Source organism: Escherichia sp. 94.0001 (assembly GCF_013369155.2).
In the GTDB taxonomy this organism is placed as follows: domain Bacteria; phylum Pseudomonadota; class Gammaproteobacteria; order Enterobacterales; family Enterobacteriaceae; genus Escherichia; species Escherichia coli_F.
Genome location: NZ_JABWMS020000017.1, coordinates 1 through 57,671, shown reverse-complemented (window position 1 = coordinate 57,671; position 57,671 = coordinate 1). Strand labels below are relative to the sequence as shown.

Below are 57,671 nucleotides of genomic sequence, written 5' to 3'. Positions count from 1 at the left end.
CACTCTCGATATTCCAGGCAAGCCCTGGGATACGCCGCAGTTAGCCGCTGAACTGGAACGCTGGAAGCTGGATGGTCGCGACGTCAGTCTGCTGATTGGCGGGCCTGAAGGGTTGTCGCCTGCCTGCAAAGCGGCGGCGGAACAAAGCTGGTCGCTGTCGGCGCTTACCCTTCCCCATCCGCTGGTTCGCGTGCTGGTCGCAGAGAGTCTGTACCGGGCGTGGAGCATCACCACCAACCATCCTTATCACCGTGAGTGATAAGGGAGCTTTGAGTAGAAAACGCAGCGGATGAAACTACAGAACTCTTTTCGCGACTATACGGCAGAGTCCGCGCTGTTTGTGCGCCGGGCGCTGGTCGCCTTTTTGGGGATTTTGCTGCTGACCGGCGTGCTTATCGCCAACCTGTATAATCTGCAAATTGTTCGCTTTACCGATTACCAGACCCGATCTAATGAAAACCGCATTAAGCTGGTGCCTATCGCGCCCAGCCGCGGCATTATCTACGACCGCAACGGTATTCCTCTGGCACTCAACCGCACTATCTACCAGATAGAAATGATGCCGGAGAAAGTCGATAATGTGCAGCAAACGCTGGATGCTTTGCGCAGCGTGGTTGATCTGACCGATGACGATATTGCCGCATTCCGAAAAGAGCGCGCACGTTCACACCGTTTCACCTCCATTCCGGTGAAAACTAACCTGACTGAAGTACAAGTGGCACGCTTTGCCGTCAATCAGTACCGTTTTCCGGGTGTCGAAGTTAAAGGCTATAAGCGTCGTTACTATCCTTACGGTTCGGCGTTGACCCACGTCATCGGCTATGTGTCGAAAATCAACGATAAAGACGTCGAACGCCTGAATAATGACGGCAAACTGGCCAACTATGCGGCAACGCATGATATCGGTAAGCTGGGCATTGAGCGTTACTATGAAGACGTGCTGCACGGTCAGACAGGTTATGAAGAGGTTGAAGTTAACAACCGTGGGCGTGTTATCCGCCAGTTAAAAGAAGTGCCACCGCAAGCCGGACACGATATTTACCTGACGCTGGATCTCAAACTCCAGCAATATATTGAAACGCTGCTGGCGGGTAGCCGCGCAGCGGTGGTAGTCACCGATCCGCGTACAGGTGGGGTGCTGGCGCTGGTTTCCACGCCTAGTTATGACCCAAACCTGTTTGTTGACGGTATCTCCAGCAAAGATTATTCCGCCTTGCTGAACGACCCAAATACACCGCTGGTGAACCGCGCCACACAGGGGGTTTATCCTCCCGCGTCTACAGTTAAACCCTATGTAGCGGTTTCGGCATTGAGCGCAGGAGTGATCACGCGTAATACGACGCTGTTTGACCCAGGCTGGTGGCAACTGCCAGGTTCGGAAAAACGTTATCGTGACTGGAAAAAATGGGGCCACGGGCGTCTGAATGTCACAAGATCGCTGGAAGAATCTGCGGATACCTTCTTCTATCAGGTGGCCTACGATATGGGAATCGATCGCCTCTCCGAATGGATGGGTAAATTCGGTTATGGTCATTACACCGGTATCGACCTGGCGGAAGAACGTTCCGGCAACATGCCTACCCGCGAATGGAAACAGAAACGCTTTAAAAAACCGTGGTATCAGGGTGACACCATTCCGGTTGGTATCGGTCAGGGTTACTGGACAGCGACCCCAATCCAGATGAGTAAGGCACTGATGATCCTGATTAATGACGGTATCGTGAAAGTTCCACATTTGCTGATGAGCACCGCTGAAGACGGCAAACAGGTGCCATGGGTACAACCGCATGAACCGCCCGTCGGCGATATTCATTCCGGTTACTGGGAGCTGGCAAAAGACGGTATGTACGGTGTTGCTAACCGCCCTAATGGTACGGCGCATAAATACTTTGCCAGCGCACCGTACAAAATTGCAGCAAAATCCGGTACGGCTCAGGTCTTCGGCCTGAAAGCGAACGAAACCTATAATGCGCACAAAATTGCCGAGCGTTTACGTGACCACAAACTGATGACCGCCTTTGCGCCATACAACAATCCGCAAGTCGCTGTCGCCATGATTCTGGAGAACGGCGGTGCGGGTCCGGCGGTTGGTACGCTGATGCGCCAGATCCTCGACCACATTATGTTGGGTGATAACAACACCGATCTGCCTGCGGAAAATCCAGCGGTTGCCGCAGCGGAGGACCATTAATCATGACGGATAATCCGAATAAAAAAACATTCTGGGATAAAGTCCATCTCGATCCCACAATGCTGCTGATCTTACTGGCATTGCTGGTTTACAGCGCCCTGGTTATCTGGAGCGCCAGCGGTCAGGATATTGGCATGATGGAGCGTAAAATAGGCCAAATCGCGATGGGCCTGGTCATCATGGTGGTGATGGCGCAAATTCCTCCACGCGTTTATGAAGGCTGGGCCCCCTATCTCTATATCATCTGTATTATTTTGCTGGTGGCAGTAGATGCTTTTGGTGCCATCTCTAAAGGCGCTCAACGCTGGCTGGACCTCGGTATCGTTCGTTTTCAGCCGTCGGAAATTGCCAAAATAGCCGTACCACTGATGGTAGCGCGCTTTATCAACCGCGACGTTTGCCCGCCGTCGTTGAAGAACACCGGCATCGCGCTGGTGCTGATATTTATGCCCACGCTGCTGGTGGCTGCGCAGCCTGACCTGGGGACATCAATCCTCGTTGCGCTTTCCGGTCTGTTTGTACTGTTCCTCTCTGGCCTTAGCTGGCGTCTGATTGGCGTCGCAGTAGTGCTGGTGGCGGCGTTCATTCCTATTCTGTGGTTCTTCCTGATGCATGATTACCAGCGCCAGCGCGTAATGATGCTCCTGGACCCGGAATCAGACCCACTCGGTGCGGGCTATCACATTATTCAGTCTAAAATTGCTATTGGCTCCGGCGGATTACGCGGCAAAGGCTGGCTGCACGGTACTCAGTCACAGCTTGAATTTCTCCCCGAACGCCATACTGACTTTATTTTCGCGGTACTGGCGGAAGAGCTGGGATTAGTGGGCATTTTGATTCTGCTCGCTCTCTACATTCTGCTGATCATGCGCGGGCTGTGGATAGCCGCCAGAGCGCAAACCACCTTTGGTCGCGTCATGGCTGGCGGCTTAATGCTGATATTATTCGTTTATGTCTTCGTAAATATTGGTATGGTAAGCGGTATTCTGCCGGTTGTAGGGGTTCCGCTCCCACTGGTCAGTTATGGAGGATCAGCGCTAATTGTGCTGATGGCTGGGTTTGGGATTGTTATGTCAATCCACACCCACAGGAAAATGTTGTCGAAAAGCGTGTAAGAGGTGCGCAATGCGTAAGCAGTGGCTCGGGATCTGCATCGCGGCAGGAATGCTCGCGGCATGTACAAGCGATGATGGTCAGCAACAGACGGTAAGTGTACCGCAGCCTGCGGTATGTAACGGCCCCATAGTTGAAATTAGCGGGGCGGACCCGCGTTTCGAACCACTGAACGCGACGGCAAATCAGGATTACCAGCGCGACGGTAAAAGCTACAAAATCGTGCAGGATCCGTCTCGATTTAGCCAGGCGGGACTGGCGGCAATCTATGATGCCGAACCCGGCAGTAACCTGACGGCCTCTGGCGAAGCATTCGATCCGACACAGCTGACAGCGGCCCATCCAACGCTTCCGATCCCCAGCTACGCCAGAATCACTAACCTGGCTAACGGGCGAATGATCGTGGTGCGCATTAATGATCGCGGTCCTTACGGCAACGACCGCGTTATTTCGCTTTCTCGCGCGGCAGCTGACCGTCTTAACACGTCAAACAACACCAAAGTTCGTATCGATCCGATTATTGTCGCCCAGGATGGTTCGCTTTCTGGTCCTGGTATGGCTTGTACCACAGTCGCCAAACAGACTTACGCCCTGCCTGCACCTCCCGATTTAAGCGGCGGCGCAGGAACAAGTTCAGTGTCTGGCCCGCAGGGTGACATTCTTCCGGTCAGTAATTCGACGCTAAAAAGCGAAGATCCGACTGGCGCGCCGGTAACCAGCAGCGGTTTCCTCGGCGCACCAACGACCTTAGCGCCTGGTGTTCTGGAAGGCAGCGAACCAACGCCTGCACCACAGCCCGTTGTTACAGCTCCGTCGACAACGCCTGCAACCTCGCCTGCAATGGTGACACCGCAAGCCGCCTCACAAAGCGCCAGCGGCAACTTTATGGTGCAAGTCGGGGCCGTTAGCGATCAGGCTCGTGCGCAACAGTACCAACAGCAACTGGGACAGAAGTTCGGCGTCCCCGGTCGCGTAACTCAAAATGGCGCGGTGTGGCGGATCCAGCTTGGCCCATTCGCCAGCAAAGCCGAAGCCAGTACCTTGCAGCAACGTTTGCAAACCGAAGCCCAATTACAGTCATTTATTACCACCGCGCAGTAGCGTAAAGCAGGCATCTGATGTGTCAATTTCTGTAAATGACGTTAACAAAGTCACGCGGAAAGTCAGATGCCTGCCGGTAGTGCATTTGCTATAGTAGGGCACTTTTTTTAATTCCATCACGGATGTCGTAGTTCAGACCATGAATACCATTTTTTCCGCTCGTATCATGAAGCGCCTGGCGCTCACCACGGCTCTTTGCACAGCCTTTATCTCTGCTGCACATGCCGATGACCTGAATATCAAAACTATGATCCCGGGTGTACCGCAGATCGATGCGGAGTCCTACATCCTGATTGACTATAACTCGGGCAAAGTGCTCGCCGAACAGAACGCAGATGTCCGCCGCGATCCTGCCAGCCTGACCAAAATGATGACCAGTTACGTTATCGGCCAGGCAATGAAAGCCGGTAAATTTAAAGAAACTGATTTAGTCACCATCGGCAACGACGCATGGGCCACCGGTAACCCGGTATTTAAAGGTTCTTCGCTGATGTTCCTCAAACCGGGCATGCAGGTTCCGGTTTCTCAGCTGATCCGCGGTATTAACCTGCAATCGGGTAACGATGCTTGCGTCGCCATGGCCGATTTTGCCGCTGGTAGCCAGGACGCTTTTGTTGGCTTGATGAACAGCTACGTTAACGCACTGGGCCTGAAAAACACTCACTTCCAGACCGTGCACGGTCTCGACGCTGACGGTCAGTACAGCTCCGCGCGAGATATGGCGCTGATCGGCCAGGCGTTGATCCGTGACGTACCGAATGAATACTCGATCTATAAAGAAAAAGAATTTACGTTTAACGGTATTCGCCAGCTGAACCGTAACGGCCTGTTATGGGATAACAGCCTGAATGTCGACGGCATCAAAACAGGACACACTGACAAAGCAGGTTACAACCTTGTTGCTTCTGCGACTGAAGGCCAGATGCGCTTGATCTCTGCGGTGATGGGCGGACGTACTTTTAAAGGCCGTGAAGCCGAAAGTAAAAAACTGCTTACCTGGGGCTTCCGTTTCTTCGAAACCGTTAACCCACTGAAAGTAGGTAAAGAGTTCGCCTCTGAACCGGTTTGGTTTGGTGATTCTGATCGCGCTTCGTTAGGTGTTGATAAAGACGTGTACCTGACCATTCCGCGTGGCCGCATGAAAGATCTGAAAGCCAGCTATGTGCTGAACAGCAGTGAATTGCATGCGCCGCTGCAAAAGAATCAGGTCGTCGGTACTATCAACTTCCAGCTTGATGGCAAAACGATCGAACAACGCCCGCTGGTTGTACTGCAAGAAATCCCGGAAGGTAACTTCTTCGGCAAAATCATTGATTACATTAAATTAATGTTCCATCACTGGTTTGGTTAAAAATTGAACACTTGAAAGTGTAATTTCCGTCCCCATATACTAAGCATCAGTAAAAAACTCCCGCCTTCTGGCGGGAGTTGCTATTTAATTACGTTACGCCGGAGCTGACATGAAAACCAAACTTAACGAACTGCTTGAATTCCCTACTCCTTTTACTTACAAAGTTATGGGGCAGGCGTTACCTGAGCTGGTTGATCAGGTGGTTGAAGTGGTACAGCGCCATGCGCCAGGTGACTACACTCCAACGGTAAAACCAAGCAGCAAAGGCAACTACCACTCGGTATCTATCACTATCAACGCGACTCATATCGAACAGGTTGAAACACTGTATGAAGAACTGGGCAAAATCGATATTGTCCGCATGGTTCTGTAACTCGCTTCTCCGTTACCCGGCTCCTGGTCGGGTAACTCCCCTCTCCTCGCTGTGATATACTTTTCCCCCACTTTTACTCATTCTCCACGGAGATGCCGTTTTGTATCAGGATAAAATTCTTGTCCGCCAGCTCGGTCTTCAGCCTTACGAGCCAATTTCCCAGGCTATGCATGAATTCACCGATACCCGCGATGATAGTACCCTTGATGAAATCTGGCTGGTCGAGCACTATCCGGTATTCACCCAAGGGCAGGCAGGAAAGGCGGAGCACATTTTAATGCCGGGTGATATTCCGGTGATTCAGAGCGATCGCGGTGGGCAGGTGACTTATCACGGGCCGGGGCAACAGGTGATGTATGTGTTGCTTAACCTGAAACGCCGTAAACTCGGTGTGCGTGAACTGGTGACCTTGCTTGAGCAAACAGTGGTGAATACCCTGGCTGAACTGGGTATAGAAGCGCATCCTCGGGCTGACGCGCCTGGTGTCTATGTCGGGGAAAAGAAAATTTGCTCACTGGGTTTACGTATTCGACGCGGTTGTTCATTCCACGGTCTGGCATTAAACGTCAATATGGATCTTTCACCATTTTTACGTATTAATCCTTGTGGGTATGCCGGAATGGAAATGGCTAAAATATCACAATGGAGACCCGAAGCGACGACTAATAATATTGCACCACGTTTACTGGAAAATATTTTAGCGCTACTAAACAATCCTGACTTCGAATATATTACCGCTTAATTGCATACATCAATGGCCCAATTTACACTGGGTCATTACTCATAATACCTGCTAATGCTTTACATCTCCTTCGCGTTTGTATATTTTCTTTATCACTTGCAGAAATGCGATGCTACGCCTTGCTCCGTAACTCACCCCATTGATTAACTTATTGAAATAGTTGATTATGGTGAGCAAAAGCGTTCCGTTCCAATTAGACATAAGATTATTGTAATTTTTTTAAATATTATTTTTCCATGAATAAAATTGGAGTAAGTGCGTGGATAGTAATAATCAAATTGAAACCTGTTTAAGCAGAAAGTCGTCAGAAGGTAAACCACAAATATTTACAACCTTACGAAATATTGATCTTAACCTTCTGACTATTTTTGAAGCTGTATATGTACATAAAGGGATCGTTAATGCAGCGAAAGTGCTTAATCTGACCCCCTCGGCAATCAGTCAGTCTATTCAGAAACTGCGCGTTATATTCCCTGACCCATTGTTTATTCGCAAAGGCCAAGGTGTCACTCCTACCGCATTTGCGATGCATCTACATGAGTATATCAGTCAGGGCCTTGAGTCCATTCTTGGCGCGCTGGATATCGAAGGAAGCTATGATAAGCAACGAACGATAACTATTGCGACCACCCCCTCGGTCGGAGCCCTGGTCCTTCCTGTCATCTATCGGGCGATTAAATCTCACTATCCGCAGCTTTTACTGCGCAACCCCCCCATCAGCGACGCGGAAAACCAACTCAGTCAGTTTCAAACCGATCTCATCATCGATAACATGTTTTGCACCAATCGTACGGTGCAACATCATGTTCTGTTCACCGACAATATGGTGTTAATTTGCCGCGAGGGAAATCCGCTACTCTCTTTAGAAGATGACAGAGAGACTATTGGCAACGCTGCGCATATACTCCTGTTACCGGAAGGGCAAAATTTCAGCGGTCTGCGGCAGAGAGTTCAAGAGATGTTTCCGGACCGGCAAATCAGTTTCACCAGCTACAACATTTTGACAATCGCTGCACTGGTTGCCAACAGTGACATGTTAGCGATTATTCCCAGCCGTTTTTATAACCTGTTTAGCCGTTGCTGGCCGCTGGAAAAACTGCCTTTTCCGTCCTTAAATGAGGAGCAAATAGATTTCTCTATCCACTACAACAAATTCAGCCTGCGTGATCCCATCCTGCACGGGGTAATAGATGTTATCCGTAATGCATTTTGAAAAAGTATTGTTACAGCCAGATCACAGCGAAGAACGAAAAAATGGCACAATCCAACAACAATTTTACATTTTCGCGACCGCTTTGGCTGCTTTCAGGTCCGTTTCAATGATATACTGCCAGTCGTTAATTCAAAAATAGTTGATAATTACAACAATCTATTGAATTGAAACGCTTTCCTTCGTAATTCGCAACTGGAACACGCACGCTATGAGTAAACCCATTGTGATGGAACGCGGTGTTAAATACCGCGATGCCGATAAGATGGCCCTTATCCCGGTTAAAAACGTGGCAACAGAGCGCGAAGCCCTGCTGCGCAAGCCGGAATGGATGAAAATCAAGCTTCCAGCGGACTCTACACGTATCCAGGGCATCAAAGCCGCAATGCGCAAAAATGGCCTGCATTCTGTCTGCGAGGAAGCCTCCTGCCCTAACCTGGCGGAATGCTTCAACCACGGCACAGCAACGTTTATGATCCTCGGCGCTATTTGTACCCGCCGTTGTCCGTTCTGTGACGTTGCCCACGGTCGCCCGGTAGCTCCGGATACCAATGAACCAGTGAAACTGGCGCAGACCATTGCCGATATGGCGCTGCGTTATGTGGTTATCACCTCCGTTGACCGTGATGACCTGCGCGATGGCGGTGCCCAGCACTTTGCGGATTGCATTACTGCTATTCGGGAAAAAAGCCCGCAAATCAAAATTGAAACTCTGGTGCCGGATTTCCGCGGTCGTATGGATCGTGCTCTGGATATTCTGACCGCCACACCACCAGATGTGTTCAACCATAACCTGGAAAACGTACCGCGTATTTACCGTCAGGTACGGCCTGGTGCAGATTACAACTGGTCGCTGAAGCTGCTGGAACGCTTTAAAGAAGCGCATCCGGAAATCCCGACCAAGTCTGGTCTGATGGTGGGTCTGGGTGAAACCAATGAAGAAATTATTGAGGTAATGCGCGACCTGCGCCGTCATGGTGTGACGATGCTAACGCTGGGGCAATATTTGCAGCCAAGCCGCCATCACCTGCCGGTTCAACGTTACGTTAGCCCGGATGAGTTCGACGAAATGAAAGCCGAAGCGCTGGCGATGGGCTTTACCCATGCTGCATGCGGTCCGTTTGTCCGCTCGTCTTACCACGCCGATTTGCAGGCGAAAGGGATGGAAGTTAAGTAATCCTGTAATAATTACTTACATCTGTCTGATAAAAAACCCGCTTTTTGAAGCGGGTTTTTTGTATCGAACAAGATATTGAGGGAGCGTCCTGCTCGCCACGTCACTCTTTATGAGAGAGCTTTTCAGCCTGAAGATCAACGTCTGCGCCTTTTTTCGCCGCAGCATCGTCATCATTCATCGCCTTCTTGAACCCTTTAATGGCCGCTCCAAGGTCTCCGCCCAGCGTACGTAACTTCTTAGTCCCAAACAGCAGAACGACCAGCGCCGCAACTACCAGCAGTTTGGTAATACTAATCTCACCCATAGATACCTTCTTGACATATAACCGGCAACAGAACGCGCCTTAAAAACCAGAGAATATTAACGGTCATTCGACGCGCGCACACAATAGCAATCTGTAACAAGGTGAATCAAGCGCCGAGTAAAAAAACATCATAATAATTGCGGCGGCGCAAAGCGACGGTTGTTTAAGACGGGCAGTTGCGCGCGCACCTGACGCACACGTTCGGGCGTCACTTCCGCCATAATGAGTGCAGGCATTTCTGACGCTGCCGCAATGGTGACGCCAAAGGGATCTATAATCCGGCTTTGCCCGATATTTTTGTTCCCGCACTCCCCCGCCGCCACCATATAACAGGTGGTATCCAGCGCACGAGCGGCAAGCAACGTTGACCAGTGATGCTCTTTGAGCGGCCCGCGAACCCAGGCGGCAGGAAGTACCAGGATTTCAGCTCCCTGTAATGCCTGTGCCAGCGCCAGCTCTGGAAAGCGTAAGTCATAACAGGTCATCAGACCGACCTTCATCCCTTCCACCTCCAGTAACGGAGCTATTTCATTACCAGCATCAACATGGCGTGATTCCTGAATGGCAAATGCATCATAGAGATGCAGTTTGGCGTAACGGGCGACGATGTTTCCTGCCTGTAGCGCCACCAGCATATTCCATGCGCGCCCCGGCGTTGAAGGAACATGAATCGTCAGAGTTGTCGTCATCATGTTACGTTTACTTTCTCGCCGTAAACGTCCGAGAAATTCGCCTTCCAGCAGCTGTGCTGATTTAACCGATAGATCTGCATCATGATCATCACGCGCCAACAATGCTTCCGGCAGGACAAACAGCGAAACGTCGTTTTCCGCCGCCTGCGCCATCAACGAGGCACAAATCTCAGCGTTCTTTTCCCACACAGATGTAACAGCAAACTGTCCTGCGGCAACCAGCATTGCCACCTCCTCCTGTCAGAGTCGTAAAATTCGCCAACGGCGATTATTCGGCGTTACACTTATCACTCATACAAATCAAATAGCAGGATTTTGCAGTGTTACAACTTCTTTTAGCAGTTTTTATTGGCGGTGGTACGGGAAGCGTGGCGAGATGGCTGTTAAGTATGCGATTTAACCCGCTGCATCAGGCGATTCCGTTGGGGACGCTTGCTGCAAACCTGATTGGGGCATTCATCATAGGAATGGGATTCGCCTGGTTTAGCAGGATGACGAACATTGATCCAGTGTGGAAAGTATTAATCACCACCGGATTTTGTGGCGGTCTAACAACCTTCTCAACATTTTCGGCAGAAGTGGTGTTTTTGTTACAAGAGGGCCGCTTTGGCTGGGCATTACTGAACGTTTTCGTCAACCTTCTGGGGTCTTTTGCCATGACCGCACTGGCTTTCTGGCTGTTTTCGGCCTCAACCGCACACTAAAGACCAAAAAAAACCCGCTGATTAAGCGGGTTTTGAATTCTTGCTGACGTATCTTACAGAGCGATTACGTTTGCAGCAGAAGGGCCTTTGGCACCGTTAGTGATTTCGAACTCTACGCGCTGACCTTCAGCAAGAGTTTTAAAACCATTAGTCTGGATTGCAGAGAAGTGTACGAACACGTCTTTGCTGCCGTCTTCCGGAGTAATGAAACCGAATCCTTTGGACTCATTAAACCACTTAACGTTACCTTTAATCTTAGACATCAAAATTACCTTTACATGAAAAATAGACACAAATGCTGTGTCGGTTACCAGTACACCAATTGTGGTACGCTTTGTCCAGTGCAACTTTACTAAAAAGTGATAAAAGTCGCGTTATTTTTGATGTTAATTATTTTACTCATTGATTTTAAAGAAGTTACTAAAATTTCATTTGTCTCAAAACTGAAAGCGCATCCAGGCAAAGTACACATTGCCATTGTTATAGGTACCCGGAATGTAGGTCATCTGAAAAGTCACTGGACCATAACCCACAGAGGCCAATGGCAGTAGAACCGGGAGAGGGATGTAATTCCAGTTATCGCGTGCCGTTACGCCAGCGGTGAATCCCATTCCTAAATGAAAATTTTCATCCGCCAGCGGTCGCCAGGTACTTTCCCATCCGTATCCGGCAATCGGTTCCCATTTGTTCCACGAGTCCTTAAATGCCATGGCATACAGGCCATGCCAGTTTCCTTTTTCATCCCAACGCGACTGACCAAAACCGCCCCCCCACGGTCGCTCGTTATAGCGATCGGTTTTTTCTTTGTCGTAAGCGAAACGAGCATGCCAGGTGATGGCAGGAATATATAAATCATAATGTTCAGGCTGTTGCCAGGTTTGTGTAATATTTTCTCCAAACGTTGTCATCCACTCATCTGCGTTAGCTAAAACTTTACCAACGCTGATTAACTGAATAAAAACAAAGGAAAATATAGAGACATATTTACTCACGTTCATTTGTGACCATAAAACATTTATCAAAAATCTACTATTAGCATAGCAAAGCTACAATTAACATAACCTTAATAGCCCCAACATGAAGAATAATCTGAATAGCTGTTCTATTTATTTCCGCTTGTTCAAGATAAATATTTCCGCGCATCTATTAAAGATGATGCGTCGTTTTCTGCGATGGGAATAGTCATAAAAGAAAAAGCAAGTTGTTTCTGATAACAAAATGCAACCAAGAAAAAATTAACTTATTTTTTAATAAGATACAAAAAAAATATCTTAATGAAGAATATATTATATATTGTCAACCCACGCCCATTGCAGATTGTTTTTTGAGCACACAACCGCAGCTAACACCATTGCAATTAACAAATTTGCATCAATCCACCATCAATTTACACACATTATTATGTGATAATTGCCAAACGCTAAATATGCGTTTTGTTATCTATGTATAAAAACAGCAACTTCAATGTCTTAATGGCAGTTTTTCTTGATTTTAATCAGCATTCACCGCCAATTTATTGGGCATATTTTTTCCTTAAGCTTTAGGAATTTTTTATTATTTACTTTGGGGCCTGGAGACAGGAAAAATTATGCTGACATTCATTGAACTCCTTATTGGGGTTGTGGTTATTGTGGGTGTAGCTCGCTACATCATTAAAGGGTATTCCGCCACTGGCGTGTTATTTGTCGGTGGCCTGTTATTGCTGATTATCAGTGCCATTATGGGGCACAAAGTGTTACCGTCCAGCCAGGCTTCAACAGGCTACAGCGCCACGGATATCGTTGAATACGTTAAAATATTGCTAATGAGCCGCGGCGGCGACCTCGGCATGATGATTATGATGCTGTGTGGCTTTGCCGCTTACATGACCCATATCGGCGCGAATGATATGGTGGTCAAGCTGGCGTCAAAACCATTGCAGTATATTAACTCCCCTTACCTGCTGATGATTGCCGCCTATTTTGTCGCCTGTCTGATGTCTCTGGCCGTCTCTTCCGCAACCGGTCTGGGTGTTTTGCTGATGGCAACCCTGTTTCCGGTGATGGTAAACGTTGGTATCAGCCGTGGTGCAGCTGCTGCTATTTGTGCCTCCCCGGCGGCGATTATTCTCGCACCGACTTCAGGGGATGTGGTGCTGGCGGCGCAGGCTTCCGAAATGTCGCTGATTGACTTCGCCTTCAAAACGACGCTGCCTATCTCAATTGCTGCAATTATCGGCATGGCGATCGCCCACTTCTTCTGGCAACGTTATCTGGATAAAAAAGAGCACATCTCTCATGAAATGTTAGATGTCAGTGAAATCACCACCACTGCCCCTGCGTTTTATGCCATTTTGCCGTTCACGCCGATCATCGGAGTACTGATTTTTGACGGCAAATGGGGTCCGCAATTACACATCATCACTATTCTGGTGATTTGTATGCTGATTGCCTCCATTCTGGAGTTCATTCGCAGCTTTAATACTCAGAAAGTGTTCTCGGGCCTGGAAGTGGCTTATCGCGGGATGGCAGATGCGTTTGCTAACGTGGTGATGCTGCTGGTTGCCGCTGGGGTATTCGCTCAGGGGCTTAGCACCATCGGCTTTATTCAAAGTCTGATTTCTATCGCCACTTCGTTTGGTTCGGCGAGTATCATCCTGATGCTGGTATTGGTGATCCTGACAATGCTGGCGGCAGTCACGACCGGTTCAGGCAATGCGCCGTTTTATGCGTTTGTTGAGATGATCCCGAAACTGGCGCACTCTTCCGGCATTAACCCGGCGTATTTGACTATCCCAATGCTGCAGGCGTCAAACCTCGGTCGTACCCTGTCACCCGTTTCTGGCGTAGTCGTTGCGGTTGCCGGGATGGCGAAAATCTCACCATTTGAAGTCGTAAAACGCACCTCGGTGCCGGTGCTTGTTGGTTTGGTGATTGTTATCGTTGCTACAGAGCTGATGGTGCCCGGAACGGCAGCCGCGGTCACAGGCAAGTAAATAGTCATGCCGGAGGCAAGCTTCCTCCGGCTTTATCATGTCACCCACTGTGGTATATGCGTTGCGGTCTGCCAACTTTGCCGTGAACAATTTCAGCAATAATCAGATGGCGGCTGGCGCAATATTCAAGATAACGTCTGGCAGTGGTGCGGCTGATAGTCAGTGCCTGCGCCACCGTTTCTGCCGTATGTTGCACACCAGGCTCTTTAAACAGTTTTCGCACCGCGTTTAGCGTCAAGGGGTCAATGCCGGTCGGCAGTTCGTCTTTGGGTTCACCGCGAGCATAGGCATTAAACATCTCATCGATTTGCTTCTGGCTGGCGCTATCAATACTTTCCAGCATATGTTTACGCTGGCGGAAACGGGTTAGCGTTTGCCCCAGCCGTTCATAGGCAATTGGCTTAATGAGATAATCAAATACACCACAACGTACGGCTTCAGACACCGTTTCCATATCACTGGCTGCAGTGGTAAACACCACGTCGCCGGGATAATGCGCCTGCACCAGTTCATGCAGTAAATTAATCCCTCTACCGTCAGGAAGATAGTTATCGAGCAAGATTAGCCCCGGCTTAAAACGCTCGATCATCATTCGGGCCTGCGCCAGGTTTCCCGCCAGTAATATCTGACTGAATCCGGGAATGTGACGAATATATTCCGCATGCATCTCTGCCAGCGGCGTTTCGTCCTCAACGATCAATAGGGTTAATGGAGCTGTCATTAGGTTTCACTTTCGGAATATAGATTGAAAATAAGGTACCGCAGGGATCATTATCTTCGAGAGTGATAACACCACCGCAGCGCGTTACGTAGCTGGCAATCAAGTACAACCCAATGCCATGTTCGCCGGGCTCGTCAGCACGCGTACTGACACCCTGCTCAAATATTTTGTCTCGTAGAGACTCTGGAACGCCGCAGCCCTGATCGGCGACTTCAATCACCACATCATCGCCTTCATCGCTGAGGAATAATTCAACGATCTTGTTTCCTTCATCGCTACGCAGGCTGGCTTCGAAGGCGTTATCAAGTAAATTGCCAACAATGGCTGCAAACTCGGTGCTGTCCAGTCCTGGCGGCAGTTGCGAAAGCTGACTTCCGGGGACGATGACCATTTTTAGCCCCAGTTCGCGGGCGCGCTGCACTTTACCAAAAAGCAGCCCCGCCACCTGGCGATCGGCAAACGCCTCGCGCAGGCTATCAATAAGCTGTTGCTGGGCCTGAGACTCCCCCTGCACCATCGCCAACACGCGATCATACTCTTTCATCTGCAACAGACCATTGAGCGTCGACATCCAATTGAGATGCTCGTGTCGCAATGTGCGCAGGCTCTCGACGTATTGTTTAATTTGCGTCAGTTGTGCATTGAGGGTGGATATTTCGTCTTTACTACGAAAGCTGATAATGGCCCCCAGCAAATCATCACCAGAACGAATAGCTTCCCGGTTGGCAATAACGCTCAGACCGTTAAAGTTCGCCACCACATCCTGACGTTTTTCATCAATCTGTTCGGTAAAGAAATCGGCGGGCCTGACCACTTCAGCAATGGGTTTACCCAACCATTGCCGTCCGGGGGAACTCAGCCCCAGCATCTTTCTTGCGTTACGATTGATGGCGGTAATGTAACCGTGCGGATCCACCGCAATCAGCCCTTCATAAACCGAACTAAACAGCGCCTCTTGCTGACGGACCACGCGTGCGATTTGCTTTGGCTCCATGCCCATCATTTGCCGACGGATATGCGCGGCCAGGAACCACGACAGCAACATCAGAATCCCTAACAGCACGACAAACACGCCAGCCATCGGTAATAAAAACTCAGCCCGCCAGCTATCGATTTTACTCACCAGGTAGCCAATCGACACCACGCCGATGACTTTTCCATCGTCATCAAAGATTGGCGTTTTGGCACGCATCGCCATGCCAATTGACCCTTTCCCGGTGATAAAGTAGCTCTCCCCTTTCTCCAGCGCGCCCGGTTTGGTGAATTGCATAGGATAACCAATTTTCTCCGGATTAGGATGGTAAAGGCGGATCGAGTGCCGGTCACCAATCACGACATAATCGAAATCAGTATCTCTTTGTAATTTGTTAGCGATGGTCGCCAGTCGCTTGTAGTCACGCGTTTTCACTGCGCTGATGATACTGTCATTAGAAGCAATAATTTTTGCCTGATTCATTGCCATGTCGCGCACATGAAGCGTTAAATAGTCCTCAAAACTGGCCGTAAAATATTGCGCCAGGGCTGCAATGACAAATATTGAGAACACCAGAATCAGCAAAAAGATACGCAGCGGAAATGCCAGTCTTTGGAAAAATGCAAACTGTTTATTCTCGTTAAGCTGCAACATTGTTTTCCTTGCGGGTTGTCCCGAGCCTCTTTGACGGATGTAATTAAAATGTTGAATCAAAATACATAGATATTAAATATAATCGTGGCAAATTTTATTCATTAAATCAATTAAATCACTTAAACCTGCGGGTCATTTCGTAATTACATTAATTAAAAAACTTAAAACCATTAAATAAATAAAAAACCACTAACTCTATGTGAAATAAATCAAAATTTCACGCTGCAATACTCCTTAGGATGTATAGCGAAAGGAGAAAAAGATATACCTCGATCGCCCCCCTTTCTCCCAAGTGAAAATAAAAGGTTATCAGTTTGCAACATCGAACAACATTCGTTGCAAATCGATAACAACATGCACCTTCAGGATACTATTTATTATGTTCGGCAATGATATTTTCACCCGTGTAAAACGTTCAGAAAATAAAAAAATGGCGGAAATCGCCCAATTCCTGCATGAAAATGATTTGAGCGTTGACACCACAGTCGAAGTATTTATTACCGTAACCCGCGATGAAAAGCTTATCGCGTGCGGTGGAATTGCCGGAAATATTATTAAATGCGTTGCTATCAGTGAATCCGTTCGCGGTGAAGGACTGGCGCTGACATTAGCCACTGAATTGATAAACCTCGCCTATGAGCGGCACAGCACGCATCTGTTTATTTATACCAAAACCGAATACGAGGCGCTGTTCCGCCAGTGCGGTTTTTCCACGCTGACCAGTGTACCCGGCGTGATGGTGCTGATGGAAAACAGCGCCACGCGACTGAAACGCTATGCCGAATCGCTGAAAAAATTTCGTCATCCAGGGAACAAGATTGGCTGCATTGTGATGAACGCCAATCCCTTTACGAATGGTCACCGTTATCTGATTCAACAGGCTGCAGCACAGTGCGACTGGTTGCATCTGTTTTTAGTTAAAGAAGATTCTTCACGCTTTCCCTATGAAGACCGGCTGGATCTGGTGTTAAAAGGCACCGCCGATATTCCACGCCTGACTGTGCATCGCGGCTCCGAATACATCATCTCCCGCGCTACGTTCCCTTGCTACTTCATTAAAGAACAGAGCGTCATTAACCATTGTTACACCGAAATTGATCTGAAGATTTTCCGTCAGTACCTCGCTCCCGCGCTGGGTGTAACTCACCGCTTTGTCGGTACTGAACCCTTTTGTCGCGTTACCGCCCAGTACAACCAGGATATGCGCTACTGGCTGGAAACGCCGACTATCTCCGCACCGCCCATCGAACTGGTTGAAATTGAGCGGCTGCGTTACCAGGAGATGCCGATATCCGCTTCCCGGGTACGTCAACTGCTGGCGAAAAACGATCTCACGGCTATCGCGCCGCTGGTCCCTGCAGTCACGCTGCATTATTTGCAGAACCTGCTTGAGCACTCCCGCCAGGACGCGGCAGCTCGTCAAAAGACCCCCGCATGAGAAACAGGTGAAAAATGAAAATAAACCAGCCCGCCGTTGCAGGCACCCTTGAGTCTGGGGATGTGATGATACGCATCGCCCCACTCGATACGCAGGATATCGACCTGCAAATCAACAGCAGCGTTGAAAAACAGTTTGGTGATGCCATTCGCACCACCATTCTGGACGTTCTCGCCCGCTACAACGTGCGCGGCGTACAGCTGAATGTCGATGACAAAGGCGCACTGGACTGCATTTTACGTGCACGACTGGAAGCCCTGCTGGCACGCGCCAGCGGTATCCCGGCTCTGCCATGGGAGGATTGCCAATGATTTCCGCTTCGCTGCAACAACGTAAAACTCGCACCCGCCGCAGCATGTTGTTTGTGCCTGGTGCCAATGCCGCGATGGTCAGCAACTCATTCATCTACCCGGCTGATGCCCTGATGTTTGACCTCGAAGACTCCGTAGCATTACGTGAAAAAGACACCGCCCGCCGCATGGTTTACCACGCGCTGCAACATCCGCTGTATCGCGATATTGAAACCATTGTGCGTGTAAACGCGCTGGATTCCGAATGGGGTGTCAACGACCTGGAAGCCGTCGTTCGCGGTGGTGCGGACGTTGTGCGTCTGCCGAAAACCGATACCGCTCAGGATGTTCTGGATATCGAAAAAGAGATCCTGCGTATCGAAAAAGCCTGTGGTCGTGAACCCGGCAGTACCGGCTTGCTGGCGGCGATTGAATCTCCGCTGGGCATTACCCGCGCAGTGGAAATTGCTCACGCTTCCGAGCGTTTGATCGGTATCGCCCTCGGTGCAGAAGACTATGTGCGCAACCTGCGTACAGAACGCTCCCCGGAAGGAACTGAACTGCTGTTCGCTCGCTGCTCCATTTTGCAGGCCGCGCGATCTGCGGGTATTCAGGCGTTCGATACCGTCTATTCTGACGCAAACAACGAAGCCGGATTCCTGCAAGAAGCCGCCCACATCAAACAGCTGGGCTTTGACGGCAAATCGCTGATCAACCCGCGTCAGATTGATCTGCTGCACAACCTCTACGCACCGACCCAGAAAGAAGTGGATCACGCCCGCCGCGTCGTAGAAGCCGCTGAAGCCGCCGCTCGCGAAGGCCTCGGCGTGGTTTCCCTGAACGGCAAGATGGTGGACGGTCCGGTTATCGATCGCGCCCGTCTGGTGCTCTCCCGTGCAGAACTTTCCGGCATCCGCGAAGAATAAGGCAATCAAAATGACGCAGAAAATTGAACAATCTCAACGACAAGAACGGGTAGCGGCCTGGAATCGTCGCGCTGAATGCGATCTTGCCGCTTTCCAGAACTCGCCAAAGCAAACCTACCAGGCTGAAAAAGCGCGCGATCGCAAACTGTGCGCCAACCTGGAAGAAGCGATTCGTCGCTCTGGTTTACAGGACGGCATGACGGTTTCCTTCCATCACGCTTTCCGTGGCGGTGACCTGACCGTCAATATGGTGATGGACGTCATCGCGAAGATGGGCTTTAAAAACCTGACTCTGGCCTCCAGCTCCCTGAGTGATTGCCATGCGCCGCTGGTAGAACACATTCGCCAGGGCGTGGTTACCCGCATTTATACCTCTGGCCTGCGCGGTCCACTGGCGGAAGAAATCTCCCGTGGTCTGCTGGTGGAACCGGTGCAAATCCACTCTCACGGCGGACGTGTGCATCTGGTACAGAGCGGCGAACTGAATATCGATGTGGCTTTCCTCGGCGTCCCGTCCTGTGATGAATTCGGTAATGCCAACGGCTACACCGGTAAAGCCTGCTGCGGCTCCCTCGGCTATGCAATGGTTGATGCCGACAACGCAAAACAGGTCGTGATGCTTACCGAAGAACTGCTGCCTTATCCGCATAATCCGGCAAGCATTGAGCAAGATCGGGTTGATCTGATCGTCAAAGTTGATCGCGTTGGCGATGCTGCAAAAATCGGCGCTGGTGCTACCCGTATGACCACTAACCCGCGCGAACTGCTTATTGCCCGTAGCGCTGCGGATGTGATTGTTAACTCTGGCTACTTCAAAGAAGGTTTCTCCATGCAGACCGGCACCGGCGGCGCATCGCTGGCGGTAACCCGTTTCCTGGAAGACAAAATGCGTAGCCGCGATATTCGCGCTGACTTCGCCCTCGGTGGTATTACCGCAACGATGGTTGATCTGCACGAAAAAGGTCTGATCCGCAAACTGCTGGATGTGCAGAGCTTTGACAGCCACGCTGCACAATCGCTGGCCCGTAACCCCAATCACATCGAAATCAGCGCCAACCAGTACGCTAACTGGGGTTCAAAAGGTGCATCGGTTGATCGTCTCGACGTGGTGGTACTGAGCGCGCTGGAAATTGACACCCAGTTCAACGTTAACGTGCTGACCGGCTCTGACGGCGTACTGCGTGGCGCTTCCGGTGGTCACTGCGATACCGCGATTGCCTCTGCACTTTCCATCATCGTCGCACCGCTGGTACGCGGTCGTATTCCGACGCTGGTGGATAACGTGCTGACCTGCATCACCCCGGGCTCCAGTGTCGATATTCTGGTCACAGACCACGGTATCGCAGTTAACCCGGCACGTCCGGAACTGGCAGAACGTCTGCAGGAAGCGGGGATCAAAGTGGTTTCTATTGAGTGGCTGCGTGAACGTGCGCGTCTGCTGACCGGTGAACCACAGCCGATTGAATTCACCGACCGCGTCGTTGCCGTTGTGCGTTACCGCGATGGCTCGGTGATCGATGTTGTGCATCAGGTGAAGGAATAAGCCATGCACCTGCTTCCTGAACTCGCCAGCCACCATGCGGTGTCAATTCCCGAGCTGCTCGTCAGCCGGGATGAAAGGCAAGCACGGCAACACGTCTGGCTCAAGCGCCATCCTGTTCCACTGGTCTCCTTTACCGTGGTTGCGCCTGGGCCGATTAAAGACAGCGAGGTCACACGCCGAATTTTTAATCATGGCGTGACAGCCTTGCGTGCCTTAGCCGCAAAACAGGGCTGGCAAATTCAGGAGCAGGCTGCACTGGTTTCCGCCAGCGGGCCGGAGGGCATGTTGAGCATTGCCGCCCCGGCTCGCGACCTCAAGCTCGCCACCATTGAGCTTGAACATAGTCATCCTCTCGGGCGGTTATGGGATATCGATGTCCTGACACCCGAAGGCGAAATTCTCTCCCGCCGCGACTATTCACTGCCGCCTCGCCGCTGCCTGTTGTGCGAGCAAAGCGCAGCTATTTGCGCGCGTGGAAAAACCCATCAACTGACCGATTTACTCAACCGCATGGAGGCGCTGCTGAACGATGTCGATGCCTGCAACGTCAACTAAAACCACAAAGCTTGCGACGTCATTAATCGATGAGTACGCCCTGCTGGGCTGGCGCGCCATGCTGACTGAAGTCAATCTGTCACCGAAACCAGGCCTCGTGGATCGGATTAACTGCGGTGCGCACAAAGATATGGCGCTGGAAGATTTTCACCGCAGCGCGCTGGCGATTCAGGGCTGGTTACCCCGTTTCATTGAATTTGGTGCCTGTAGTGCTGAAATGGCACCAGAAGCGGTACTCCACGGATTACGCCCAATTGGTATGGCTTGCGAAGGTGATATGTTCCGCGCCACTGCGGGCGTAAACACGCATAAAGGCAGCATTTTTTCTTTAGGGCTACTGTGTGCGGCAATTGGCCGTTTGCTTCAACTCAACCAGTCGGTAACGCCAATAACCATTTGTGCGACGGCGGCAAGTTTCTGCCGTGGCCTGACCGATCGCGAACTGCGTACCAATAATTCACAACTGACGGCAGGTCAACGGTTGTACCAGCAGCTAGGCCTTACCGGCGCACGCGGTGAAGCCGAAGCGGGTTATCCACTGGTGATCAACCACGCCCTGCCGCATTACCTCACTCTGCTGGATCAGGGGTTAGATCCTGAACTGGCATTGCTCGATACCTTACTCCTACTGATGGCGATCAACGGCGATACCAACGTTGCATCGCGCGGTGGCGAGGGGGGCCTGCGCTGGCTACAGCGCAAGGCGCAAACATTATTGCAAAAAGGGGGCATCCGAACCCCCGCCGATCTCGATTATCTCCGGCAGTTCGACAGGGAGTGTATCGAACGAAATCTCAGTCCAGGCGGCAGTGCCGACCTGCTGATCCTTACCTGGTTTTTAGCACAGATTTAATTATTTAAGCACTTGATAAATTTGGAAATATTAATTTTCGGAGAACCCGTATGTCTTTAGCAAAAGATAATATATGGAAACTATTGGCCCCACTGGTGGTGATGGGCGTCATGTTTCTTATCCCTGTCCCCGACGGTATGCCACCGCAGGCATGGCATTACTTCGCTGTGTTTGTGGCAATGATTGTCGGCATGATCCTCGAGCCAATTCCGGCAACAGCGATCAGTTTTATTGCGGTTACTATTTGCGTTATTGGCAGTAATTACCTTCTCTTTGATGCCAAAGAATTAGCTGACCCAGCGTTTAATGCGCAAAAACAGGCGCTGAAATGGGGTCTGGCTGGTTTTTCCAGCACCACGGTATGGCTGGTATTTGGCGCATTTATTTTTGCATTAGGGTATGAAGTTTCCGGGTTAGGTCGTCGCATTGCCCTTTTCCTGGTGAAATTCATGGGCAAACGCACGCTGACGTTAGGTTATGCGATAGTCATTATCGACATTCTGCTGGCACCGTTTACACCGTCCAACACCGCGCGTACCGGAGGTACGGTTTTTCCGGTCATTAAAAACCTGCCGCCGCTGTTTAAATCATTCCCGAACGATCCGTCCGCGCGTCGTATTGGCGGCTATTTGATGTGGATGATGGTCATTAGTACCAGTCTGAGTTCGTCCATGTTTGTCACCGGTGCGGCACCAAACGTGCTGGGTCTGGAGTTCGTCAGCAAAATTGCCGGCATCCAGATTAGCTGGTTGCAGTGGTTCCTCTGCTTCCTGCCGGTTGGCGTTATCTTACTTATCATTGCGCCGTGGCTTTCCTACGTGCTTTACAAACCGGAAATCACACACAGTGAAGAAGTAGCAACCTGGGCGGGTGATGAACTAAAAACCATGGGTGCGCTGACACGCAGAGAGTGGACGCTGATTGGCCTTGTATTGCTCAGCTTAGGTTTGTGGGTATTTGGCAGTGAAGTCATTAATGCTACTGCGGTAGGTCTGCTGGCAGTTTCGCTAATGCTGGCCCTGCACGTTGTGCCGTGGAAAGACATTACCCGCTATAACAGCGCATGGAACACGCTGGTCAACCTGGCAACTTTGGTTGTGATGGCTAATGGCCTGACTCGTTCTGGCTTTATTGACTGGTTCGCCGGTACCATGAGTACGCACCTGGAAGGATTCTCACCAAACGCAACGGTGATTGTACTGGTTCTGGTGTTCTACTTTGCGCACTACCTGTTTGCCAGCCTGTCTGCGCACACCGCAACCATGCTGCCGGTTATTCTGGCCGTCGGTAAAGGTATTCCGGGCGTACCAATGGAACAACTGTGTATCCTGCTGGTGCTGTCTATCGGTATCATGGGCTGTCTGACGCCGTATGCAACCGGTCCTGGGGTGATTATTTACGGCTGCGGCTATGTGAAATCAAAAGATTACTGGCGTCTTGGCGCAATCTTCGGGGTGATTTACATCTCTATGCTGCTGTTGGTTGGCTGGCCGATTCTCGCTATGTGGAACTAATACGTTCGCCAAACGCTGAATAAATCATCACGCCCGCCAGGTAAGCCCACCAGGCGGGCTTTTTTATGATTTAATAGGTAGTATTCAGTGTATGTATGAGTTCCACACCCATTATGAAAGCATTCTGGCGTAATGCCGCGTTGCTCGCAGTTTCTCTGCTTCCCTTCTCTTCTGTCAACGCTGTGGCGTTGCAGGCAAAACAGTATGGCGATTTTGATCGCTATGTCCTTGCTCTCTCCTGGCAAACCGGGTTCTGCCAGAGTCAACACGATCGAAATCGTAACGAACGGGATGAATGTCGCCTGCAAACCGAAACACCCAACAAAGCCGACTTTCTGACCGTACATGGTCTATGGCCGGGATTGCCTAAATCGGTTGCGGCCCGTGGTGTTGATGAACGACGCTGGATGCGCTTTGGTTGCGCTACTCGCCCAATCCCGAATCTACCAGAGGCGCGCGCCAGCCGGATGTGTTCATCGCCGGAAACCGGGTTATCGCTGGAAACGGCAGCTAAACTAAATGAAGTCATGCCGGGAGCTGGCAGTCGTTCCTGCCTGGAACGTTACGAATATGCCAAACACGGCGTCTGCTTTGGTTTTGATCCGGACGCTTACTTCGGCACGATGGTACGCCTGAATCAAGAAATTAAAGAGAGCGAAGCCGGAAAATTCCTTGCGGATAACTACGGTAAGACAGTGAGCCGCCGTGACTTTGACGCCGCCTTTGCCAAAAGCTGGGGAAAAGAGAACGTGAAAGCCGTTAAGCTAACGTGCCAGGGTAACCCTGCGTATTTGACTGAAATTCAGATTTCAATCAAAGCTGACGCCATCAACGCTCCGCTTTCTGCAAACTCATTCTTGCCGCAACCACACCCAGGCAACTGTGGCAAAACCTTTGTGATTGATAAAGCAGGTTATTAATCATCTGATTTACAAAACACGCTAATTCGTCTTCCATAAACCATGACGATTAAGATTTATACATAATGCGCTGCATTGAGGAATTCCCTGAATGTGATGCAAATCACTTCAAAGAGTGAGCAACAGTCAGTATCATCATGTGAGTTAAACCCTCGCCGCCTGACGGTGAGGGTTTTCTTTTGGGTATGTTTATCTGCGACACTCGCAGTACCGACGACATGGAGTAAAAATGTCCAGACCAACTATCATCATTAACGACCTGGATGCCGAACGCATCGATATTCTGCTGGAGCAACCCGCCTATGCTGGTTTGCCAATCGCCGACGCGTTAAACGCAGAGTTGGATCGCGCCCAAATGTGTTCGCCAGAAGAGATGCCACACGACGTGGTGACAATGAACAGCCGGGTTAAATTCCGCAATCTTAGCGATGGCGAAGTGCGTGTGCGCACGCTGGTGTATCCGGCAAAAATGACCGATAGCAATACTCAGCTTTCCGTTATGGCTCCGGTAGGTGCCGCACTGCTGGGGCTGCGCGTTGGCGATTCCATTCACTGGGAACTTCCGGGCGGCGTTGCAACCCACCTTGAAGTGCTGGAACTCGAATACCAGCCAGAAGCTGCTGGCGACTACCTGCTTTAATCCCATCTGCACAAGCGATAACTCGCTTTGCCCAGAGGATGCACTCGCATCCTCTTTCCGCTCAAATATCAACCAGATTTATCATTTTGCTCTTAAGCACAGCATTCTAATCTGAACTGGTTATTCATCTGCGGAACCCCATATGAGCGAAGCTCTCAGTATCACTGCGTTTTATATATTCATAGCAGCTATTATTGTTGCTGCAGTGCTATACCTTGAACAACGCTGGTAGTACCTGGTTTTATTTATTTTCCAGATCAATCGCAAATTCAGATCGAATCAGCCTCGCAAATCATAGATTCATAATCAATAATGTGCTGTTATGTATACATGCAAAAACAAGGAGAGAATGCTTATGTACAAAACAATCATTATGCCAGTGGATGTATTTGAAATGGAATTGAGCGACAAAGCTGTTCGCCACGCTGAATTCCTCGCCCAGGATGATGGAGTTATTCATCTACTTCACGTGCTACCAGGCTCAGCCAGCCTGAGCCTGCACCGTTTTGCCGCTGATGTGCGCCGTTTTGAAGAGCATCTGCAACATGAAGCAGAAGAACGTTTGCAAACGATGGTCAGCCACTTCACCATCGATCCTTCCCGCATTAAACAACATGTCCGTTTTGGTAGCGTGCGGGATGAAGTCAATGAGTTGGCAGAAGAACTGGGGGCTGATGTTGTCGTTATCGGTTCGCGCAACCCATCGATTTCGACCCATCTGTTAGGTTCTAACGCCTCAAGCGTTATCCGCCACGCCAATCTGCCGGTGCTGGTCGTTCGCTAATAGATAAAAGTATTTATGTCGCCCTGCCCGGAGCCATCCCGGCGGGGCTTTTTATTGCAATAAAAAAGCCGCCAGGTTTGACCCCGGCGGCTAAGCAATTGCAGGTGAATCTTACTTCTTCTTATGCTGTTTTGGTGCGAATCAGGTAGTCAAAAGCACTCAGAGAGGCTTTGGCACCTTCGCCAGTGGCGATGATGATCTGCTTGTACGGAACCGTTGTACAGTCACCCGCAGCGAACACGCCTTTGACGTTGGTTTCGCATTTCGCATCAATGATAATCTCGCCCATGCGGTTACGTTCGACTGCGCCTTCGAGCCAGTTGGTGTTCGGCAGCAGACCAATCTGGACGAAAATACCGGCCAGTTCGATGTTGTGAATATCGCCGCTGACACGATCGCGATATTCCAGACCAACAACTTTGCTGCCGTCGCCTTTCACTTCCGTGGTTTGCGCATTCAGAATAATGTCGACGTTTTTCAGGCTGCGCAGTTTGTCCTGCAGAACCTGGTCGGCTTTCATTTCTGGCGCAAATTCCAGCAGAGTTACGTGCTCAACGATACCCGCCAGGTCGATTGCCGCTTCCACGCCGGAGTTACCGCCGCCGATGACCGCTACGCGTTTGCCTTTAAACAGCGGGCCGTCGCAGTGCGGGCAGTAGGTCACGCCTTTGGTGCGATATTGATCTTCGCCCGGAACGTTCATGTTACGCCATTTTGCACCGGTCGCCACGATAATACTGCGTGCTTTCAGTACCGCGCCAGAAGCTGTTTCAATCTGATGCAGGCCGCCTTCAACCGCTGCCGGGATCAGTTTGCTCGCGCTCTGGCTGTCGATCACATCAACGTCGTATTCATCAACGTGAACTTTCAGCGCACCTGCCAGCTTCTGCCCTTCGGTCTTCGGTACAGAAATGTAGTTTTCGATATCAACGGTATCGAGGATCTGACCACCAAAACGTTCGCCCATCAGACCGGTACGGATGCCTTTACGTGCGGAGTAAATTGCTGCCGCTGCACCCGCCGGGCCGGAACCGACGATTAATACGTCATAAGCATCACGCTTGTTCAGCTCTTCTGCCGCACGTTTTTCCGCGCCAGTATCAATTTTGGCGACGATTTCGGAAATAGTCATGCGGCCCTGACCAAACTCTTTCCCATTTACGAACACTGCCGGAACGCCCATCACGTTGCGATCGGTGATTTCGTTCTGGAAGGTGCCGCCGTCAATTGCCGTATGCTTAATACGCGGATTCAGTACGCTCATCAGGTTCAGCGCCTGCACTACGTCCGGGCAGTTGTGGCAAGAGAGCGAGTAATAGGTTTCGAATTCAAAATCACCGTCAATATGGCGAATCTGCTCCAGCAGAGACTGCGCTTCTTTCGACGGATGACCACCGGTCCACAACAACGCCAGTACCAGCGAGGTGAACTCGTGGCCCAGCGGGGAACCTGCAAAACGTGGCCCCTGGTTGGAACCTGGGTTAGTGATCAGGAAAGACGGCTTACGCACTGGCAAGCTGTTATCTTCTTTAAAGGTGACTTTGTCTGACAGTTCTGCGATTTCAGCCAACAGTTCCTTGATTTCTGCCGATTTAGCGCTGTCATCCAGCGTGGCAATTAACTCAACAGGCTTGGTCAATTTCTCAAGGTAAGCCTTGAGTTGAGTTTTCATATTTGTGTCGAGCATGTTTATCTCCTGGGCTTTAAACATCATCATGCAAGCGGCCTCTGCGGCTACCTGGATGCAGCTTGCATCATGGTGCGGGGAAGAAAATCGGGTGCCGCAGCACCCGAAGAATTAGGTGAATTTCCGAAGTATTTCACGCCAGAGCAAGGCGGCTAGCCTGTGAATCCCCGGGAGCTTACACAAGTAAGTGACCGGGGTGAGCTGGCGACGCCAACGCCGCTATGGCGCGAAAGACGAAGGAAATTTAGATTTTACCAACCAGGTCCAGAGACGGAGCCAGAGTTGCTTCACCTTCTTTCCATTTAGCCGGGCAAACTTCACCTGGGTGAGAAGCTACGTACTGTGCTGCTTTGATTTTACGCAGCAGGTCAGACGCGTCACGGCCAATGCCTTCAGCGGTAACTTCGATTGCCTGGATGATACCCTGCGGGTCAACAACGAAGGTCGCACGGTCAGCCAGACCTTCATCTTCACGCATGTTGTCGAAGTTACGGGTCAGGGCGCCAGTCGGGTCGCCGATCATCGCATATTTGATTTTAGCGATAGTTTCAGAGCTGCTGTGCCATGCTTTGTGGGTGAAGTGAGTATCGGTAGATACTGCGTATACGTCTACGCCCAGTTTCTGCAGTTCTTCGTAGTGGTCAGCAACGTCACCCAATTCGGTCGGGCATACGAAAGTAAAGTCAGCCGGGTAGAAGAAGAAGACGCTCCAGCGGCCTTCGGTATCTTTTTCGGTGATTTCGATGAATTCGCCGTTTTTGAATGCCTGGTTTTTAAAAGGTTTAATTTTGGTGTTAATCAAGGACATCTATACTTCCTCCGTGTTTTCGATGAGATGTAAGGTAACCAATTTTTGCCGATTCGGCTAATGCGTTTCCATTATCAAATCGATAAGTTTTACCTTACAACCGTCGTAAGACAACTTTGTGAACTTTGCACCGCCAGTGGCGATAAAAAGTAAAATGGGCCCCCTTTCCAGGTGACCGTGTAATCTGAACTACCCTTTGGTATCTTCAGCGCCTGCCTGCAGGCTGTGGTGTTGCCCTTACAAATGCAACAACGACATGGATTACAACACCCTCATAAACAAAGGGCAATCACCTGATCTAAGCTCTTACCTATGACAGTGATAGGTTATGCCTTTTACTCCATTTTTGCACTGACTGAAAAGGACAAATTAATGTTAAAAAAGATACTTTTACTGGCTCTGCTTCCTACAATCGCCTTTGCAGAGGAACTTCCTGCTCCGGTAAAAGCGATTGAAAAACAGGGCATTAAGATCATCAAAACGTTCGATGCCCCCGGCGGAATGAAAGGTTATCTCGGCAAGTATCAGGATATGGGCGTCACCATTTACCTGACTCCAGATGGTAAGCACGCTATCTCTGGTTACATGTACAACGAGAAAGGTGAAAACCTGAGTAACATGCTTATCGAAAAAGAAATTTATGCGCCAGCCGGACGCGAAATGTGGCAACGGATGGAACAATCGCACTGGCTCCTCGACGGTAAAAAAGACGCGCCAGTCATAGTCTACGTTTTCGCCGATCCGTTCTGCCCATATTGTAAACAGTTCTGGCAGCAGGCGCGCCCGTGGGTTGATTCTGGCAAAGTACAGTTGAGAACATTGTTGGTTGGGGTTATCAAACCAGAAAGTCCGGCGACAGCCGCGGCAATTCTGGCCTCTAAAGATCCCTCAAAAACCTGGCAAGAATATGAAGCCTCTGGCGGCAAACTTAATCTAAATGTGCCTACAAACGTAAGTACAGAGCAAATGAAAGTGTTAAGCGACAACGAGAAACTCATGGACGATCTGGGGGCAAATGTCACACCGGCTATCTATTACATGAGTAAGGAAAATACGCTGCAACAGGCCGTGGGGTTGCCCGATCAGAAAACGCTTAATATCATTATGGAAAATAAATAGAAGATAATTCATGGATGGTTGAAATACATCCTTGCTTTTCAACCATTCTAAAAACGCATGAATTGCTTCTTCCCCTCCAGACAACTGTGTTACTTTAGAAAAACTTAATCCAGAGTTAAGTAATAAAACATAACAAATATAAATAAAACAGTAGAATCATTGATTACAAGAATGATTTATGGACAAGATAATATAACGGAGTATGTTATGGCTAATCTTTATGATTTAAAAAAATTCGACCTCAATTTACTGGTCATATTTGAGTGCATTTATCAACACCTCAGCATTAGCAAAGCAGCAGAATCATTATATATAACGCCATCTGCCGTGAGTCAGTCGTTACAACGTTTACGCGCGCAATTTAATGACCCGTTATTCATCCGCTCAGGGAAAGGTATCGCGCCGACTACAACAGGGTTAAATCTGCATCACCATCTTGAGAAAAATCTCCGAGGCCTTGAACAAACGATCAATATCGTTAATAAGTCTGAGCTGAAGAAAAATTTTATTATCTACGGTCCTCAGCTTATTTCTTGTAGTAATAACAACATGCTAATCCGCTGTCTAAGACAAGATACTTCAATCGATATAGAATGCCATGACATACTGCTTTCAGCTGAAAACGCTGAAGAATTGTTAGTTCAACGCAAAGCTGACCTGGCAATTACACTGCAACCAGTAATTAGCCGCTCTGTCATCTGCATGCCGGTACATACTATTCGCAATTCTCTTATATGTAGCAACAAACATCCTCGTATTACCGATACCAGTAACTATGAACAAATTATCGCCGAAGAATTCACCTTGTTGATATCTAAATCAGCAGGAATTGATGAAATTCAAATGGACATAGATGAACGTTTTATGAACCGTAAAGTTTCATTTCGCAGTTCTTCTTTGTTGACGATAATTAATAGTATTTCTGTTACTGACTTATTGGGCATTGTGCCCACCGAACTGTACGATTTACATCGTGATTTTTTGAAGTTACAAGAGATAAAACTGGAACGACCACTTCCTACGGTTAAACTTTATATTTCCTATAACAAGGCTTCGTTGAACAACCTTGTCTTCTCACGATTCATAGATCGTTTAAATGATAGCTTCTGATTTATTACCACGGATAAATGTTATATTACGCATCAATTGATTCATTGTGTGAATATAAAATAATGTGCTCTATCTTGCTTCGTTTACCCTATAATTAGCGGATTCATCTCACAAGTCACCCAGTAACGTTCAGAGAGCGTTTTCAGATGTCTATTTATAAAATCCCTCTTCCGCTGAATATTTTAGAAGCTGCACAGGAACGTATTACCTGGACACTTAACACCTTGCCCCGTGTTTGCGTTTCTTTTTCGGGGGGTAAAGATTCCGGATTAATGCTGCATCTTACCGCCGAACTTGCCAGAAAATTGGGAAAAAAAATCTGCGTTTTGTTTATCGACTGGGAAGCACAGTTCTCTTGTACCATCGACTATGTACAGTCGTTACGCGAGTTGTATACCGACGTTATTGAAGAGTTTTACTGGGTAGCACTCCCACTCAAGACGCAAAATTCCCTTTCACAATACCAACCAGAATGGCAGTGCTGGGAATCTGATGTCGAATGGGTGCGTCAGCCCCCGCAAGAAGCGATAACCGATCCTGACTTTTTCTCCTTTTACCAGCCAGGCATGACCTTCGAACAATTTGTACGTGAGTTTGCCGAATGGTTTTCACAAAAACGTCCGGCGGCGATGATGATCGGCATCCGTGCGGATGAGTCCTACAACCGTTTTGTCGCCATCGCCAGTTTAAGTAAACAACGTTTTGCCGATGATAAGCCCTGGACCACAGCCGCACCAGGCGGTCACAGCTGGTACATTTACCCCATCTACGACTGGAAAGTAGCTGATATCTGGACCTGGTATGCTAATCATAAATCCCTATGTAACCCATTGTATAATATCATGTATCAGGCAGGCGTTCCCCTGCGTCATATGCGAATTTGCGAACCTTTTGGCCCGGAGCAACGGCAAGGATTATGGCTCTATCACGTTATCGAACCGGATCGCTGGGCTGCTATGTGCGCACGAGTTAGCGGGGTAAAAAGTGGCGGCATTTACGCCGGACATGACAATCATTTTTATGGTCATCGGAAAATCCTCAAACCAGAGCATTTAGACTGGCAAGAGTATGCATTATTGCTGCTTGATAGCATGCCGGAGAAAACGGCTGAGCATTACCGCAACAAAATTGCCATTTACTTGCATTGGTATCAGAAAAAAGGTGTCGAGGTGCCACAGACCCAGCACGGGGACATTGGCGCGAAAGATATCCCCTCCTGGCGGCGAATTTGCAAGGTGTTACTGAATAACGATTACTGGTGTCGGGCATTATCATTTAGCCCAACCAAAGCGAAGAATTATCAGCGTTATAACGAACGGATAAAAGTAAAACGTCAGGAGTGGGGAATACTATGCAACAACAATTAACGCAGGATTTAACCCAATTTCTCGCCAGCTTGCCGGAAGACGATCGCATCAAAGCGATTAACGAAATCCGCCTGGCGATCCATCAGGTTAGCCCCTTTCGTGAAGAGCCAGTAGATTGTGTTCTGTGGGTTAAAAACAGCCAACTTATGCCAAATGATTACAACCCAAACAATGTGGCACCGCCCGAGAAAAAACTGTTACAAAAATCCATTGAGATAGATGGTTTTACCCAACCTATTGTGGTCACGCACACAGATAAAAATGCTCTGGAAATCGTGGATGGCTTTCACCGTCATGAAATTGGTAAAGGCTCTAACACGTTAAAAATGCGATTAAAAGGATATTTACCGGTCACCTGTCTGGAAGGAACACGTAACGAACGCATCGCCGCGACTATTCGTCATAACCGCGCTCGTGGACGCCACCAAATCACAGCCATGTCAGAAATCGTTCGTGAACTCAGCCAGTTAGGATGGGACGACAATAAAATCGGCAAAGAGCTGGGTATGGACAGCGACGAAGTGTTGCGCCTGAAACAAATTAACGGCCTGCAAGAGTTATTTGCTGACCGTCAATATTCCCGCGCCTGGACAGTAAAATAATTACAGCTGGCGCAGGCGTTCAGCTGCCGCCAGCAACGTCGATTCCTTCTTGGCAAAACAGAGACGAATGAGCTTATGGGGGAAGGGATCGGCGCAAAATACCGACAGCGGGATCGCCGCCACGCCATGCTCCCGCGTCAGCCACTGGCAAAACTCAACGTCATCCAACGAAGAAACCGCGCTGTAATCCACCAGCAAAAAGTAAGTGCCTTCGCACGGTAAAATCTCCAGCCGACTCTCACTTAAGGCGTTCACCAGAATATCGCGCTTCTGGCGATAAAAGTCCGGTAACGCAAGGTAGTGTTCAGGTTCTGCTCGCAGCATATCGGCAAGGGCCAGCTGCGCCGGGGTATTCACCGAAAAAGTCAGATACTGATGCACTTTGCGGATCTCGGCGCTGATGGGCGCAGGCGCAACGCAATAGCCCACTTTCCAGCCGGTCATATGATAGGTCTTGCCAAACGATGACACCGCCACCGCCCGCTCACGCAGTTGCGGATGCGCCAGCACACTGGCATGGCCCTGCTGTGAAAAGTTGATATGCTCGTAAACTTCATCGCTAATGACAAAAATCTCGTGCCCGGCAATTGCCTGCCACAAAGCGGAAAAATCAGTCTGCTGCCAGACAGTAGCACTGGGGTTATGCGGGGTGTTAAGGATCACCAGTCGGGTGCGCTCGCTTAACAATGCGGCAAATTCCTGCCAGTCCACGCGAAAATGCGGTGGTTGCAGTGCAATACGTTTCACTATTCCACCCGCAAGCGTGATGGCGGGGGCGTAACTGTCATAGCTGGGATCAAAGCAAATCACTTCATCGCCATTGCGCACCAATGCAGTAATCGCTGCGTACAGCGCTTCCGTCGCCCCTGCTGTTACGGTGATATCGCTGTCGGCATCTGGTTGATAGCCATACAGCCGTTCCGTTTTCTGAGCAATCGCCTCGCGCAAGGCCTGCACGCCAGTCATAGGCGCGTATTGGTTTGCTCCCTGGGCAACGTGGTACGCCAGCCGTTCCTGCAAATAGCGCGGTCCATCAAAATCAGGAAAGCCTTGTGACAGGTTAATCGCCTGGTGTTGCTGCGCCAGTGCGCTCATCTGGGTGAAAATAGTGGTGCCAAGTTGTGGAAGTTTGCTTTGTGGAATCAGAGGGTTATTTGTCATTTTTATTGTGCCTGACAAAGTTGCGTGTTGAAGCCACTATAACACGATGCTAGTATTTGGCAATCAAGACGTTTAGATGTCTAAATAAAACAATAAGGACAACACAACATGCCTCACAATCCTATCCGCGTCGTCGTTGGCCCTGCTAACTACTTTTCTCATCCCGGCAGTCTCAATCACCTGCATGATTTTTTCACTGATGAACAACTTTCTCGCGCAGTGTGGATCTACGGTGAACGTGCACTTGCCGCGGCGCAAACCAAACTTCCATCGGCGTTTGAACTGCCAGGAGCAAAGCATATTTTGTTTCGCGGTCATTGCAGTGAAAGCAATGTGCAACAACTGGCGGCTGAGTCCGGTGACGATCGCAGCGTGGTGATTGGCGTCGGCGGCGGCGCACTGCTCGACACCGCGAAAGCCCTCGCCCGCCGTCTCGGTCTGCCGTTTGTTGCCGTTCCAACGATTGCCGCTACCTGCGCTGCCTGGACACCACTCTCTGTCTGGTACAACGATGCCGGACAGGCGCTACATTATGAGATTTTTGACGACGCCAATTTTATGGTGCTGGTGGAACCGGAGATAATCCTCAATGCGCCGCAAGAATATCTGCTGGCAGGAATCGGTGACACGCTGGCGAAATGGTATGAAGCGGTGGTGCTGGCTCCTCAGCCAGAAACGCTGCCGCTAACCGTACGGCTGGGAATCAATAATGCGCAGGTCATTCGCGACGTCTTGTTAAACAGTAGCGAGCAGGCGCTTGCCGATCAGCAAAACCAGCAGTTAACGCGATCATTTTGCGATGTGGTCGATGCGATTATCGCCGGAGGCGGAATGGTCGGTGGTCTGGGCGATCGTTTTACGCGTGTGGCGGCGGCCCATGCCGTGCATAACGGTCTGACTGTACTGCCACAAACCGAGAAGTTTCTCCACGGCACCAAAGTCGCCTACGGAATTCTGGTGCAAAGCGCCTTGCTGGGTCAGGATGATGTGCTGGCGCAATTAACCGGGGCGTATCAGCGTTTTCATCTGCCGACCACGCTGGCGGAGCTGGAAGTGGATATCAATAATCAGGCAGAGATCGACAAAGTGATTGCGCACACCTTGCGTCCGGCGGAATCCATTCATTACCTGCCGGTCACGCTGACACCAGATACGTTGCGTGCAGCGTTCGAAAAAGTGGAATCGTTTAAAGTCTGACGTACAGATTTAGCAGCAGCGCGCGCCGCCTTTTCCACCGTAGCGCGCGTCCTGCCGCTCACGGAAAAACTCCTCGTAGGTCATCGGCGTTTGATCGGGATGGTTAACCCGCATATGTTCGACATAGTTGTCGTAATCAGGCATACCAATCATCAGCTTCGCCGCCTGACCTAAATATTTTCCGGCTTTTGCCAGTGAATCAAACATCAATACCTCCGGTAATCAGGTTGCTGAGAGAGTGCATTAATAGCTATCAACGCGCTCGGTCAGTCCCCTCGCCCCACCGGGGAGAGGGTTAGGGTGAGGGGGAACCCCAGGCACTACGCCAACATCCCCCCTCACTCTGACTTTAGTGCGCGCCTTTCGCCTGCGCCACGATCTCCTCGACATTTTCCGGCATTGGCTCATACGGCGTTTCTTTCGCCGTTGGCTTCGGCTCTTTCAATGCCGCCAGTGCCGTCTTAATCGAGAACAGCGCCAGAACCACCACAACCACCATAAAGAAGATGGTTAATCCGGCATCCAGACGGTTGTTGAACACCAGTTGCGCCAGTTGTGACTCAGTATACTGCGACGGAATATTGCCGCTGTCGATCATTGCCTGGAACTTGTTAGCAATCGCCAGGAAACCGACTTTCGCATCCGGGCTAAACGCTTTCTGCCAGCCTGCGGTCAGGGTACAAATCAGCAGCCAGGCCGTTGGTACCAGCGCCACCCAGGCGTAACGTTGACGTTTCATTTTGAACAGCACCACAGCACAAAGCATCAGCGCCATCCCTGCCAGCATCTGGTTGGCAATACCAAACAGCGGCCACAGAGTGTTAATACCGCCCAGCGGATCGACCACGCCCTGATGCAGAAAGTAACCCCACGCCAGCACGCACAGCGCCGTTGCCAGCAGGTTAGCAGGCAGTGAATCGGTCCGTTTCAGGCCCGGAGAAACCACGCCCAGCAGATCCTGCAACATAAAGCGCGCAGCACGCGTACCCGCATCCACCGCCGTCAGAATAAACAGTGCTTCAAACAGAATGGCGAAGTGATACCAGAACGCCACATCCATCATGCCACCCAGCGCGCCGTGCAGAATGTAGGCCATCCCCACCGCCAGGGTCGGCGCACCGCCCGCACGGGAAATGATCGACTGTTCACCCACTTCGCTGGCAATCTGATTTAACGTATCTGGCGTAATGCTAAAGCCCCAGCTACTCACTACCTGCGCAGCAGATGCCACTACATCCGCCGTCCCCGCCGGAGCCAGCACCGCCATCGGGCTGTTCATCGCGAAGTACACGCCCGGATCGATGATACAGGCAGAAACCAGTGCCATAATCGCCACGAAGGATTCCATCAACATCCCGCCGTAGCCGATAAAGCACGCCTGACCTTCGTTCGCCAGCATCTTCGGTGTGGTGCCGGAAGAGATCAGCGCATGGAAGCCAGACACCGCGCCACAGGCGATAGTAATAAACAGGAACGGGAACAGATTACCGGTCCATACCGGACCAGTGCCATCTACAAATTTGGTCAGCGCAGGCATGGTCAGCGTCGGACGCATAATCAAAATGCCTACCGCCAGACCGACGATAGTCCCGATTTTCAGGAAGGTAGAGAGGTAGTCACGCGGAGCCAGCAGCAACCACACCGGTAGAACCGCCGCCACAAAACCGTACCCCACCAGCATCCAGGTCAGTTGCACGCCGGTAAAGTCAAAGTACGGTGCCCAGGTCGGGCTTTCTGCCACCCAGCCGCCAGAGATAATGGCGAAAATCAGGAATACCAGGCCAATCACCGACACTTCCCCAATGCGGCCCGGACGCAGATAGCGCAGATAAATCCCCATGAACAGCGCCAGCGGAATGGTGAACGCAACGGTATACGTTCCCCACGGGCTATGAGTCAGGGCTTTCACCACGATCATCGCCAGTACTGCAAGGATAATGACCATGATCATAAAGCAGGCCACCAGCGCAATCACCCCGGCGGTTGGCCCCATCTCTTCTTTAACCAGCTCGCCCAGCGAGCGACCGTCACGGCGCGTGGAAACAAACAGCACCATGAAATCCTGCACCGCACCGGCGAGAACCACCCCGGCAAGTAGCCAGATCATCCCCGGTAGGTAGCCCATTTGCGCCGCCAGTACCGGCCCCACCAACGGGCCTGCTCCGGCAATAGCCGCAAAATGGTGACCGAACAGCACTTTCTTGTCCGTCGGCACATAGTCCAGCCCGTCGTTATGGCGCACCGCTGGCGTCATACGCGTCGGGTCAACCGCCAATACATTTTTGGCAATATAAAGACCATAAAAACGGTAAGCGATCAGATAGATACAGACCGACGCCACCACAATCCACAGCGCGTTGATCTGTTCCCCACGATTTAAAGCAATGTATCCCAGAGCAAATGCTCCCATTACAGAGAGCACTGTCCAGACGAGGTATTTCCCTGATTTGTTCATAGTTGTTATCCGTGTGCGTGTCCATAGAGATGTTACATTTTGTTTCTATAACATCTTTGTGCAATTTAACAACACAGCAACTATGTAAATCGGAGTTGAAACCAATATTTAACTTAACAATGTTAACTTGATCACTTCGTTAACTGAGTTTTCCTGCAATCTCATTTAATTCTGTCGGGTTCATCCCAAAACCGCCGTACCCAGCCGACAAGTACAGCAACGCCGCCCCTGCTCATCGAAAACAACGATTTCCCAGCTCTGATTTTGCCGCCCAAGATGCAGCGGCTGGCAGACGCCGCGTACCTTTCCCTCAGACACTGGGCGATGATGTGTGGCGTTAAGCTCCGTGCCCACCACGCACTGTCCGTCGCGAGTCATCATAAATCCGGCCATCGATCCCAGGGTTTCCGCCAGCGCCGCCGACGCGCCGCCATGCAGCAGGCCAAACGGCTGATGAGTACGGGTATCAACCGGCATTTCGGCTTCCAGCACATCATCGCCCAGACGGGTATACACAATTCCAAGATGCGCCACCATTGTGTTATCGCTGGTGGCGTTCAGTTCGTCGAGCGTTAAATGGCGTTTCCAGATCATGCTTATGCCCCCAGTGTTGAGCCGCCATCTACCACAATATCCTGTAGGGTGATATGGCTGGCGAGGTCAGAGGCGAGGAACAAAATCGTGTTGGCGATCTCTTGTGGACGGGCGATTTTCCCCAGTGGAATGCCGAGTTTAAACTGCTCGCCAAAGCCGCGAATACGCTGCTCTTCGGCGTCATCACTCACCCACAGCGTGCGTTGCATATCGGTGTCGGTGGACCCCGGGGAAACCACATTACAGCGTACACCGCTACCCGCCAGTTCCAGCCCGACGCTCAACGCCAGGCTTTTCAGCGCCGCTTTCGACGCACCGTAAGCACTCATACCAATACGCGGCGTGTGTGCAGCGTCGGACGCCACAGTAACAATCGCCCCGCCCCGCTGACGGCGAAACTGGTTCATGGTCTGCTGGAACAGGTTAAATGCGCCACCGACGTTGACCGAAAAAGTCTGCTGCCAGTCCTCTTTACTGAGCTGATCGGTCGCGCCCATGCGCAAAATTCCCGCCGCATTGACCAGCACGTCCAGTCGCTCCGTTTGCGCTAACAGTCGCTGACACACTTGTGCCACCTGCGCAGCGTCGGCTACATCCATTACTTCGGTCGCAAAGGGATATTGCTCCAGAGTGAACGCTTGATCAAAACCTGTAACTTTCGCTCCGGCCTCAACAAATGCCAGCGCCGTGGCGTAGCCAATACCTTTCCCCGCACCGGTTACCCAGACATTTTTGCCGCTGAAATCCATCATTTCACCTCGCGGGAGAGTAGCTTCCACCAGGCATCGATGGTCGGATTTTTCGCCAGCATGACAAAATCGATATCGCCATGCACTTTGCGCCAGCGCGCCGCCAGCGCCATCATGCGCACCGAATCCAGACCGTAATCAATTAGGTTATCGTCATCGAACGGCTCATCGGACTCGTCCAGCAACGGCAGGATCACCTCTCGCAGCGCCGCTTTAGTTGAAGGGATCGGTGCAGGTAATAGTTCTTCGGTCATCACCACCCGGCCAGAGCGTCCGGCTACATATTTCAGCGACATCAAATGCTCGTCACGACTGAAATCGGCCAGCGCATCCGCCACCATAAACGGTTTAATATCGCGCATAAATGCGTCGGTTGCGGTGGTCATACAGCCAATGTGGGCGTATACCCCGGTAATAATCAACTGGTTACGTCCACTCTCTTTGAGCATTTGCTCCAGCGGAGAACGATGAAACGCGCTGTAGCGCCACTTCACCAACACCGTGTCGTCGGCATCTGGCGTCAGGCGATCCACCACCTTTTGCTGTTCCGGCGAACGGGTCAGGCCCGGTCCCCACATATCATTCAACAGCGCCCGATCTTCATCGCTCTGCTCTTTCGGCTGGGCGGTGTAATAAACCGGAATATTGTGCTGTTTGCAGTAGTCGCGTAGTGCCGCAATATTCGCGATCACCTGCTCCATCATCGGGCAGTTCTCGCCCCAGAAGCTAACAAAATAGTCCTGCATATCATGGATTAACAACGCGGCACGTTGCGGCTCAAAGGCCCAGTTGACTTTATTCTGCGGAATATCGTGAGACTCCGGCAGTGCGTAAGCCTGTAATTTTGGAATAGCCATCGTGTTCTCTCCTTCAGGCTGATGCGCGTGACGCCAGCCACTGACGTAATTGTTTTTTATCGACTTTCCCGACCGCCGTCAGCGGAAGTGAATCTACACACTCCACGCGATCCGGTAATTTAAATTCGGCAATACCCTGTTCACGCAGGAAACGACGCACCTGTACCGCACGCAGTGGTTCTTTTACCACCAGATAAGCACAGCTTTTTTCGCCCATCAGCTCATCTTCCATACTCACCAGTGCGGCGTAGATCACCGCCGGATGGCGCAGCAACAGGTTTTCGATCTCTTCGGCAGCGATCTTCTCGCCGCCACGGTTGATCTGATCTTTCTCGCGCCCCTGCACGGTGATGTACCCCTCTGGATCAATAGAGATCAGATCGCCGGAACAGTAAAAACCGTTGGCATCAAAGGCGCTGGCATTGTGCTGCGGGCTTTTGTAATAGCCGCGGAAGGTGTACGGCCCGCGCGTCATCAGGCGTCCAACCTCCCCTTGCGGCAGTGGATTTCCGTCAGCATCGGCAACCCACACTTCATCATCCGGACACATTGGATAGCCCTGGGTATGGATAATTTTCTCCGCGCTATCATCAAGACGGGTGTAGTTCACCAGCCCTTCCGCCATGCCGAATACCTGCTGTAACTGGCAGCCAATCTCTGCGGGAATACGCGCCGCAAGCGTGGCAGAAAGACGTGCGCCACCGACCTGTAACAGTTTCAGCGAGGCAAGCTGCGCCCGGCTTTCACCTTCGGTCAGCGCCTGTAACCACAGGCTGACTGCTGGTGGCACCAGCGCAGTGACGTTCACCTGATGTTTTACAATCAATGGGAAGCAGAGCGTGGCGCTAGGGTCGGCAGCCAGAACGACCGTGCCGCCAGCGAGAAAGACGCCCAGCGATCCTGGCGAACTCATGGCGTAGTTGTGGGCCGCAGGAATCGCGCACAGGTAGCGTGTCTGTTGCGTGAACTGACAAATCTCGACGCTACGACGTACGCTGTAGTAATAGTCATTGTGAGTGCGTGGGATCAGTTTCGGTGTGCCGGTGGTACCGCCGGAGAGCTGAAAATAGGCCACTTCATCGGCAGGTGACGGTGTGGCAGTAAAATCCTCTGCCGGATGGTTAATCGCATCCTGCAAGTTATGCTCACCGCTGTCGTTCAGCAGCTGCACCACGCGAATAGAGGAGTGCTCTGCAACAAATGTATTGAGGAAATCATCCCCGCTAAACAGCGCATGTTGGCGATCGGCAATCAGTAACACCGGTTTAATCTGGCTGGCGTATGCGTTCATTTCACTACGCTGATGACTGAACAGCGCCAGCACCGGCGCAACGCCCAGTTTCAGCAGCGCGAAAAAGGTAATATACAATTCAGCGACGTTACCCAGTTGTACCAGCGCGGTTTCACCGGGTTTAATGCCCTGACGACGCAAGCTACAGGCGAGATTATCCGCCGCCTGATTCAGTTCCCGGTAACTCAACTGACGCTCGCCGTCGATGACCGCGATGCTGTCGCTTGCGGCATGACGGGTCAGAATGTCGGTCAGCGGCAAATCCTGCCAGTAGCCTTTTTCCCGATAGTGACGGGCAAACTCTTCCGGCCAGCGGGTGAATGGAATGCTCATCCTCGCTCCTTAATGCAATCCAAAAACGTTCAACATGGTAGAAAGTTTGACGCCCGTTTCGCGCCATTCACCCAACGGTGAGGACGCAGGCACAATCCCCGCTCCGGCAAACAGACGCACCTGATTTTCCCGCAGCTTCGCGCAGCGGATGGTCACCACCCACTCGCCGTTACCTTCGCTGTCACACCAACCCACAATGCCGCCAAACAGTTCGCGGTCGAACGGTTCCAGCTCAGCAATCACCTGGGTCGCGGCCTGATGCGGGAAACCGCTCAGCGCGGGGGTCGGATGCAGCAGACAGGCCAGAGTCAGTGCGTTTTCTTGCGAATTCGCTTTGCCTTCAAAGGGTGTTGCGAGATGCCACAGCGTCGGCGTGGTGAGCAATTGTGGGGAGGATGGAACGTGTAACTCACTACTGCGTTCGCGCAGTACCTCTTTCATCGCCTGAATCACCAGTTCATGTTCATGGCGATCTTTTTCTGACGCCAACAGACGATTACCCGCTTCGCGATCAAGCACGTCATCCGGCTGACGACGCGCGGAACCGGCTAACGGAATGGAGCTAAAACGCTCGCCGTCTTTACGCAGCAGCAGTTCCGGGCTGGCTCCCAGCAGGACGCCACCATCAGCTAACGGCACATAGAAGTTGTAACTAACCGGGTTTTGCGCAATCAACCGTTCCAGCAATACGCCACTATCAATGGCGGCGTCAGTGGTGATATCAATCAACCGTGACAACACCACTTTGTCGACTTGCGGCGTGGCGGTCAGTGCGGCGGCGCGGGCAACCATCTGTTCAAACGTAGTTTGTTCCGGAATTGCCTGACGTTCCACCACGTTCAGCGACTGGCTGCGAGTAAAACGGCGGGCTGAAGTCTGTTTTTCCTGCCGGGAGAACGACTGCCAGGATTCGGGAATATACAGCGACGAAGGCTGACGTGGATCGAAGGGAATCGCCCCAACCATCACCGGATTTTTAATGCCCTGCGCTTTGGCATCGGCAAACAGCGCGGTGAGTTTTTGCTGGAAGGGACTGTCGGGCGAATCCCCGTTCACAGCCGGTTCATCAAAGCGGGCGAAACATCCTGACGTCGTAAAACTGCGGTACGGCGACATAAAGAAAAAGCGATTGGGCGCAAGTGTTGCCATGGTCTGCTGTACTTCCTCAGCCAGTGACGTATCCATATCATCCTCCACAAAATGATAAAGGCTTTAATAATGATTATCATTTATATTTTCGGTCGCTAACCTAAAAGCAAACGAGCACTATGTCAACTCTTGAGGTAATGCAATCTGCAAGTCGGGGTTGCATCTGCTTGTGGTTACAATGAAAATGAGAAGCATTAACTTCATTAATAACAGGAAGCTGATTTGTGAGACTCGCCCCGCTCTACCGCAACGCCCTTCTTTTAACCGGAATTTTGCTTTCAGGAATATCCGCAGTTCAGGCTGCCGACTGGCCGCGTCAGATTACTGACAGTCGTGGTACTCATACCCTGGAAAGCCAGCCGCAACGTATTGTTTCCACCAGCGTCACCCTGACCGGCTCACTGCTGGCGATTGATGCACCAGTGATCGCCAGCGGCGCGACCACGCCGAATAACCGCGTCGCGGATGACCAGGGCTTTTTACGCCAGTGGAGCAAGGTGGCGAAAGAACGCAAACTGCAACGACTCTATATCGGCGAACCGAGCGCCGAAGCCGTTGCCGCGCAAATGCCGGATCTGATTTTAATTAGCGCAACTGGCGGGGATTCGGCGCTGGCGCTATACGATCAGCTTTCCACCATAGCCCCGACATTAATCATCAATTACGACGACAAAAGCTGGCAGTCGCTGTTAACGCAACTTGGCGAAATTACCGGGCATGAGAAACAAGCGGCAGAGCGGATTGCACAGTTTGATAAGCAACTGACGGCGGCGAAAGAGCAAATCAAATTACCGCCGCAGCCGGTCACTGCCATTGTCTATACCGCCGCCGCGCACAGTGCCAATCTCTGGACAGCTGAATCAGCACAAGGGCAGATGCTGGAACAACTCGGCTTTACGCTGGCCAGGTTGCCCGCAGGCTTAAACGCCAGCCAAAGCCAGGGCAAACGCCATGACATCATTCAGCTTGGTGGGGAAAATCTGGCGGCAGGGTTAAATGGCGAGTCGCTATTCCTGTTCGCCGGTGATCAGAAAGACGCCGATGCGATTTATGCCAATCCACTGCTCGCGCACCTGCCTGCAGTACAAAACAAGCAGGTTTATGCGCTGGGAACCGAGACGTTCCGACTGGATTACTACAGCGCCATGCAAGTGCTGGATCGGCTTAAGGCGCTGTTCTAAGCATTAACTGTCAGACGCTGTCACCTGCGGCGGCGTCTGGCGAAAACGACGCAACTCTACCAGTACCAGCAACAACAACACGCCGATAATCAACAAACCAAAACCACTCGCGCTTGCGGAGGCCACCGGCGTCATCATCGCTCCCAGACCGCCCAACAGCGCTGCGCCTATAGCATCGCCCGTCACGTTTTGTGCCGTCCACAAACCGTTAATCCGCCCTAACATCGCTTCCGGGGTTTGCGTTTGCAGCATTGTGTATTGCAGCAACGAACTAACCGCGCTCAACCAGCCGAACAGCGCCAGACAAACCACGCCTAAAATCCACATCGGCATCAGGCCAAACAAACCAATGGCGAGGAACGATCCCAGCGTGGAGAGCAGCATCAATAACCCTGGTCGCGCACTATGTGCCAGCTTCCCGCTGGTTAACGCGCCAATAGCTGCACCGAGCGGGATCGCCGCATAGAGAAAACCAATCTGTGCCGCCGACATCTGCCAGTTGTCAGCCAGCGCCGGATACAGTACCCGTACCGCGCTCGCCATCGTCAATAAACCACCCAGCAACGCAATCCCTCCAACCAGCGGGCTGGCGAGCAGAAAACGAAATCCTGCCAGTAATGATTTCAACGGATGCTCACGCGGTTGCGGTGGCGGAGGTAGCGCCGGAAGGCTTAACAATGGCAGCAAGGTAATAAACGTGCCCGCCGCCGCCAGCCCGTAGTTCCAGGCTACGCCGCCAGTCGCCAGCAGTAAGCCGCCAATCATGGGCGAAATTACCGATCCCAGCCGCACAGTCAACATGGTGATTGCCCCGGCCTGCATTAAATTTTCACGCCCAACTAATGCCGGAGTCGCCGCCAGCAGCGCCGTAACGCCAAGTGACGCGAAAAAGCCATCCCATAATCCGAGTAAATAGATTGCCAGCAAAGACGGCTCCGGCAGCAACGCGTTCAGGCACAGACCAATGAAGCCAATGCCACAGGTGCCGCGCGCCAGCAAAATCACTTTTTTGCGCTCATAGCGATCCGCCAGCACACCGCCGACCATCAAGCCGACAAACATCGCCCCGCCGGTCAGCGTCACCGAAAGCCCCACCTGCCAGGTAGAATGCGTCATCATCTGGATCTGCACTGGCACCGCGACGCCGAGCAAACCCAGAGAAACAATAGAGATAAAACGAGCGAGGAATACTGCGCGAAACGCCGGGTGCGTTTTCAACAGGCTGAGGTTAAGCAGCCAGGATTGTTTATTCATTACAATGCCTTGCCATCAAATATTTTAAATACCTATTCTTAGGCTGCACATGCTAACATATCCAAATAAGATCGATAACGATAATTAATTTCATTATCATGGAAGTTCGTATGTCTGGTTCTGTTGCCGTGACACGCGCCATTGCCGTGCCCGGATTGCTGTTATTACTGATTATCGCGACGGCATTAAGCCTGCTCATTGGAGCAAAATCACTCCCCGCTTCCGTAGTGCTGGAGGCCCTCTCCGGCACCTGCCAAAGCGCCGACTGCACCATCGTGCTCGACGCGCGACTGCCGCGTACCCTTGCCGGTTTACTGGCAGGCGGCGCGCTTGGCCTTGCCGGGGCGTTAATGCAAACCCTCACCCGAAACCCACTTGCCGACCCCGGCTTGCTTGGCGTGAACGCCGGAGCCAGCTTTGCCATTGTGCTGGGCGCGGCGCTGTTTGGTTACTCATCCGCGCAGGAACAACTGGCGATGGCCTTCGCCGGGGCGCTGGTGGCCTCGTTGATTGTTGCCTTTACCGGCAGCCAGGGCGGCGGGCAGTTAAGTCCGGTGCGTTTAACCCTGGCGGGCGTGGCACTGGCGGCGGTGCTGGAAGGGCTGACCAGCGGCATCGCCCTGCTTAATCCCGACGTCTACGATCAACTGCGTTTCTGGCAAGCCGGTTCGCTGGATATCCGTAATTTACACACCTTAAAAGTGGTGCTGATCCCGGTGCTGATCGCCGGAGCAACTGCGCTATTACTGAGCCGCGCGCTGAACAGTTTAAGCCTTGGCAGTGACACCGCGACGGCGCTGGGCAGTCGCGTAGCACGCACACAGTTGATTGGGCTGCTGGCGATTACCGTGCTTTGTGGTAGTGCGACGGCGGTAGTTGGCCCGATTGCCTTTATTGGCCTGATGATGCCGCATATGGCGCGCTGGCTGGTAGGTGCCGATCATCGCTGGTCGCTGCCCGTCACGCTGCTCGCCACACCTGCCCTGCTGCTGTTTGCCGATATTATCGGGCGGGTGATTGTTCCCGGCGAACTGCGCGTTTCTGTAGTCAGTGCCTTTATTGGCGCACCAGTGCTGATCTTCCTTGTACGACGTAAAACGCGAGGTGGCGCATGATTTACGTCTCTCGTCGATTAATTATCACCTGTCTGCTGTTGCTAATAGCTTGTGTGATGGCAAGCGTGTGGGGATTACGCAGCGGTGCCGTCACGCTGGAAACCTCTCAGGTATTTGCCGCGCTGATGGGTGACGCACCGCGCAGTATGACAATGGTGGTCACCGAATGGCGTTTACCGCGGGTACTAATGGCACTGTTGATTGGTGCGGCACTGGGCGTCAGCGGCGCGATTTTTCAGTCGTTGATGCGTAACCCACTCGGCAGCCCTGACGTAATGGGCTTTAACACCGGAGCGTGGAGCGGCGTGCTGGTGGCGATGGTGCTGTTTGGTCAGGACCTGACGGCTATCGCGCTGGCAGCAATGGCGGGCGGCATTATCACTTCGCTGCTGGTCTGGCTGCTTGCCTGGCGTAACGGTATCGACACCTTTCGGTTGATTATTATCGGCATCGGTGTTCGCGCCATGCTGGTGGCCTTTAATACCTGGCTGTTGCTGAAAGCGTCATTAGAAACGGCGCTAACAGCGGGTTTGTGGAATGCCGGATCGCTCAATGGCCTGACGTGGGCAAAAACCTCGCCCTCCGCGCCCATCATTATATTGATGCTAATTGCCGCCGCCTTGCTGGTAAGGCGGATGCGCTTGCTGGAGATGGGCGATGACACCGCGTGTGCGTTAGGCGTCAGCGTCGAACGTTCGCGGCTGTTAATGATGCTGGTCGCCGTAGTACTTACCGCAGCTGCCACTGCCCTGGCGGGGCCGATTTCCTTTATTGCTTTAGTTGCGCCACACATTGCCCGCCGCATCAGCGGCACCGCTCGCTGGGGTCTAACCCAGGCAGCGCTGTGCGGTGCGCTGTTACTGCTGGCAGCCGATCTCTGTGCTCAACAACTGTTTATGCCGTATCAACTTCCGGTTGGCGTCGTTACCGTCAGCCTCGGCGGTATTTACCTTATCGTCTTGTTAATTCAGGAGTCTCGCAAAAAATGACCGAATCAGTAGCCCGTTTGCGTGGCGAACAGTTAACCCTAGGATATGGCAAATATACCGTTGCGGAAAATCTGACTGTAGAAATTCCTGATGGTCACTTCACGGCAATTATCGGGCCAAATGGCTGCGGTAAATCCACGTTACTGCGTACCTTAAGCCGCCTGATGACGCCTGCTCACGGGCATGTCTGGCTGGATGGCGAGCACATTCAACATTACGCCAGTAAAGAGGTCGCACGCCGGATTGGTTTACTGGCGCAAAACGCCACCACGCCGGGAGATATCACCGTGCAGGAGTTAGTAGCGCGCGGGCGTTACCCGCATCAACCGCTGTTTACCCGCAGGCGTAAAGAAGATGAAGAAGCGGTAACGAAAGCGATGCAGGCCACAGGAATAACTCATCTGGCAAATCAAAGCGTTGATACCCTCTCCGGTGGGCAACGTCAGCGAGCGTGGATCGCGATGGTGCTGGCCCAGGAAACGGCAATTATGCTACTCGACGAACCCACCACCTGGCTGGATATCAGTCATCAGATTGATTTGCTGGAATTGTTAAGCGAACTGAACCGCGAGAAAGGCTATACCCTGGCGGCGGTACTGCACGATCTTAATCAGGCCTGTCGGTACGCTAGCCATTTGATTGCATTACGTGAAGGGAAAATTGTCGCTCAAGGAGCACCAAAAGAGATAGTCACTGCTGAACTGATTGAGCGTATTTATGGTTTGCGTTGCATGATCATTGACGATCCGGTAGCCGGAACTCCGCTTGTGGTGCCGCTCGGACGAACGGCACCTTCAACCGCGAAGATTTAAACTAAGTGGTCTGCCATCATGGCATCCTGTTTTCTGGATGCCATGGCATGGCGCAACAGCACGCTACCACAAGCCACCATACCGCCGATCAACGCAGAAAGGATCACGATAATCGCCTTACCCGGACCGTCTTTTTTTACGGGTAATGACGGACGCAACTGATATTTAAACGGCGTAAAATTCACATCGTTGACATTTGTTTTTGTTAATTGCTCGACTAGATACTGACGATTACGTAATTCACCATTCAGCTCCGCAACGTCAGTGACCGCTTTTTCAATTTCCAGTTTACGTTCAATACCGTCTGCGCCGAGAGAAATAGAAAAGTCGGGGTCATCTTTAACTGCCTGACCATTGCTATAAACGGGCTTTTTAATTCCTGCCGCGTTGGCAATGTCGAGTGAATAATTGAGGCGCTGAATGTTTGCATCAAGTTGGTTTTTCGTTTTAATGCGATCCTGAGCCAGTTTTTCTTTTTCAAACTGGGTTTTGATTTCCAGTTTATTACGGACGTTTTCTAGCGACTCTTTCACCACCAACGCAGAGATATAATCGATATACCCGCTCAAAACGGTCTGCGCCTCTTCACTGGTTGGCGCGGTGAAACTTAGCGTCCAGGAGGTATACAGTGACGGTTCATCTTTTTTCTTACTGGCATTGTCATCAACCGCTTTCATTTTTTCGCTCAATGCGACGATAGCGCGATGCAAATCCAGTTCGTCGATTTTCGCCTCTTTTAATTGGTCCATCACATAAGGTGATGAGCGCAGGTACTCTTCCAGTAAGCTAACAGACTGAAACTTCTTGATAAATAGATTAAATACTCCATTACGATCGAGATTAACATCAAGATCCAGAACGCGCAGTTTAGTAAAGTTTTTCTCGAGGTCCTGCCACTGAATAGCCTCAGCGGGAGTAATGACGGCAGAGCTAGTCCATTTTTGCGGCAGGATGAAAGAGATCAGCAATCCTGTGCAGGCAAACGCAAAAACGACCGCCATGACCGTTTTTTTTGCCCGCCATAAAACGTCGATTAGATTAAGTAAATCAATTTCATTATTACTGGGCGACGCCAGAGGATACTCGGGAAAATGAGCGTCACGTCCCTGTTTAATATTCAGTGATGACATGGGGTATAACCTGAAAATGAGTCCAATAGGGGGAAATCTCCACGGCGCTCACTTTACCAGTTGGTGAGAATTATCCGAAGCTGAAGTTTGTAAATTCCTTCCACTGAATGCAACATTCACTCTATTTAAGAGAAATATCCACCAAACTTATAAATTAAATAAATGATAAACCCATAATCATTTCCTGTAATTATGGGTTTATGGATAATATTAATTTACCTGTTTAGCGTAGCGCGAATAATCGGCCCAATTTTTTCAAACGCCATCGGCGAGATAATATCCACATGCGCGCAATCATGACGATAGATATCCAGCTCCGCAATCCATGGTGCCCAGGCCCGTTCGGGAGTCATCCCCTCCTGAAGCGTGCGTTCGGCAACAAACAGCGTCGCTTTTCCATCAAACGGAACACTATGGGCAGTGGTCAACAAGCGCACTGCATCAGCGTAGTTGCCTTCAATGGTGGTAAACAGCTCCGTTGAAGTATTTCCCTGCTGTGCCGCCAGGAAAGCTTCACGTTCGCGGTTAATCTCCGCCAACACTTCCGGGTCCAGACCATTAGCTTCTTTTTCCTGCCAGTTCTGCGTTTCTGGCGGCCAGGTATCCAGCAAGCCAAGAAATGCCACCTGTTCGCCACGCGCACGCAGCCGTGCCGCAATCCCCTGCGCCAGCGTACCGCCCAGCGAATACCCCAGCAGGTAATAAGGGCCGTGCGGTTGTTGTTCAAGTAACGTTGCCAGATGCGCTTCGCAGACTTCATCTAGGTTTGCCGCCGTCTGCATGGGGCCATGAGGGCGCGGAGACTGGATGCCAATAATCGACCATTGAGGATCGAGATAACGCGAGAGCACGCTAAACTGCCAGGCAAAACCAGATGCTGGATGGAAACAAAACAGCGTCGGGCCATTACCTTCACGCAACGGCAGGATGGTTTCAAATCCCATGCGCTGGGTGCTGTCTTCTTCACCATCAATAACCGTTGCCAGTTTGGCAACGGTTGACGCGACCATCACCTGCCCCGGCGTCACCTGACGGGCAAACTGTCGACTGAGTTGTGCTGCCAGTTTCATTGCCAGTAGCGAATGACCGCCAAGCGCGAAGAAATCAGCGTCAGCATCCTGCACGTCACAACCCAGCAATGACGAGAACGCCGCGGCGATCATCGTTTCACTGCCCACTTTCGGCGCACGCCCCGGCACTTGTGCCTTCAGTTCCGGCAACGGTAAGGCTTTGCGATCCAGCTTACCGTTGGCGCTAAGTGGTAACTGTGGCAGTTGCAGTAGAACCACGGGCACCATATGCGGAGGCAATTTTTCGCGCAGCTGCGCCTGCAATGCGCTGGTATCCAGCGGCAGGCCCGATTGCGACACCAGATAGCCCACCAGTTGACGCGCATCCCCCCCGGTGGCTGCCGCCTGATTAATCACACAAGCGTGGGTAACTGCTTGCTCGACATCCGGCAGCGCCTGCATCACACGATCGATTTCGCCCAGTTCAATCCGCTGACCACGAATTTTTAGCTGATCATCACTACGCCCGAGATACTCCACCGCGCCGTTATCCAGCCAGCGGGCAACATCTCCGGTACGGTACATGCGTTCACCTGGCGCGAAAGGATCGGCAATAAAGCGGCTGGCTGTCAGATCGGGTCGTCCAAGATACCCCTGCGCCAGTTGAATACCGGTGAGATAGAGATCGCCTGCCACACCCGGCGGCACCGGATGCATCATCGCATCGAGAATGCGCAGGCCCGTGTTCCACACCGGGTAGCCAATCGGCACACTGCTGCCGCGTACCGCTGCAAGTTCAGCACCAAAGGCTGGATACCAGCTCACATCCACCGCTGCTTCCGTCGGGCCATAAAGATTATGTAACGGCGCACCGGTTAACTGCTGCCATTCGCGACATAAATCGGCTGGTAAGGCTTCTCCGCTACAGAAAACCTGTTTCAACGTCGCGCAACTCTGGCGAGCGGTTTCCGGCGTCAGCGAAGCAACAAACGCCGCCAGCATCGACGGCACAAAATGCGTGGTCGTTACGCCATATTCGGCAAAGAATTGTTGCATAGCGAGCGGATCGCGGTGCGCTTCCGGTTCAGCCATCACCAGTTTCGCCCCGGCAATAAACGGCCAGAAAAACTCCCACACCGAGACATCAAAACTGCACGGCGTTTTTTGGGCAACAACATCTTCGCCTGTGAGCGGGTAGTGGTTTTGCATCCATAACAGGCGGTTAACGATAGCCGTCTGCCCGACCATCACCCCTTTCGGCCTGCCGGTGGAACCGGAGGTGAAGATGATATAAGCCGTGTGGTGCGGTTGTGAAAGTTGCAGCGGCGCACTGACCTGCGGTGTAAGCGGGGCGTTATAGCAAAGACTGGTTAAATTGGGGATATCGCTAAAGCGCGGCAGTTGATCATCGGTGGTGATTAACAGTGACGGACGCGCATCTTCCAGCATCATTTTCAGGCGATCGTCCGGATAGCCCGTATCCAGCGGTAGCCAGGCCGCACCTGCTTCAACTATCGCATGTAGCGCCATAGTCAAAAAGACCGAGCGCGGTAGTGCCACCGCTACGCTGTCGCCAGGTTTAACGCCGCGCTCACGCAGCAGATTCGCCAGCGCAACCACCTGCTCGCGCATTTCCCGATAGCTAAACTGGTAACGCGCATCTGCCAGCGCCGGAGCATCCGGTGTTTTTGCCGCTTGTTCTGCCACCAGCGCGCTAAGCGTAGTTTCTGGAATCTCAACCTGAGTGGCGTTGATCTGCGCCAGCTGTGCATACTCTTCTGGCAGCATAATATCGACATCGCCGCACAACCGCGCCGGATCCGCGGCAAACTGCGCCGTCAGCATTTTCAGCCGTTCAGCATGCTTGATTAACGTTGGCTCATCGTAACGCTGTTTATTGGCGAGGATCTCAATACTCAAATCACCGTTTTCATCCGGGAAAAGGGCCAGTTCAAGGTCATTAACCGGACCGGTTGCCAGGGTATGGGTTTGCGCCTGTACCCCCGGAATATCTAACTGATAATCAAATACTTTAATATTGAGCACCGGACCGAACAGCGGTTCCTCTCCCGCCGCGCGCCCGCTGTCACGGACAATTTGTTCGGCATCGTAACGTTGATGACGACGCATTTTTTTCAGTTGTGCCGCTAGTCGTGCTGCCAGTTGCGGCAATGTTTCTTGTGCCTCAATGTGAATACCCAACGGCAACACGTTGAGCACGGGTCCGGTAGCCGTCAGCGCCGCTGAGCCCAGTCGACGCATAAAGATAAATCCGGCGGCATAGTCCATGTGGTTGCACAATCGCCCCAGCCACAAAGCCGCCAGCGCAAGGGCTATATCGGTACGCTGCACACCTGAAAGTTGCGTAGCCAACTGGCGGAATTCCCCGCCGTTAAATTCCAGTTTCAGACGCAAAATATATGCCGAGGCGCTGCGCCCCGGTAAAGGGGCCGGAGAAAGTGACGCGGGCGGTGGTAGTTGACGACGCTGTTCCGCCCAGAATGCCGCATCACGCTGCCAGGCTTCGCTTTCGCGGTACTGCTGGTACTCTTCCACGACATCAGCGAAAGGCGTAAACGGCGAAGCAGGCGTTGGTTCGCCACGCATCCATGCACAGTAAATGTTGGCGATCTGGCGGGTAATGACCGGGAAACTGAAGCCATCGACCAGCAAATGGTGGTAACGCTGATACCAGTACCAGCGGTTATCTGCCACCTGTATCAGTTGATGAAAAACCAGAGGTTTACCGCTATCGACGCGCAGATCTTGTTGCAAATCCGCCTGCATTAATGCCTGCGCAGTACCGTGCGGATCAATGTTGGTTCGCAGGTCGATAATTTCTGGCAGTTCGAACGTCAGCGCATCATCGACCCATTGCCAGACTTCGCCGTTATCTTCCGTAAAACGCATCCGCAGCGTATCTGCTTGCGCTAATCCGGCAACCACCGCGCGAGCCAGTAATGGCGCATCAATCTCTCCGGTTAACTCAACGTAATGCGCCACGCTCCAGGCGGAGGGTAAATCCGACAGTTTTTCTGCCATCCAGATGCCGGGCTGTGCGGCAACTAAAGGTAAATGCTGGCTCATTGCGCCTCCTGCTGCTGGATGAAATTCGCCGGTGTCAGAGTACGCCAGTGGGCGTCCAGCCACTGCTGGCAGGACGCCTGTGACTGCGGCTGACACACAACATCCCAGCCTGCCGGTAAGGCGCACTGTTGCGGCCACAGACTGAATTGCCCCTGCGCATTGCGTAAAATGTAAAACACGCCCTGCGGATCATCGAAGGGATTACTGAATGCCATATTCAACTCCTGTCATGGAAAAGTGGTTGCCAGAGGTCGATTAGCCCCTGCATCAAGCCACCGCGCCAACAAAGCGCATCATGTCCGCCGTCAACCTGACGCCAGAAAATGGATTCTTTTAGGGGGGTTAATTGCGCATACAGCGCCTGATTAGCCCGCATGATCATCGGCTCGCGAATACCCGCTTCCAGCACAATGCGCAGACCTTCGGCGCTAACTTCACCAGCTTTGAGCTGTTCAAGTAACACGCCCTCTTGCTGCCCGCCCCGATGCGGCCACCAGTACGATCCCGACTGGCTTAATACACAGCCAAAACGTTCAGGCCAGTTTAGTCCGGCATACAGCGCGGAAAGTCCACCAAAACTCTGCCCTGCGACCACAGTGCGATCGGCGCGATCGCTAAAGGGGGCGATAGTTTTCACCTGGGGTAATAACTCTTGCTGTACTGCCAGCCAGAAATCCGCATTACATGGCAGTTCGTGGGCACGTTGCGTGGTGTCGATAGCGTCGATCAACACGTACACGGCGGGAGGAAGTTGCTGACGATGGGTCAACGAAGTCAGCACAGGCCAGACGGGCATACTCTGCGCCCAAAATTCGCCATCAAGTAAAACTGCCAGCGGACGTTCTTCTGCTGTTGCATCGCCGGTGGTAAAAATCCATACACGGCGTGAATTTTTCAACCGTTCACTTTTCCAGATAATTTCTTTGGCAGGCGTTTCTGGCGCTTGCGGACAATCCCATCCTGGTTGCAGGGGCGCTTGCGGCATTTCGAGTGCAGAAACAGCGTGCCCTCGCCCGCCTTTCCAGCTTTGTGGATTCAGCGGATCGGCTATCGCCTGGGGTAATAGTTTTCGCCAGCCTTCGCGCAATTCGAGGCGATCAGGTGATGGAGCAGAAAAAATGTCATCACGTTCGGTAGGAATAAAACAGTAGCTGCCGCGCCAGTTGGCATTGAGTTGTGTCGTCCACTGCCAGACATCGGTCCCTGCAATTCGCTGCATCGACTGGGGCTGGCTGTTCTGATGGTGATCGGTCACGCCAGTGATATAGACCCATACGCGCTTTATCGTCGAGTGGTCTTCAGAACCTTGTGGATCACGCCACCAGAAAGTGACCTGATACATTTCGTCATTCAGACGCTGACATTCCGGGCCATGTTTCGACTGCCACCAGCTCTCACTTCCTACTTTTAACGCCGTCACACCATAACCCCATGTTTACTGTGCAATTTTTCATTGATTGCAGAAATATATTGATAATATTATTGATAACTATTTGCATTTGCAATAGCGTAATGGCGCGCCGTGGGAAGCGCGGACATTAATTAACCAACTGCACTGCGTGTCTTTCAGGATCAAAGGTTTTCGCGGTAACGGGATGCGTCGTGTTGATGACGACCATGCCCGACAGTTGCAATTCGTGGCAAAAATGCAGGAATAAAACAATGAACAAGAAGATTCATTCCCTGGCCTTGTTGGTCAATCTGGGGATTTATGGGGTAGCACAGGCACAAGAGCCAACCGATACTCCTGTTTCACATGACGATACTATTGTCGTTACCGCCGCCGAGCAGAACTTGCAGGCGCCTGGCGTTTCGACCATCACCGCAGATGAAATCCGCAAAAACCCGGTTGCCCGCGATGTATCGGAGATCATTCGTACCATGCCTGGCGTTAACCTGACCGGTAACTCCACCAGTGGTCAGCGTGGTAATAACCGCCAGATTGATATTCGCGGCATGGGTCCGGAAAACACGCTGATTTTGATTGACGGTAAGCCTGTCAGCAGCCGTAACTCGGTGCGTCAGGGCTGGCGTGGCGAGCGTGATACCCGTGGTGATACCTCCTGGGTGCCGCCTGAAATGATTGAACGTATTGAAGTTCTGCGTGGTCCGGCAGCTGCGCGTTATGGCAACGGCGCGGCGGGCGGCGTGGTTAACATCATTACCAAAAAAGGCAGCGGCGAGTGGCACGGCTCCTGGGATGCTTATTTCAATGCGCCAGAGCATAAAGAGGAAGGTGCCACCAAACGCACCAATTTCAGCTTGACCGGTCCGCTGGGCGACGAATTCAGCTTCCGTTTATATGGCAACCTCGACAAAACTCAGGCTGATGCGTGGGATATTAACCAGGGCCATCAGTCAGCGCGTGCCGGAACGTATGCCACGACGTTACCAGCCGGGCGCGAAGGGGTGATCAACAAAGATATCAATGGCGTGGTGCGTTGGGACTTCGCCCCTATGCAGTCACTCGAACTTGAAGCGGGCTACAGCCGCCAGGGTAACCTGTATGCGGGTGACACCCAGAACACCAACTCTGACGCTTACACTCGCTCTAAATATGGCGATGAAACCAACCGCCTGTATCGCCAGAACTACTCGCTGACCTGGAACGGTGGCTGGGATAATGGCGTGACCACCAGCAATTGGGTGCAGTACGAACACACCCGTAACTCGCGTATACCGGAAGGTTTGGCGGGCGGCACCGAAGGGAAATTTAACGAAAAAGCGACACAAGATTTCGTCGATATCGATCTTGATGACGTGATGTTGCACAGCGAAGTTAACCTGCCGATTGATTTCCTCGTTAACCAGACGCTGACGCTGGGGACTGAGTGGAATCAGCAGCGGATGAAGGACTTAAGTTCCAACACCCAGGCGCTGACCGGAACGAATACCGGCGGTGCTATTGATGGTGTAAGTGCCACTGACCGTAGCCCATATTCAAAGGCAGAAATTTTCTCGCTATTTGCCGAAAACAACATGGAGCTGACTGACAGCACCATCGTAACGCCGGGGCTGCGTTTCGATCATCACAGCATTGTCGGCAATAACTGGAGTCCGGCGCTGAATATATCGCAAGGTTTAGGCGATGACTTCACGCTGAAAATGGGCATCGCCCGTGCTTATAAAGCGCCGAGCCTGTACCAGACTAACCCGAACTACATTCTCTACAGTAAAGGTCAGGGCTGCTATGCCAGCGCGGGCGGCTGCTATTTGCAAGGTAATGATGACCTGAAAGCGGAAACCAGCATCAACAAAGAGATTGGGCTGGAGTTCAAACGCGACGGCTGGCTGGCTGGCGTCACCTGGTTCCGTAACGATTATCGCAATAAGATTGAAGCGGGCTATGTGGCTGTAGGGCAAAACGCAGTCGGCACCGATCTCTATCAGTGGGATAACGTGCCAAAAGCGGTGGTTGAAGGTCTGGAAGGATCGTTAAATGTGCCGGTTAGCGAAACGGTGATGTGGACCAATAACATCACTTATATGCTGAAGAGTGAAAACAAAACTACGGGCGACCGTTTATCGATCATCCCGGAATATACGTTGAACTCAACGCTGAGCTGGCAGGCACGGGAAGATTTGTCGATGCAAACGACCTTCACCTGGTACGGCAAGCAGCAGCCGAAGAAGTACAACTATAAAGGTCAGCCAGCGGTTGGACCGGAAACCAAAGAAATCAGTCCGTACAGCATTGTGGGCCTGAGCGCGACCTGGGATGTGACGAAGAATGTCAGTCTGACCGGCGGCGTGGACAACCTGTTCGACAAACGTTTGTGGCGTGCGGGTAATGCCCAGACTACGGGCGATTTGGCAGGAGCCAACTATATCGCGGGTGCCGGGGCGTATACCTATAACGAGCCGGGACGTACATGGTATATGAGCGTTAATACTCACTTCTGATGCTAACGTCAGATTGTTGACAAAGTGCGCGTCGTTCATGCCGGATGCGGCGTGAACGCCTTATCCGGCCTACAAAAATCTTGCCAATTCAATATATTGCAGGATAGTGTAGGCCTGATAAGCGTAGCGCATCAGGCAGTTTTGCGTTTGTCATCAGTCTCTAATATGGTCGACATGAAAACTACGCATACCTCCCTCCCCTTTGCCGGACATACGCTGCATTTTGTTGAGTTTGATCCGGCGAGTTTTCGCGAGCAGGATTTACTCTGGCTGCCACACTACGCACAACTGCAACACGCTGGACGTAAACGTAAAACAGAGCATTTAGCCGGACGGATCGCTGCTGTTTACGCCTTGCGGGAATATGGCTATAAATGTGTGCCCGCAATCGGCGAGCTACGCCAACCTGTGTGGCCTGCGGAGGTATACGGCAGTATTAGCCACTGCGGGACTACGGCATTAGCCGTGGTATCTCGTCAACCGATTGGCATTGATATCGAAGAGATTTTCTCTGTACAAACCGCAAGAGAATTGACAGACAACATTATTACACCAGCAGAACACGAGCGACTCGCAGAATGCGGTTTAACCTTTTCTCTGGCGCTGACACTGGCATTTTCCGCCAAAGAGAGCGCATTTAAGGCAAGCAAGATACAGGCCGCTCAAGGTTTTCTGGATTATCAGATAATTAGCTGGAATAAACAGCGGATCATCATTCATCGTGAGAATGAGATGTTTGCTGTGCACTGGCAGATAAAAGAAAAAATAGTCATAACTCTGTGCCAACACGATTAATTGACAACATCTGGTACGATTCGCCCGCAGCCATCACTGACCGCGGGCGAAAGTGTAAAGCAGGTGCCTTACCACCCTGACCTGACAACCGGATATGCGGGGATTACTCCCCGCACAGCGGCTACTTCTTCGGTTCGTAAGCGAGAACAGCCTTAAACTCAATATTACGTTCC

54 protein-coding genes (1 of these 54 running past the window's edge) are annotated in these 57,671 nt (G+C 51.6%); 33 read left to right on the top strand and 21 right to left on the bottom strand.

Going from position 1 to position 57,671, the window contains the following annotated elements; genetic code table 11:
• The 9 genes from rlmH to lipA all read left to right on the top strand — a co-directional run.
• Nucleotides 1-259, top strand: partial view of a 23S rRNA (pseudouridine(1915)-N(3))-methyltransferase RlmH gene (gene rlmH, locus HEN33_RS11000; protein WP_000776104.1) — the 3' portion only. It extends 209 nt beyond the left edge of the window; only the last 259 of its 468 coding nucleotides appear in the window; its start codon lies off the left edge, out of view; it ends in the stop codon at nt 257-259.
• Between the two features lie 30 nt (nt 260-289).
• Nucleotides 290-2,191: a peptidoglycan DD-transpeptidase MrdA gene (mrdA, locus tag HEN33_RS10995; RefSeq protein WP_000776191.1), complete on the top strand. Its 1,902-nt coding sequence runs from the start codon at nt 290-292 to the stop codon at nt 2,189-2,191.
• A gap of 2 nt (nt 2,192-2,193) precedes the next feature.
• Nucleotides 2,194-3,306: a peptidoglycan glycosyltransferase MrdB gene (gene mrdB / locus HEN33_RS10990; protein WP_000131719.1), complete on the top strand. Its 1,113-nt coding sequence runs from the start codon at nt 2,194-2,196 to the stop codon at nt 3,304-3,306.
• Nucleotides 3,307-3,316: 10 nt separating this feature from the next.
• A complete protein-coding gene (rlpA, locus tag HEN33_RS10985) occupies nt 3,317-4,405 on the top strand; it encodes an endolytic peptidoglycan transglycosylase RlpA (protein ID WP_001231428.1) in 1,089 nt (362 codons plus the stop codon).
• Nucleotides 4,406-4,544: 139 nt separating this feature from the next.
• Nucleotides 4,545-5,756, top strand: coding sequence for a D-alanyl-D-alanine carboxypeptidase DacA (gene dacA / locus HEN33_RS10980; protein ID WP_001092082.1), 1,212 nt, complete (start codon nt 4,545-4,547; stop codon nt 5,754-5,756).
• Nucleotides 5,757-5,865: 109 nt separating this feature from the next.
• A complete protein-coding gene (ybeD, locus tag HEN33_RS10975; RefSeq protein WP_000850550.1) occupies nt 5,866-6,129 on the top strand; it encodes a DUF493 family protein YbeD in 264 nt (87 codons plus the stop codon).
• A gap of 100 nt (nt 6,130-6,229) precedes the next feature.
• A complete protein-coding gene (gene lipB, locus HEN33_RS10970) occupies nt 6,230-6,871 on the top strand; it encodes a lipoyl(octanoyl) transferase LipB (RefSeq protein WP_033554961.1) in 642 nt (213 codons plus the stop codon).
• A gap of 259 nt (nt 6,872-7,130) precedes the next feature.
• Nucleotides 7,131-8,084 (top strand): YbeF family transcriptional regulator, encoded by a 954-nt coding sequence (locus HEN33_RS10965; protein ID WP_176262802.1) that lies wholly within the window; start codon nt 7,131-7,133, stop codon nt 8,082-8,084.
• A gap of 208 nt (nt 8,085-8,292) precedes the next feature.
• Nucleotides 8,293-9,258 (top strand): lipoyl synthase, encoded by a 966-nt coding sequence (lipA, locus tag HEN33_RS10960; protein ID WP_139926276.1) that lies wholly within the window; start codon nt 8,293-8,295, stop codon nt 9,256-9,258.
• 100 nt (nt 9,259-9,358) lie between these two features.
• Here lipA and tatE read toward each other — a convergent pair whose 3' ends face one another.
• Nucleotides 9,359-9,562, bottom strand: coding sequence for a twin-arginine translocase subunit TatE (gene tatE, locus HEN33_RS10955; protein WP_000503931.1), 204 nt, complete (start codon nt 9,560-9,562; stop codon nt 9,359-9,361).
• 128 nt (nt 9,563-9,690) lie between these two features.
• Entirely contained in the window at nt 9,691-10,479 is a 789-nt protein-coding gene (locus HEN33_RS10950; protein WP_176262803.1) for a deaminated glutathione amidase, read from the bottom strand.
• Nucleotides 10,480-10,574: 95 nt separating this feature from the next.
• Between HEN33_RS10950 and crcB the strand changes: the two genes are divergently transcribed.
• Nucleotides 10,575-10,958: a fluoride efflux transporter CrcB gene (gene crcB, locus HEN33_RS10945; RefSeq protein WP_000939738.1), complete on the top strand. Its 384-nt coding sequence runs from the start codon at nt 10,575-10,577 to the stop codon at nt 10,956-10,958.
• 53 nt (nt 10,959-11,011) lie between these two features.
• Here crcB and cspE read toward each other — a convergent pair whose 3' ends face one another.
• Both cspE and pagP read right to left on the bottom strand, forming a co-directional pair.
• Entirely contained in the window at nt 11,012-11,221 is a 210-nt protein-coding gene (gene cspE / locus HEN33_RS10940) for a transcription antiterminator/RNA stability regulator CspE (protein WP_000034825.1), read from the bottom strand.
• 174 nt (nt 11,222-11,395) lie between these two features.
• Nucleotides 11,396-11,956, bottom strand: coding sequence for a lipid IV(A) palmitoyltransferase PagP (gene pagP / locus HEN33_RS10935; protein ID WP_176262804.1), 561 nt, complete (start codon nt 11,954-11,956; stop codon nt 11,396-11,398).
• Between the two features lie 590 nt (nt 11,957-12,546).
• On the opposite strand from pagP, the gene dcuC reads away from it, so the two are divergent.
• Nucleotides 12,547-13,932, top strand: a complete 1,386-nt coding sequence (dcuC, locus tag HEN33_RS10930; RefSeq protein ID WP_000955057.1) for an anaerobic C4-dicarboxylate transporter DcuC — start codon at nt 12,547-12,549, stop codon at nt 13,930-13,932.
• 40 nt (nt 13,933-13,972) lie between these two features.
• On the opposite strand, the gene dpiA is transcribed toward dcuC, so the two are convergent.
• Nucleotides 13,973-14,653, bottom strand: a complete 681-nt coding sequence (dpiA, locus tag HEN33_RS10925; protein WP_000126500.1) for a two-component response regulator DpiA — start codon at nt 14,651-14,653, stop codon at nt 13,973-13,975.
• Nucleotides 14,622-16,280, bottom strand: a complete 1,659-nt coding sequence (dpiB, locus tag HEN33_RS10920; protein WP_001353363.1) for a sensor histidine kinase DpiB — start codon at nt 16,278-16,280, stop codon at nt 14,622-14,624. The genes dpiA and dpiB overlap by 32 nt, the downstream gene beginning before the upstream one ends.
• 379 nt (nt 16,281-16,659) lie before the next feature.
• Between dpiB and citC the strand changes: the two genes are divergently transcribed.
• The 11 genes from citC to uspG all read left to right on the top strand — a co-directional run bounded on the left by citC (nt 16,660) and on the right by uspG (nt 25,743).
• Nucleotides 16,660-17,718, top strand: coding sequence for a [citrate (pro-3S)-lyase] ligase (gene citC / locus HEN33_RS10915; RefSeq protein WP_000467705.1), 1,059 nt, complete (start codon nt 16,660-16,662; stop codon nt 17,716-17,718).
• Nucleotides 17,719-17,732: 14 nt separating this feature from the next.
• Nucleotides 17,733-18,029, top strand: a complete 297-nt coding sequence (gene citD, locus HEN33_RS10910) for a citrate lyase acyl carrier protein (protein ID WP_000700703.1) — start codon at nt 17,733-17,735, stop codon at nt 18,027-18,029.
• A complete protein-coding gene (gene citE, locus HEN33_RS10905; protein ID WP_000622357.1) occupies nt 18,026-18,934 on the top strand; it encodes a citrate (pro-3S)-lyase subunit beta in 909 nt (302 codons plus the stop codon). The genes citD and citE overlap by 4 nt, the downstream gene beginning before the upstream one ends.
• 10 nt (nt 18,935-18,944) lie before the next feature.
• Nucleotides 18,945-20,477 (top strand): citrate lyase subunit alpha, encoded by a 1,533-nt coding sequence (gene citF, locus HEN33_RS10900; RefSeq protein ID WP_176262699.1) that lies wholly within the window; start codon nt 18,945-18,947, stop codon nt 20,475-20,477.
• 3 nt (nt 20,478-20,480) lie between these two features.
• Entirely contained in the window at nt 20,481-21,032 is a 552-nt protein-coding gene (gene citX, locus HEN33_RS10895) for a citrate lyase holo-[acyl-carrier protein] synthase (protein WP_115770964.1), read from the top strand.
• Nucleotides 21,007-21,885, top strand: coding sequence for a triphosphoribosyl-dephospho-CoA synthase CitG (gene citG, locus HEN33_RS10890; RefSeq protein ID WP_000062467.1), 879 nt, complete (start codon nt 21,007-21,009; stop codon nt 21,883-21,885). Before citX ends, citG begins: the two co-directional genes overlap by 26 nt.
• 50 nt (nt 21,886-21,935) lie before the next feature.
• Nucleotides 21,936-23,399 carry a citrate/succinate antiporter CitT gene (gene citT / locus HEN33_RS10885; RefSeq protein ID WP_000050323.1) on the top strand — a complete coding sequence of 488 codons (1,464 nt, stop codon included), beginning with the start codon at nt 21,936-21,938 and terminating at the stop codon, nt 23,397-23,399.
• Between the two features lie 113 nt (nt 23,400-23,512).
• Nucleotides 23,513-24,319 carry a ribonuclease I gene (gene rna / locus HEN33_RS10880; RefSeq protein ID WP_176262701.1) on the top strand — a complete coding sequence of 269 codons (807 nt, stop codon included), beginning with the start codon at nt 23,513-23,515 and terminating at the stop codon, nt 24,317-24,319.
• A 229-nt stretch (nt 24,320-24,548) separates the two neighbouring features.
• Nucleotides 24,549-24,959, top strand: a complete 411-nt coding sequence (gene rnk / locus HEN33_RS10875; RefSeq protein ID WP_000089731.1) for a nucleoside diphosphate kinase regulator — start codon at nt 24,549-24,551, stop codon at nt 24,957-24,959.
• A 142-nt stretch (nt 24,960-25,101) separates the two neighbouring features.
• Nucleotides 25,102-25,191, top strand: coding sequence for a small membrane protein YldA (gene yldA, locus HEN33_RS27090; RefSeq protein WP_349813939.1), 90 nt, complete (start codon nt 25,102-25,104; stop codon nt 25,189-25,191).
• 123 nt (nt 25,192-25,314) lie between these two features.
• Entirely contained in the window at nt 25,315-25,743 is a 429-nt protein-coding gene (gene uspG, locus HEN33_RS10870; protein ID WP_000278505.1) for a universal stress protein UspG, read from the top strand.
• Between the two features lie 121 nt (nt 25,744-25,864).
• Here uspG and ahpF read toward each other — a convergent pair whose 3' ends face one another.
• Both ahpF and ahpC read right to left on the bottom strand, forming a co-directional pair.
• The gene (ahpF, locus tag HEN33_RS10865) at nt 25,865-27,430 is read right to left on the bottom strand and encodes an alkyl hydroperoxide reductase subunit F (RefSeq protein WP_032183601.1); all 1,566 of its coding nucleotides are present in this window, start codon (nt 27,428-27,430) and stop codon (nt 25,865-25,867) included.
• A gap of 244 nt (nt 27,431-27,674) precedes the next feature.
• Nucleotides 27,675-28,238 (bottom strand): alkyl hydroperoxide reductase subunit C, encoded by a 564-nt coding sequence (gene ahpC / locus HEN33_RS10860; protein WP_000052796.1) that lies wholly within the window; start codon nt 28,236-28,238, stop codon nt 27,675-27,677.
• Nucleotides 28,239-28,610: 372 nt separating this feature from the next.
• On the opposite strand from ahpC, the gene dsbG reads away from it, so the two are divergent.
• The 4 genes from dsbG (at nt 28,611) to HEN33_RS10840 (ending at nt 32,436) form a co-directional block, all read left to right on the top strand.
• The gene (gene dsbG / locus HEN33_RS10855; protein WP_176262700.1) at nt 28,611-29,357 is read left to right on the top strand and encodes a thiol:disulfide interchange protein DsbG; all 747 of its coding nucleotides are present in this window, start codon (nt 28,611-28,613) and stop codon (nt 29,355-29,357) included.
• 207 nt (nt 29,358-29,564) lie between these two features.
• Nucleotides 29,565-30,467, top strand: coding sequence for a DNA-binding transcriptional repressor CitR (gene citR, locus HEN33_RS10850; protein WP_024212087.1), 903 nt, complete (start codon nt 29,565-29,567; stop codon nt 30,465-30,467).
• Nucleotides 30,468-30,613: 146 nt separating this feature from the next.
• Entirely contained in the window at nt 30,614-31,834 is a 1,221-nt protein-coding gene (locus HEN33_RS10845) for a phosphoadenosine phosphosulfate reductase (protein ID WP_032183599.1), read from the top strand.
• On the top strand, nt 31,807-32,436 hold the full coding sequence (locus HEN33_RS10840) for an IbrB-like domain-containing protein (RefSeq protein WP_000528558.1): 630 nt from the start codon (nt 31,807-31,809) through the stop codon (nt 32,434-32,436). Before HEN33_RS10845 ends, HEN33_RS10840 begins: the two co-directional genes overlap by 28 nt.
• Here HEN33_RS10840 and ybdL read toward each other — a convergent pair whose 3' ends face one another.
• Nucleotides 32,437-33,597 (bottom strand): methionine-oxo-acid transaminase, encoded by a 1,161-nt coding sequence (gene ybdL / locus HEN33_RS10835; protein ID WP_176263803.1) that lies wholly within the window; start codon nt 33,595-33,597, stop codon nt 32,437-32,439.
• A 108-nt stretch (nt 33,598-33,705) separates the two neighbouring features.
• Between ybdL and hcxA the strand changes: the two genes are divergently transcribed.
• On the top strand, nt 33,706-34,794 hold the full coding sequence (gene hcxA / locus HEN33_RS10830) for a hydroxycarboxylate dehydrogenase HcxA (protein WP_176263802.1): 1,089 nt from the start codon (nt 33,706-33,708) through the stop codon (nt 34,792-34,794).
• Nucleotides 34,795-34,803: 9 nt separating this feature from the next.
• Here hcxA and HEN33_RS10825 read toward each other — a convergent pair whose 3' ends face one another.
• From HEN33_RS10825 to entC, 7 genes are all read right to left on the bottom strand, one after another.
• The gene (locus HEN33_RS10825) at nt 34,804-35,001 is read right to left on the bottom strand and encodes a YbdD/YjiX family protein (RefSeq protein ID WP_000460431.1); all 198 of its coding nucleotides are present in this window, start codon (nt 34,999-35,001) and stop codon (nt 34,804-34,806) included.
• Nucleotides 35,002-35,143: 142 nt separating this feature from the next.
• Nucleotides 35,144-37,249 carry a pyruvate/proton symporter CstA gene (gene cstA / locus HEN33_RS10820; protein ID WP_001043157.1) on the bottom strand — a complete coding sequence of 702 codons (2,106 nt, stop codon included), beginning with the start codon at nt 37,247-37,249 and terminating at the stop codon, nt 35,144-35,146.
• Between the two features lie 180 nt (nt 37,250-37,429).
• On the bottom strand, nt 37,430-37,843 hold the full coding sequence (gene entH / locus HEN33_RS10815) for a proofreading thioesterase EntH (RefSeq protein WP_000637953.1): 414 nt from the start codon (nt 37,841-37,843) through the stop codon (nt 37,430-37,432).
• A gap of 2 nt (nt 37,844-37,845) precedes the next feature.
• Nucleotides 37,846-38,592 carry a 2,3-dihydro-2,3-dihydroxybenzoate dehydrogenase EntA gene (entA, locus tag HEN33_RS10810; protein ID WP_000347647.1) on the bottom strand — a complete coding sequence of 249 codons (747 nt, stop codon included), beginning with the start codon at nt 38,590-38,592 and terminating at the stop codon, nt 37,846-37,848.
• A complete protein-coding gene (entB, locus tag HEN33_RS10805) occupies nt 38,592-39,449 on the bottom strand; it encodes an enterobactin biosynthesis bifunctional isochorismatase/aryl carrier protein EntB (RefSeq protein ID WP_001007152.1) in 858 nt (285 codons plus the stop codon). The genes entA and entB overlap by 1 nt, the downstream gene beginning before the upstream one ends.
• 13 nt (nt 39,450-39,462) lie before the next feature.
• Nucleotides 39,463-41,073, bottom strand: coding sequence for a (2,3-dihydroxybenzoyl)adenylate synthase EntE (entE, locus tag HEN33_RS10800; protein ID WP_176263801.1), 1,611 nt, complete (start codon nt 41,071-41,073; stop codon nt 39,463-39,465).
• Nucleotides 41,074-41,082: 9 nt separating this feature from the next.
• Nucleotides 41,083-42,258, bottom strand: a complete 1,176-nt coding sequence (entC, locus tag HEN33_RS10795) for an isochorismate synthase EntC (RefSeq protein ID WP_176263800.1) — start codon at nt 42,256-42,258, stop codon at nt 41,083-41,085.
• A gap of 188 nt (nt 42,259-42,446) precedes the next feature.
• On the opposite strand from entC, the gene fepB reads away from it, so the two are divergent.
• Entirely contained in the window at nt 42,447-43,403 is a 957-nt protein-coding gene (gene fepB / locus HEN33_RS10790) for a Fe2+-enterobactin ABC transporter substrate-binding protein (protein WP_046083553.1), read from the top strand.
• Between the two features lie 3 nt (nt 43,404-43,406).
• Here the strand turns inward: fepB and entS are convergent, their stop codons facing one another.
• Complete coding sequence (gene entS, locus HEN33_RS10785) at nt 43,407-44,657, bottom strand: enterobactin transporter EntS (protein WP_001041789.1); 1,251 nt, start codon at nt 44,655-44,657, stop codon at nt 43,407-43,409.
• A gap of 110 nt (nt 44,658-44,767) precedes the next feature.
• On the opposite strand from entS, the gene fepD reads away from it, so the two are divergent.
• The 3 genes from fepD to fepC are packed head-to-tail and all read left to right on the top strand — an operon-like array spanning nt 44,768 to nt 47,573.
• Nucleotides 44,768-45,772, top strand: a complete 1,005-nt coding sequence (fepD, locus tag HEN33_RS10780) for a Fe(3+)-siderophore ABC transporter permease (RefSeq protein WP_001295314.1) — start codon at nt 44,768-44,770, stop codon at nt 45,770-45,772.
• Complete coding sequence (gene fepG / locus HEN33_RS10775; protein WP_000640941.1) at nt 45,769-46,761, top strand: iron-enterobactin ABC transporter permease; 993 nt, start codon at nt 45,769-45,771, stop codon at nt 46,759-46,761. Before fepD ends, fepG begins: the two co-directional genes overlap by 4 nt.
• On the top strand, nt 46,758-47,573 hold the full coding sequence (gene fepC, locus HEN33_RS10770) for an iron-enterobactin ABC transporter ATP-binding protein (RefSeq protein WP_176263799.1): 816 nt from the start codon (nt 46,758-46,760) through the stop codon (nt 47,571-47,573). Before fepG ends, fepC begins: the two co-directional genes overlap by 4 nt.
• Here the strand turns inward: fepC and wzz(fepE) are convergent.
• The 4 genes from wzz(fepE) to fes all read right to left on the bottom strand — a co-directional run bounded on the left by wzz(fepE) (nt 47,570) and on the right by fes (nt 54,220).
• Nucleotides 47,570-48,703 carry an LPS O-antigen length regulator Wzz(fepE) gene (gene wzz(fepE), locus HEN33_RS10765; protein ID WP_176263798.1) on the bottom strand — a complete coding sequence of 378 codons (1,134 nt, stop codon included), beginning with the start codon at nt 48,701-48,703 and terminating at the stop codon, nt 47,570-47,572. The genes fepC and wzz(fepE) overlap by 4 nt on opposite strands.
• Nucleotides 48,704-48,918: 215 nt before the next feature.
• Nucleotides 48,919-52,800 carry an enterobactin non-ribosomal peptide synthetase EntF gene (entF, locus tag HEN33_RS10760; RefSeq protein WP_176263251.1) on the bottom strand — a complete coding sequence of 1,294 codons (3,882 nt, stop codon included), beginning with the start codon at nt 52,798-52,800 and terminating at the stop codon, nt 48,919-48,921.
• A complete protein-coding gene (locus HEN33_RS10755; protein WP_000885808.1) occupies nt 52,797-53,015 on the bottom strand; it encodes an MbtH family protein in 219 nt (72 codons plus the stop codon). Before HEN33_RS10755 ends, entF begins: the two co-directional genes overlap by 4 nt.
• A 2-nt stretch (nt 53,016-53,017) precedes the next feature.
• A complete protein-coding gene (gene fes, locus HEN33_RS10750) occupies nt 53,018-54,220 on the bottom strand; it encodes an enterochelin esterase (RefSeq protein WP_176263252.1) in 1,203 nt (400 codons plus the stop codon).
• Between the two features lie 242 nt (nt 54,221-54,462).
• Here fes and fepA point away from each other — a divergent pair, with 242 nt between their 5' ends.
• Entirely contained in the window at nt 54,463-56,703 is a 2,241-nt protein-coding gene (gene fepA, locus HEN33_RS10745; protein ID WP_032183587.1) for a siderophore enterobactin receptor FepA, read from the top strand.
• A gap of 174 nt (nt 56,704-56,877) precedes the next feature.
• Nucleotides 56,878-57,498, top strand: coding sequence for an enterobactin synthase subunit EntD (gene entD / locus HEN33_RS10740; RefSeq protein ID WP_176263253.1), 621 nt, complete (start codon nt 56,878-56,880; stop codon nt 57,496-57,498).
• Nucleotides 57,499-57,671 lie beyond the last annotated feature (173 nt).

Excerpts from the sequence above, each read along its gene's own strand:
- mrdA (WP_000776191.1), top strand. The coding sequence starts at position 290 with ATGAAACTACAGAACTCTTTTCGCGACTATACGGCAGAGTCCGCGCTG.
- mrdB (WP_000131719.1), top strand. The coding sequence starts at position 2,194 with ATGACGGATAATCCGAATAAAAAAACATTCTGGGATAAAGTCCATCTC.
- rlpA (WP_001231428.1), top strand. The coding sequence starts at position 3,317 with ATGCGTAAGCAGTGGCTCGGGATCTGCATCGCGGCAGGAATGCTCGCG.
- dacA (WP_001092082.1), top strand. The coding sequence starts at position 4,545 with ATGAATACCATTTTTTCCGCTCGTATCATGAAGCGCCTGGCGCTCACC.
- ybeD (WP_000850550.1), top strand. The coding sequence starts at position 5,866 with ATGAAAACCAAACTTAACGAACTGCTTGAATTCCCTACTCCTTTTACT.
- lipA (WP_139926276.1), top strand. The coding sequence starts at position 8,293 with ATGAGTAAACCCATTGTGATGGAACGCGGTGTTAAATACCGCGATGCC.
- tatE (WP_000503931.1), bottom strand. The coding sequence starts at position 9,562 with ATGGGTGAGATTAGTATTACCAAACTGCTGGTAGTTGCGGCGCTGGTC.
- HEN33_RS10950 (WP_176262803.1), bottom strand. The coding sequence starts at position 10,479 with ATGCTGGTTGCCGCAGGACAGTTTGCTGTTACATCTGTGTGGGAAAAG.
- cspE (WP_000034825.1), bottom strand. The coding sequence starts at position 11,221 with ATGTCTAAGATTAAAGGTAACGTTAAGTGGTTTAATGAGTCCAAAGGA.
- pagP (WP_176262804.1), bottom strand. The coding sequence starts at position 11,956 with ATGAACGTGAGTAAATATGTCTCTATATTTTCCTTTGTTTTTATTCAG.
- dcuC (WP_000955057.1), top strand. The coding sequence starts at position 12,547 with ATGCTGACATTCATTGAACTCCTTATTGGGGTTGTGGTTATTGTGGGT.
- dpiA (WP_000126500.1), bottom strand. The coding sequence starts at position 14,653 with ATGACAGCTCCATTAACCCTATTGATCGTTGAGGACGAAACGCCGCTG.
- dpiB (WP_001353363.1), bottom strand. The coding sequence starts at position 16,280 with ATGTTGCAGCTTAACGAGAATAAACAGTTTGCATTTTTCCAAAGACTG.
- citC (WP_000467705.1), top strand. The coding sequence starts at position 16,660 with ATGTTCGGCAATGATATTTTCACCCGTGTAAAACGTTCAGAAAATAAA.
- citD (WP_000700703.1), top strand. The coding sequence starts at position 17,733 with ATGAAAATAAACCAGCCCGCCGTTGCAGGCACCCTTGAGTCTGGGGAT.
- citE (WP_000622357.1), top strand. The coding sequence starts at position 18,026 with ATGATTTCCGCTTCGCTGCAACAACGTAAAACTCGCACCCGCCGCAGC.
- citF (WP_176262699.1), top strand. The coding sequence starts at position 18,945 with ATGACGCAGAAAATTGAACAATCTCAACGACAAGAACGGGTAGCGGCC.
- citX (WP_115770964.1), top strand. The coding sequence starts at position 20,481 with ATGCACCTGCTTCCTGAACTCGCCAGCCACCATGCGGTGTCAATTCCC.
- citG (WP_000062467.1), top strand. The coding sequence starts at position 21,007 with ATGTCGATGCCTGCAACGTCAACTAAAACCACAAAGCTTGCGACGTCA.
- citT (WP_000050323.1), top strand. The coding sequence starts at position 21,936 with ATGTCTTTAGCAAAAGATAATATATGGAAACTATTGGCCCCACTGGTG.
- rna (WP_176262701.1), top strand. The coding sequence starts at position 23,513 with ATGAAAGCATTCTGGCGTAATGCCGCGTTGCTCGCAGTTTCTCTGCTT.
- rnk (WP_000089731.1), top strand. The coding sequence starts at position 24,549 with ATGTCCAGACCAACTATCATCATTAACGACCTGGATGCCGAACGCATC.
- yldA (WP_349813939.1), top strand. The coding sequence starts at position 25,102 with ATGAGCGAAGCTCTCAGTATCACTGCGTTTTATATATTCATAGCAGCT.
- uspG (WP_000278505.1), top strand. The coding sequence starts at position 25,315 with ATGTACAAAACAATCATTATGCCAGTGGATGTATTTGAAATGGAATTG.
- ahpF (WP_032183601.1), bottom strand. The coding sequence starts at position 27,430 with ATGCTCGACACAAATATGAAAACTCAACTCAAGGCTTACCTTGAGAAA.
- ahpC (WP_000052796.1), bottom strand. The coding sequence starts at position 28,238 with ATGTCCTTGATTAACACCAAAATTAAACCTTTTAAAAACCAGGCATTC.
- dsbG (WP_176262700.1), top strand. The coding sequence starts at position 28,611 with ATGTTAAAAAAGATACTTTTACTGGCTCTGCTTCCTACAATCGCCTTT.
- citR (WP_024212087.1), top strand. The coding sequence starts at position 29,565 with ATGGCTAATCTTTATGATTTAAAAAAATTCGACCTCAATTTACTGGTC.
- HEN33_RS10845 (WP_032183599.1), top strand. The coding sequence starts at position 30,614 with ATGTCTATTTATAAAATCCCTCTTCCGCTGAATATTTTAGAAGCTGCA.
- ybdL (WP_176263803.1), bottom strand. The coding sequence starts at position 33,597 with ATGACAAATAACCCTCTGATTCCACAAAGCAAACTTCCACAACTTGGC.
- hcxA (WP_176263802.1), top strand. The coding sequence starts at position 33,706 with ATGCCTCACAATCCTATCCGCGTCGTCGTTGGCCCTGCTAACTACTTT.
- HEN33_RS10825 (WP_000460431.1), bottom strand. The coding sequence starts at position 35,001 with ATGTTTGATTCACTGGCAAAAGCCGGAAAATATTTAGGTCAGGCGGCG.
- cstA (WP_001043157.1), bottom strand. The coding sequence starts at position 37,249 with ATGAACAAATCAGGGAAATACCTCGTCTGGACAGTGCTCTCTGTAATG.
- entH (WP_000637953.1), bottom strand. The coding sequence starts at position 37,843 with ATGATCTGGAAACGCCATTTAACGCTCGACGAACTGAACGCCACCAGC.
- entA (WP_000347647.1), bottom strand. The coding sequence starts at position 38,592 with ATGGATTTCAGCGGCAAAAATGTCTGGGTAACCGGTGCGGGGAAAGGT.
- entB (WP_001007152.1), bottom strand. The coding sequence starts at position 39,449 with ATGGCTATTCCAAAATTACAGGCTTACGCACTGCCGGAGTCTCACGAT.
- entE (WP_176263801.1), bottom strand. The coding sequence starts at position 41,073 with ATGAGCATTCCATTCACCCGCTGGCCGGAAGAGTTTGCCCGTCACTAT.
- entC (WP_176263800.1), bottom strand. The coding sequence starts at position 42,258 with ATGGATACGTCACTGGCTGAGGAAGTACAGCAGACCATGGCAACACTT.
- entS (WP_001041789.1), bottom strand. The coding sequence starts at position 44,657 with ATGAATAAACAATCCTGGCTGCTTAACCTCAGCCTGTTGAAAACGCAC.
- fepD (WP_001295314.1), top strand. The coding sequence starts at position 44,768 with ATGTCTGGTTCTGTTGCCGTGACACGCGCCATTGCCGTGCCCGGATTG.
- fepG (WP_000640941.1), top strand. The coding sequence starts at position 45,769 with ATGATTTACGTCTCTCGTCGATTAATTATCACCTGTCTGCTGTTGCTA.
- fepC (WP_176263799.1), top strand. The coding sequence starts at position 46,758 with ATGACCGAATCAGTAGCCCGTTTGCGTGGCGAACAGTTAACCCTAGGA.
- entF (WP_176263251.1), bottom strand. The coding sequence starts at position 52,800 with ATGAGCCAGCATTTACCTTTAGTTGCCGCACAGCCCGGCATCTGGATG.
- HEN33_RS10755 (WP_000885808.1), bottom strand. The coding sequence starts at position 53,015 with ATGGCATTCAGTAATCCCTTCGATGATCCGCAGGGCGTGTTTTACATT.
- fepA (WP_032183587.1), top strand. The coding sequence starts at position 54,463 with ATGAACAAGAAGATTCATTCCCTGGCCTTGTTGGTCAATCTGGGGATT.
- entD (WP_176263253.1), top strand. The coding sequence starts at position 56,878 with ATGAAAACTACGCATACCTCCCTCCCCTTTGCCGGACATACGCTGCAT.